The 50,474-nt window shown below is 30.3% G+C and carries 58 protein-coding genes and 1 riboswitch (1 of these 59 cut by a window edge); of the genes, 48 read left to right on the top strand and 10 right to left on the bottom strand.

Annotated elements, in window-relative coordinates; genetic code table 11:
- From yunB to JMO20_RS08700, 3 genes are all read left to right on the top strand, one after another.
- A partial coding sequence (gene yunB, locus JMO20_RS08710; protein WP_202709182.1) for a sporulation protein YunB occupies positions 1–584 on the top strand: 584 nt, incomplete at its 5' end.
- Between the two features lie 323 nt (positions 585–907).
- A complete protein-coding gene (gene hflX, locus JMO20_RS08705) occupies positions 908–2,200 on the top strand; it encodes a GTPase HflX (RefSeq protein WP_202709181.1) in 1,293 nt (430 codons plus the stop codon).
- Between the two features lie 12 nt (positions 2,201–2,212).
- The gene (locus JMO20_RS08700; protein WP_202709180.1) at positions 2,213–2,878 is read left to right on the top strand and encodes a HEAT repeat domain-containing protein; all 666 of its coding nucleotides are present in this window, start codon (positions 2,213–2,215) and stop codon (positions 2,876–2,878) included.
- Here the strand turns inward: JMO20_RS08700 and JMO20_RS08695 are convergent.
- Entirely contained in the window at positions 2,868–3,326 is a 459-nt protein-coding gene (locus JMO20_RS08695; RefSeq protein WP_202709179.1) for a DUF3189 family protein, read from the bottom strand. The genes JMO20_RS08700 and JMO20_RS08695 overlap by 11 nt on opposite strands.
- Positions 3,327–3,521: 195 nt before the next feature.
- Here JMO20_RS08695 and JMO20_RS08690 point away from each other — a divergent pair, with 195 nt between their 5' ends.
- From JMO20_RS08690 to JMO20_RS08675, 4 genes are all read left to right on the top strand, one after another.
- Positions 3,522–3,956: an NUDIX hydrolase gene (locus tag JMO20_RS08690; RefSeq protein ID WP_202709178.1), complete on the top strand. Its 435-nt coding sequence runs from the start codon at positions 3,522–3,524 to the stop codon at positions 3,954–3,956.
- Between the two features lie 93 nt (positions 3,957–4,049).
- A complete protein-coding gene (locus tag JMO20_RS08685) occupies positions 4,050–4,709 on the top strand; it encodes a YigZ family protein (RefSeq protein WP_202709177.1) in 660 nt (219 codons plus the stop codon).
- A 265-nt stretch (positions 4,710–4,974) separates the two neighbouring features.
- Positions 4,975–5,211, top strand: coding sequence for a hypothetical protein (locus tag JMO20_RS08680; RefSeq protein WP_202709176.1), 237 nt, complete (start codon positions 4,975–4,977; stop codon positions 5,209–5,211).
- A 64-nt stretch (positions 5,212–5,275) separates the two neighbouring features.
- The gene (locus JMO20_RS08675; protein ID WP_202709175.1) at positions 5,276–5,668 is read left to right on the top strand and encodes a CoA-binding protein; all 393 of its coding nucleotides are present in this window, start codon (positions 5,276–5,278) and stop codon (positions 5,666–5,668) included.
- Positions 5,669–5,691: 23 nt separating this feature from the next.
- Here the strand turns inward: JMO20_RS08675 and JMO20_RS08670 are convergent, their stop codons facing one another.
- Together JMO20_RS08670 and JMO20_RS08665 are read right to left on the bottom strand one after the other, a co-directional pair.
- Positions 5,692–6,060, bottom strand: coding sequence for a TSUP family transporter (locus tag JMO20_RS08670; protein WP_202709174.1), 369 nt, complete (start codon positions 6,058–6,060; stop codon positions 5,692–5,694).
- Positions 6,057–6,422 carry a sulfite exporter TauE/SafE family protein gene (locus JMO20_RS08665; RefSeq protein ID WP_202709173.1) on the bottom strand — a complete coding sequence of 122 codons (366 nt, stop codon included), beginning with the start codon at positions 6,420–6,422 and terminating at the stop codon, positions 6,057–6,059. The genes JMO20_RS08670 and JMO20_RS08665 overlap by 4 nt, the downstream gene beginning before the upstream one ends.
- Positions 6,423–6,588: 166 nt before the next feature.
- Between JMO20_RS08665 and cysK the strand changes: the two genes are divergently transcribed.
- The 7 genes from cysK (at position 6,589) to JMO20_RS08630 (ending at position 14,630) form a co-directional block, all read left to right on the top strand.
- Positions 6,589–7,503 carry a cysteine synthase A gene (gene cysK / locus JMO20_RS08660; protein WP_202709172.1) on the top strand — a complete coding sequence of 305 codons (915 nt, stop codon included), beginning with the start codon at positions 6,589–6,591 and terminating at the stop codon, positions 7,501–7,503.
- Between the two features lie 64 nt (positions 7,504–7,567).
- Entirely contained in the window at positions 7,568–8,287 is a 720-nt protein-coding gene (gene nadE / locus JMO20_RS08655) for an NAD(+) synthase (protein WP_202709171.1), read from the top strand.
- A 201-nt stretch (positions 8,288–8,488) separates the two neighbouring features.
- Complete coding sequence (locus JMO20_RS08650) at positions 8,489–9,652, top strand: DUF3798 domain-containing protein (protein ID WP_202709170.1); 1,164 nt, start codon at positions 8,489–8,491, stop codon at positions 9,650–9,652.
- A gap of 72 nt (positions 9,653–9,724) precedes the next feature.
- Positions 9,725–11,326: a sugar ABC transporter ATP-binding protein gene (locus JMO20_RS08645; protein ID WP_202709169.1), complete on the top strand. Its 1,602-nt coding sequence runs from the start codon at positions 9,725–9,727 to the stop codon at positions 11,324–11,326.
- A gap of 2 nt (positions 11,327–11,328) precedes the next feature.
- Entirely contained in the window at positions 11,329–12,384 is a 1,056-nt protein-coding gene (locus tag JMO20_RS08640) for an ABC transporter permease subunit (RefSeq protein WP_202709168.1), read from the top strand.
- Between the two features lies 1 nt (position 12,385).
- Positions 12,386–13,720: an ABC transporter permease subunit gene (locus JMO20_RS08635; RefSeq protein WP_243414687.1), complete on the top strand. Its 1,335-nt coding sequence runs from the start codon at positions 12,386–12,388 to the stop codon at positions 13,718–13,720.
- A gap of 166 nt (positions 13,721–13,886) precedes the next feature.
- On the top strand, positions 13,887–14,630 hold the full coding sequence (locus JMO20_RS08630) for a YebC/PmpR family DNA-binding transcriptional regulator (RefSeq protein ID WP_202709167.1): 744 nt from the start codon (positions 13,887–13,889) through the stop codon (positions 14,628–14,630).
- A gap of 118 nt (positions 14,631–14,748) precedes the next feature.
- Here JMO20_RS08630 and JMO20_RS08625 read toward each other — a convergent pair whose 3' ends face one another.
- The 3 genes from JMO20_RS08625 to JMO20_RS08615 form a co-directional block, all read right to left on the bottom strand.
- Complete coding sequence (locus JMO20_RS08625; protein ID WP_202709166.1) at positions 14,749–15,213, bottom strand: hypothetical protein; 465 nt, start codon at positions 15,211–15,213, stop codon at positions 14,749–14,751.
- A 280-nt stretch (positions 15,214–15,493) separates the two neighbouring features.
- The gene (locus JMO20_RS08620; RefSeq protein WP_202709165.1) at positions 15,494–15,631 is read right to left on the bottom strand and encodes a hypothetical protein; all 138 of its coding nucleotides are present in this window, start codon (positions 15,629–15,631) and stop codon (positions 15,494–15,496) included.
- Positions 15,632–15,749: 118 nt separating this feature from the next.
- Positions 15,750–16,118 (bottom strand): hypothetical protein, encoded by a 369-nt coding sequence (locus JMO20_RS08615; RefSeq protein ID WP_202709164.1) that lies wholly within the window; start codon positions 16,116–16,118, stop codon positions 15,750–15,752.
- 312 nt (positions 16,119–16,430) lie between these two features.
- Here JMO20_RS08615 and JMO20_RS08610 point away from each other — a divergent pair, with 312 nt between their 5' ends.
- From JMO20_RS08610 to JMO20_RS08580, 7 genes are all read left to right on the top strand, one after another.
- Entirely contained in the window at positions 16,431–18,155 is a 1,725-nt protein-coding gene (locus JMO20_RS08610; protein WP_202709163.1) for a Na+/H+ antiporter NhaC family protein, read from the top strand.
- Positions 18,156–18,560: 405 nt separating this feature from the next.
- Positions 18,561–19,259: a YkgJ family cysteine cluster protein gene (locus JMO20_RS08605; protein WP_202709194.1), complete on the top strand. Its 699-nt coding sequence runs from the start codon at positions 18,561–18,563 to the stop codon at positions 19,257–19,259.
- Between the two features lie 160 nt (positions 19,260–19,419).
- Complete coding sequence (locus JMO20_RS08600) at positions 19,420–19,785, top strand: NifB/NifX family molybdenum-iron cluster-binding protein (protein WP_202709162.1); 366 nt, start codon at positions 19,420–19,422, stop codon at positions 19,783–19,785.
- 102 nt (positions 19,786–19,887) lie between these two features.
- The gene (locus JMO20_RS08595) at positions 19,888–20,355 is read left to right on the top strand and encodes a Fur family transcriptional regulator (protein WP_202709161.1); all 468 of its coding nucleotides are present in this window, start codon (positions 19,888–19,890) and stop codon (positions 20,353–20,355) included.
- On the top strand, positions 20,352–20,771 hold the full coding sequence (locus tag JMO20_RS08590; protein WP_341534012.1) for a DUF134 domain-containing protein: 420 nt from the start codon (positions 20,352–20,354) through the stop codon (positions 20,769–20,771). The genes JMO20_RS08595 and JMO20_RS08590 overlap by 4 nt, the downstream gene beginning before the upstream one ends.
- Complete coding sequence (locus tag JMO20_RS08585; RefSeq protein ID WP_202709160.1) at positions 20,764–21,543, top strand: nitroreductase family protein; 780 nt, start codon at positions 20,764–20,766, stop codon at positions 21,541–21,543. Before JMO20_RS08590 ends, JMO20_RS08585 begins: the two co-directional genes overlap by 8 nt.
- Positions 21,544–21,566: 23 nt before the next feature.
- Positions 21,567–22,496, top strand: a complete 930-nt coding sequence (locus JMO20_RS08580) for an aminoglycoside phosphotransferase family protein (protein WP_202709159.1) — start codon at positions 21,567–21,569, stop codon at positions 22,494–22,496.
- 134 nt (positions 22,497–22,630) lie between these two features.
- Here JMO20_RS08580 and JMO20_RS08575 read toward each other — a convergent pair whose 3' ends face one another.
- Entirely contained in the window at positions 22,631–22,825 is a 195-nt protein-coding gene (locus JMO20_RS08575) for a hypothetical protein (RefSeq protein WP_202709158.1), read from the bottom strand.
- Positions 22,826–23,066: 241 nt separating this feature from the next.
- Between JMO20_RS08575 and JMO20_RS08570 the strand changes: the two genes are divergently transcribed.
- From JMO20_RS08570 to JMO20_RS08535, 8 genes are all read left to right on the top strand, one after another.
- Entirely contained in the window at positions 23,067–23,273 is a 207-nt protein-coding gene (locus JMO20_RS08570; RefSeq protein WP_202709157.1) for a hypothetical protein, read from the top strand.
- Positions 23,274–23,348: 75 nt separating this feature from the next.
- Positions 23,349–23,522 carry a hypothetical protein gene (locus tag JMO20_RS08565; RefSeq protein WP_202709156.1) on the top strand — a complete coding sequence of 58 codons (174 nt, stop codon included), beginning with the start codon at positions 23,349–23,351 and terminating at the stop codon, positions 23,520–23,522.
- Between the two features lie 107 nt (positions 23,523–23,629).
- Positions 23,630–24,250 carry a DedA family protein gene (locus tag JMO20_RS08560; RefSeq protein WP_202709155.1) on the top strand — a complete coding sequence of 207 codons (621 nt, stop codon included), beginning with the start codon at positions 23,630–23,632 and terminating at the stop codon, positions 24,248–24,250.
- Between the two features lie 13 nt (positions 24,251–24,263).
- Positions 24,264–24,959: a TIGR01906 family membrane protein gene (locus JMO20_RS08555; RefSeq protein WP_202709154.1), complete on the top strand. Its 696-nt coding sequence runs from the start codon at positions 24,264–24,266 to the stop codon at positions 24,957–24,959.
- The gene (locus tag JMO20_RS08550; protein ID WP_207753465.1) at positions 24,940–26,055 is read left to right on the top strand and encodes a restriction endonuclease; all 1,116 of its coding nucleotides are present in this window, start codon (positions 24,940–24,942) and stop codon (positions 26,053–26,055) included. Before JMO20_RS08555 ends, JMO20_RS08550 begins: the two co-directional genes overlap by 20 nt.
- Before the next feature lie 79 nt (positions 26,056–26,134).
- Positions 26,135–26,229, top strand: a riboswitch (THF riboswitch).
- A 68-nt stretch (positions 26,230–26,297) separates the two neighbouring features.
- The gene (locus JMO20_RS08545) at positions 26,298–27,086 is read left to right on the top strand and encodes a folate family ECF transporter S component (protein ID WP_202709152.1); all 789 of its coding nucleotides are present in this window, start codon (positions 26,298–26,300) and stop codon (positions 27,084–27,086) included.
- A gap of 88 nt (positions 27,087–27,174) precedes the next feature.
- The gene (locus JMO20_RS08540; RefSeq protein WP_202709151.1) at positions 27,175–27,753 is read left to right on the top strand and encodes a flavodoxin family protein; all 579 of its coding nucleotides are present in this window, start codon (positions 27,175–27,177) and stop codon (positions 27,751–27,753) included.
- 11 nt (positions 27,754–27,764) lie between these two features.
- Entirely contained in the window at positions 27,765–28,064 is a 300-nt protein-coding gene (locus JMO20_RS08535) for an MTH1187 family thiamine-binding protein (protein WP_202709150.1), read from the top strand.
- Between the two features lie 192 nt (positions 28,065–28,256).
- Here the strand turns inward: JMO20_RS08535 and JMO20_RS08530 are convergent, their stop codons facing one another.
- A complete protein-coding gene (locus tag JMO20_RS08530; protein ID WP_202709149.1) occupies positions 28,257–28,973 on the bottom strand; it encodes a creatininase family protein in 717 nt (238 codons plus the stop codon).
- Between the two features lie 186 nt (positions 28,974–29,159).
- Between JMO20_RS08530 and pduL the strand changes: the two genes are divergently transcribed.
- The 6 genes from pduL to JMO20_RS08500 all read left to right on the top strand — a co-directional run bounded on the left by pduL (position 29,160) and on the right by JMO20_RS08500 (position 36,948).
- Positions 29,160–29,732 (top strand): phosphate propanoyltransferase, encoded by a 573-nt coding sequence (gene pduL, locus JMO20_RS08525; RefSeq protein ID WP_202709148.1) that lies wholly within the window; start codon positions 29,160–29,162, stop codon positions 29,730–29,732.
- 17 nt (positions 29,733–29,749) lie between these two features.
- The gene (gene deoC, locus JMO20_RS08520; protein WP_202709147.1) at positions 29,750–30,421 is read left to right on the top strand and encodes a deoxyribose-phosphate aldolase; all 672 of its coding nucleotides are present in this window, start codon (positions 29,750–29,752) and stop codon (positions 30,419–30,421) included.
- Positions 30,422–30,574: 153 nt separating this feature from the next.
- Complete coding sequence (locus JMO20_RS08515; RefSeq protein WP_202709146.1) at positions 30,575–32,056, top strand: hypothetical protein; 1,482 nt, start codon at positions 30,575–30,577, stop codon at positions 32,054–32,056.
- Positions 32,057–32,075: 19 nt separating this feature from the next.
- On the top strand, positions 32,076–32,876 hold the full coding sequence (locus tag JMO20_RS08510) for an AAA family ATPase (RefSeq protein WP_243414686.1): 801 nt from the start codon (positions 32,076–32,078) through the stop codon (positions 32,874–32,876).
- 206 nt (positions 32,877–33,082) lie between these two features.
- Positions 33,083–34,927: an asparagine synthase (glutamine-hydrolyzing) gene (gene asnB, locus JMO20_RS08505; protein ID WP_202709145.1), complete on the top strand. Its 1,845-nt coding sequence runs from the start codon at positions 33,083–33,085 to the stop codon at positions 34,925–34,927.
- A gap of 113 nt (positions 34,928–35,040) precedes the next feature.
- Positions 35,041–36,948: a type I glutamate--ammonia ligase gene (locus JMO20_RS08500; protein WP_202709144.1), complete on the top strand. Its 1,908-nt coding sequence runs from the start codon at positions 35,041–35,043 to the stop codon at positions 36,946–36,948.
- Positions 36,949–36,971: 23 nt separating this feature from the next.
- Here the strand turns inward: JMO20_RS08500 and JMO20_RS08495 are convergent, their stop codons facing one another.
- Positions 36,972–37,376: a helix-turn-helix domain-containing protein gene (locus JMO20_RS08495; protein ID WP_202709143.1), complete on the bottom strand. Its 405-nt coding sequence runs from the start codon at positions 37,374–37,376 to the stop codon at positions 36,972–36,974.
- A 120-nt stretch (positions 37,377–37,496) separates the two neighbouring features.
- On the opposite strand from JMO20_RS08495, the gene JMO20_RS08490 reads away from it, so the two are divergent.
- The 3 genes from JMO20_RS08490 to JMO20_RS08480 all read left to right on the top strand — a co-directional run bounded on the left by JMO20_RS08490 (position 37,497) and on the right by JMO20_RS08480 (position 40,244).
- Positions 37,497–37,703, top strand: a complete 207-nt coding sequence (locus tag JMO20_RS08490) for a hypothetical protein (protein ID WP_202709142.1) — start codon at positions 37,497–37,499, stop codon at positions 37,701–37,703.
- Between the two features lie 279 nt (positions 37,704–37,982).
- Complete coding sequence (locus JMO20_RS08485) at positions 37,983–38,702, top strand: M48 family metallopeptidase (protein ID WP_202709141.1); 720 nt, start codon at positions 37,983–37,985, stop codon at positions 38,700–38,702.
- Positions 38,703–38,951: 249 nt separating this feature from the next.
- A complete protein-coding gene (locus JMO20_RS08480) occupies positions 38,952–40,244 on the top strand; it encodes a hypothetical protein (protein ID WP_202709140.1) in 1,293 nt (430 codons plus the stop codon).
- A 108-nt stretch (positions 40,245–40,352) separates the two neighbouring features.
- Here the strand turns inward: JMO20_RS08480 and ychF are convergent, their stop codons facing one another.
- A complete protein-coding gene (ychF, locus tag JMO20_RS08475) occupies positions 40,353–41,444 on the bottom strand; it encodes a redox-regulated ATPase YchF (RefSeq protein WP_202709139.1) in 1,092 nt (363 codons plus the stop codon).
- A 571-nt stretch (positions 41,445–42,015) separates the two neighbouring features.
- Between ychF and JMO20_RS08470 the strand changes: the two genes are divergently transcribed.
- The 10 genes from JMO20_RS08470 to yfmH all read left to right on the top strand — a co-directional run.
- Complete coding sequence (locus JMO20_RS08470; protein ID WP_202709138.1) at positions 42,016–42,936, top strand: phosphate ABC transporter substrate-binding protein; 921 nt, start codon at positions 42,016–42,018, stop codon at positions 42,934–42,936.
- A 91-nt stretch (positions 42,937–43,027) separates the two neighbouring features.
- A complete protein-coding gene (gene pstC / locus JMO20_RS08465) occupies positions 43,028–43,987 on the top strand; it encodes a phosphate ABC transporter permease subunit PstC (RefSeq protein ID WP_341534011.1) in 960 nt (319 codons plus the stop codon).
- A gap of 1 nt (position 43,988) precedes the next feature.
- Positions 43,989–44,819, top strand: coding sequence for a phosphate ABC transporter permease PstA (gene pstA / locus JMO20_RS08460; RefSeq protein WP_202709137.1), 831 nt, complete (start codon positions 43,989–43,991; stop codon positions 44,817–44,819).
- 24 nt (positions 44,820–44,843) lie between these two features.
- Positions 44,844–45,599 carry a phosphate ABC transporter ATP-binding protein PstB gene (gene pstB, locus JMO20_RS08455; RefSeq protein ID WP_202709136.1) on the top strand — a complete coding sequence of 252 codons (756 nt, stop codon included), beginning with the start codon at positions 44,844–44,846 and terminating at the stop codon, positions 45,597–45,599.
- A 94-nt stretch (positions 45,600–45,693) separates the two neighbouring features.
- Positions 45,694–46,341 carry a phosphate signaling complex protein PhoU gene (gene phoU / locus JMO20_RS08450; protein ID WP_202709135.1) on the top strand — a complete coding sequence of 216 codons (648 nt, stop codon included), beginning with the start codon at positions 45,694–45,696 and terminating at the stop codon, positions 46,339–46,341.
- A 96-nt stretch (positions 46,342–46,437) separates the two neighbouring features.
- Positions 46,438–46,749: a hypothetical protein gene (locus JMO20_RS08445; RefSeq protein ID WP_202709134.1), complete on the top strand. Its 312-nt coding sequence runs from the start codon at positions 46,438–46,440 to the stop codon at positions 46,747–46,749.
- A 95-nt stretch (positions 46,750–46,844) separates the two neighbouring features.
- Positions 46,845–47,390 (top strand): YhcN/YlaJ family sporulation lipoprotein, encoded by a 546-nt coding sequence (locus JMO20_RS08440; RefSeq protein ID WP_202709133.1) that lies wholly within the window; start codon positions 46,845–46,847, stop codon positions 47,388–47,390.
- 120 nt (positions 47,391–47,510) lie between these two features.
- On the top strand, positions 47,511–48,704 hold the full coding sequence (locus tag JMO20_RS08435) for a ferrochelatase (protein ID WP_202709132.1): 1,194 nt from the start codon (positions 47,511–47,513) through the stop codon (positions 48,702–48,704).
- A gap of 25 nt (positions 48,705–48,729) precedes the next feature.
- Positions 48,730–50,004: an EF-P 5-aminopentanol modification-associated protein YfmF gene (gene yfmF / locus JMO20_RS08430; protein WP_202709131.1), complete on the top strand. Its 1,275-nt coding sequence runs from the start codon at positions 48,730–48,732 to the stop codon at positions 50,002–50,004.
- Between the two features lie 11 nt (positions 50,005–50,015).
- On the top strand, positions 50,016–50,474 hold the beginning of the coding sequence (yfmH, locus tag JMO20_RS08425) for an EF-P 5-aminopentanol modification-associated protein YfmH (RefSeq protein WP_202709130.1). Its footprint extends 831 nt past the window's final position; 459 of the gene's 1,290 nt are visible here — the first part of the coding sequence; the start codon lies at positions 50,016–50,018; its stop codon lies beyond the right edge, outside the window.

The raw sequence follows: 50,474 nt of genomic DNA, 5'->3' as shown, positions 1-50,474 counted from the left end.
ATGGATTTATTTTAGTTGATAGAAATTTAAAACCGACAATTATAGCCATGTCTGAGGTTAAGGCAAGAATGGTAGCCACTCAAGCAATCAATGATGCTGTAAAAGAAAAGATAAAGAATGACATAGACTATAATGATTTAATCTTTGTAAAAACAGATAATGAAGGAAAGATTACATTAATGCATGCCAATACTGTCCTCATGAATAACATTGCTTCTGATGTAGCTCTAGAGGTTCAACAGAACATGAGAGAGATTGCTCCAAATAGTATAGAAATACCTTTAGGTAATGCTTTTGACAGTCAAATTTTAGCACAGTATGGACCAAAGGTAAAAATAGATATAGTTCCAGCAGGTACAGTTACCGTTGACTTTGCCACAGAATTTGAAGAATCAGGAATCAATCAAACCATACATAAAGTATATTTGAATATCAATACTGATGTTAAAATAATAGTACCTCTTGCATCTGAAACCGTTAATGTTGCCACCACAATACCTATAGCAGAAACAGTTATAGTTGGCGATGTACCTGAGAGTTACATATTTGTGCCTGAAAGTGAAGTTCTGAACTTTGCAGATTAAAATAAAAATCATGATTTTAGTATCTATTTTTATAAAATGAATATATAATGTCTCTTAGAGTAGATGAAAAGTTTGTATATAAGTCTGCTTTAAGAGACTTTATTATAGTATGTAGAAAACAATTATAATAAAAAATACACTTAAATTTATAAGGTATATAGTATATAGTTATAATAAGTATGTATTTATAATTTTTAGCATACTTTTAAAATCTTGAAAAGTGGTGATACAAATGATTTTTTTGTTTATTAAAATTTATGGATGGTAGAATAGAATAAATAAAGAAAAGATACGATGTTATTCAAAAAAATTGAGGTGATTATATGAAACAAAAAATAGAACAGGAAAGACTACTTCTAGTAGGAGTTAATCTTGATAGAGAAAATGACATTAATATAGAAAGTTCAATGGAAGAACTTAAAGAGCTTGTAAAAGCAGCTGGTGGTGAGCCAGTATCTGAAGTGATACAGAATAAACATAAAATTGATTCAGCCTATTTTATAGGCAAAGGCAAGGCTAGTGAGATTTCCAACTATTGTGATGAATTGGATATAGATACAGTTGTTTTTAACGATGAATTATCCGGTGCTCAAATGAGAAACTTAGAAGATATTATAGATAGAAGAATAATTGATAGAACTGCTTTAATTCTAGATATATTCGCCAATAGAGCTACTTCAAAAGAGGGTAAGCTCCAGGTAGAACTTGCTCAACTAAAATATAGATTACCAAGGCTTGTTGGATTTGGCTCTGAAATGTCTAGGATTACAAGGACTGGATCTAGAATAGGAACTAGAGGTCCAGGTGAAAAGAAATTAGAAATAGATAGAAGACATATTGAGAGCAGGATATCAGAAATTAGAAGACAATTAAGATCCGTAGAAAGTGTAAGAGAAATTAAAAGAAAGAGAAGAGAAGATTCTGCACTACCCATTGTGGCTTTAGTGGGATATACAAATGCAGGAAAATCTACATTGCTAAATGAAATCATTAAAAGAAGTGAGGACTATGAAGAAAGCAGAGAAGTTTTCTCATATGATATGCTCTTTGCTACCTTAGATACCACTTTAAGAAGAGCAACATTGCCAAACGGTCAAAGCTTCTTAATAACTGATACAGTTGGTTTTGTAAGCAAGCTACCGACTCATTTGGTTGCAGCATTTAAAGGGACTTTAGAGGAAGTAAAGTATTCTGACCTTCTTTTACATGTTGTAGATGCTTCCAATGAAGATTTAGATATTCAAACAAAGACTACTATGAAAATCCTTAAGGATTTAGAGGTAGAAGAAAAGCCAATGGTTACAGTATTCAACAAAATAGATAAACTTGAAGGGGAAGAAGTAGCTTATAATGTCCCAGGAAATAAAATATATATATCTGCTACAGAAAATATAAACATTGATAATCTTATGAAAATGATAGAGGAAGAACTTCCTCAGAAATTCTTTAAAGTCAATATACTAATACCTTATAATGAAAGTCAATTATCATCATATATTTTTGATAATACAAAAGTAGATAATTATAGCTATGAAGAAAAAGGAACAATGATTACAACAACTCTTGATTCTATTGATTATCACAAATATAATAGATTTGTGGTAGAAATATTATAAAGGGTGATATACATGAAAGAATGTGAGTTGAAGTGGAGTAATATTAATAACCTAGATGATAAATTCATTAGTTATCTTCTATACTTAGAAGGGAAGTCAATAAGTCAAATTGCTTTAATTAGACGAATAGATAAAGCTGTTGTTGAAAAACAAATTATTGATAGCAAAATTCTAATGAAATCTAATCAACCTAAAGATAAGGAAGAAGATATTCTTATAAAGATTATAAGCCTTAATAAAGATGAGCGAAAGGATTTTTTAAATCAATTAAATGAAGAAATGAAAGGGATTTTAGAAAAAAATATTTATAAGAGATATACAAAATTTAAAAATCCCGATGATAAAATGCTTCTTTTATGGACTATAGGAGAATTGAGATTTAAAAGCCTATTGCCCTTGTTAAGGATGGAATTAAAAAACAACAATGTTAATCTTAGAAGATTATCATGCTCTGCTCTAGGAAAACTAAAAGCAAAGGAATCCAAACTATGGTTGGAGAAGGCAATTAGTGATGAGAATTCACAAGTAAGACAATATGCTATAAAGGCTTTAGCTCATATTGGAGATTTAAATACATTAAAGTTATTAAAGGAAATACAGTTCAGAAGAAGTGAAAAGGATTATGTAAAAAGAGCTGCATTACAGGCAATTGATCAAATACAGAATTCTAATTATTAATCCTTGTCTTAGTATTATTGACAATTTTAACTATGGCATCATAAGCTTTAATAGTACCTCTAGTAACGATAGGTCTACCGAATGAGACTAGACCTAGTCTTCTAGAACTAAAGCCGCCAATTTTCATAAGTAAATTAACAGCTGGCATGGAATTTACTAGGAGTAGATTTTCTCTTTTTCCACCTGCCAGTTCCCATGCATCCTTTATAGCAGGCAACACCAGCTGAGGTGAAAATTGTCTGCTAAGGGTGTATATTTTATTGCTTTGATTATCTGAACCTCTATAAAGTATTTTTCCTTGATCTTCCTTTACTAAGGTATCAAAGAAAGGTATGGATAAAATTTCTTTGGGACTAGGTTTTTTATTATCAGGAAGTAGATTCAAATGAACAGCAGCCGCTATAGCAGATGAATGAGTTCCTCCTACACAGTGATATATAATATGCATTTAAACATTTCACTCTCCTTATATTATTTTAATTTTCCCATTTCCTAATTAAATATTAAAAATTATTGTATAATTTTTCTGTAATTTATATATTATAGTATTAACAGGGATTTAACAAAATTTTTAGAAAATATTGAAATTTTTAAAAATTTGTTATATTATAAGAATAAAGATAATAAAAGGAGGCGTATAATTATGCTCTTCAGAAATTGTGCTGGTGGCATCGTGTTTAGTGGTGAAAAAGTTTTCTTGTTGAAAAACAATAAGGGTGAATGGGTATTACCTAAAGGGAAAATTCGTAAGGGTTTCCTTTCTGTAGAGACGGCAATTGAGCGTGTTAAGAATGAAACTGGTCTTGATGCTAATGTTGTTTCTACGGCGGGAGAAACTTGTTACGAATTTTTTTCTTTATCAAGACAGAAGCCAGTATGCAATGAAATAACCTGGTACATTATGGAGTCCTTTGAAAATGATTTTGAGATTAATAAAGAAGAAGGATTTACCGATGGAGGATTCTTTAATATTAGTGACGCAATTGAAAAGATAACTTATAGTCAAGACAAATCCTTAGTTAGTCTTTCATACAAGAAATATTTAAAATTAAAGGATAGAGAAGTAATCTTAGCTTAATATATAGAAGGTAAAGGATAGCCATGCTATCCTTTATTTTTTTTCATTAAGCATGTATAATAGGCTTAGTAATTGTTTATAAGGAGAGATAGTATGAAGGATGTATACAGAACAGTACATGAATTTGGTAATGATGAGGTTACTATAAATAAATCTAGATTTATAGGATATGCAAAGCCGATTTCTAGTGAAGAAGATGCAAAAGAGTTTATAGAAGAAATAAGCAATAAGCATAAAGATGCAACTCATAATGTATATGCGTATGTATATGGTGAAAATAGTAATATACAAAGATATAGTGACGATGGAGAGCCCAGTGGAACTGCAGGAGTGCCAGTTTTAGAAGTAATGAAAAAGGAAGATTTAAGAAATACAGTTGTGGTTGTGACTAGATATTTTGGAGGAATAAAGTTAGGTGGAGGAGGTTTAATTAGAGCTTATACAAAGGGAGCTAAGATTGGTATTGATTCGGCTAAGATAGTCGATAAAACTTTATTTAAGAAAGTGAAATTAAGAGCTGACTATACACTATATGGGAAGATAGAAAATCAACTTATGAAGCATAATTATGAAGTGGAAAATATAGTTTATGATGATGCTGTAAATATTATTATATTGTGTCAATTTGATAGAGTAGCCTCACTTAGAAGCATGCTAATTGAATTAACTAGTGATACTGGAGAAATTGAAGATGTAGGAGAAGTTTATTATTCCGTATTAAATGGAGAAAGACTAAAAGAAAAACAAGAATAATTAATTCTAAGTGCTCAAGGCACTTTTCTTTTTTTGTAATATATACAAATGCTATGAATAATACATGCTGGAGATTTAATAAATATATATTAACAATAAATAAAGGCAGTTTTATTCACCAATAATAGCCTGTCCTTATATCATTAAGCTAAAAAATTTATCGTATAGAATTTTTCTTCATTATATTAGTATTCCCTAAAATTGTTCTTATGAATTTATTAAGAATTTTTTAAATATCTCAAAATGATATCGGGAGGGTAGAGTGATGGAATACTTCAAAGTTTTGGTTTCCTGCGGTCATTTAGGTAATACTAAAGAAATAACAGTCACTAGGTACTTTACTGCTAAAAGTATAATAGAAGCTTTTGAAAATGGTAATAGGATGCCAAGGGCCAAAAGAAAACATAATCACTCTGCAGTTTTATTGGTAAAACCAATAACTCAGAAAGAATACATAACGGGCAAAGGCCTAGAAAAATATAATAGTTACCTCTCTAGTTAAATTTAATGTTATAATATATACTGTAGAGGGGTATATATAATAAAAACATAGGAGGTTATAAATTATGGACGTAATTGAAAAAAACAAAAAAGAAATGTTAGAGAAAAAGATTTGGGCTGTAATTGGCGCCACTAATAATCAAGAGAAATTTGGATATAAAATATGGAAGAAGCTAAAGAATCATGGATACGAAGTATATCCAGTTAATCCAAAATATGAAGAAATCGATGGAGAGAAATGTTATCCAACATTAAAGGATGTTCCTGTTACTCCTGAAGTAGTTGATTTAGTAGTTCCTCCAAAGGTAAGTTTGAAAGCAATTGATGAGGCACATGAACAAGGAATTGAGTATCTTTGGTTCCAACCAGGAACAGCAGACGAAGAAACTATTACTAAAGCTGAAGACTTAGGGATGAAAATAGTCTTTCATGATTGTGTATTAGTTGCATTAGGATAGTAGCATTTGTTAATTAAGAGACCTTATTTAGGGGTCTCTTTATTTTTGACTTTACTGAAAAATTGATAGATTCCCATGGCCAATAAGAATCCCCCAAACATTTTTCTAAGTAGGCTTGATGTTATGTTTAGAGCTAAGGTTGATCCAATAATTGAACCAATAATGCCAGTTATAATCACAGGTACTGCTACCTTTAATGATATATTTTTGTTTAGGAAATGAGTTATTAGAGCAACAGAAGCAATTGGGATAAAAACTATTAAGTTAATACCTTGTGCCTCATGCTGCGATATATTGGTGAAGAAAATAAGAGCAGGTATTAATATTGCACCTCCACCAATACCCATCCCACTTATTATACCTGAGAATAGTCCTATAATAAATAATTTCAATTAATCATCATCCTTATGGCTGCAACTATCATAAAAACACCAAATCCTCTTCTTAATATTTTAGTGGGAACCTTATTTAATAATTTTGCTCCTATAAAACCACCTAATACTCCCCCTATAGCTACCCATATTGCAATTTTTAAATTTAACACTCCATGATTAATATAAATAATAGTACTAATAATACTTAAGGGTAATATTATAGAGATAGCAGTTGCATGGGATTTATGATCTTCTAAACCAATTAAAAAAATTAGTGATGGTACAATTATAGTTCCTCCACCAGAGCCGAAGAGACCATTAATTATACCAGTTATTAATCCAATTGCTAATAGCTTTATATTTTTCTTTATAATATTCATAAATTCTCCTTATGCATAATACTTAAAAAGTAAGAAAAGATAAATCATATAATACTTAATTTTTCCTAAAAAACATTTGATATTCACCTGAGAATATATTATAATGTAATTAGCAAACACATAAATTCCGATATGATTACTAGGAATTAAACAGGAGGTATGTAGAATGATAGTTAATAATATTTCAGAGTTAGTTGGAAATACACCAATGGTGAAGTTAAATAGAATAGTTGATAAAGATAGTGCAGAGGTTCTTATTAAACTTGAGTATTTCAATCCAGCCAGTAGTGTGAAGGATAGAATAGCTTTAAATATGGTTGAGATGGCTGAGAAAGAGGAGTTATTAAAAGAAGGTTCTGTTATTATTGAGCCAACCAGTGGAAATACAGGAATAGGGATAGCAATGATGGGAGCTGCAAAAGGATATAAAGTAATATTAGTAATGCCTGATACAATGAGTATGGAGAGAAGAAATTTACTAAAGGCATATGGAGCTGAATTAATATTGACTCCTGGAGAACAAGGGATGAAAGGAGCAATTGATAAAGCTACTGAATTAGCTGACAAAAATGAGAATTATTTTATGCCACAGCAGTTTGAAAACATGTATAATCCAGATATTCATTTTAAAACAACAGCTATTGAGATTATTAAGGATACAGATGGTAAATTTGATGCTTTTGTAGCAGGAGTAGGTACCGGTGGTACTATAACGGGAGTAACTAGAAGACTTAGAGAAGAAGTTAAAGACTTTAAATCTATTGCAGTAGAGCCTACTAAATCACCTGTATTATCTGGAGGTAGTCCAGGACCTCATAAAATTCAAGGTATTGGGGCAGGATTTATTCCTAAGATATTAGATACAAATGTTATTGATGAAATAGAAAAGGTTGATGGAGAAAATGCTATACAAATGGTTAAAAAATTAGCTAGAGAAGAAGGTATTTTAGTTGGTATATCTTCAGGAGCTGCTGTATATGCAGCTATTAAAAAAGCTAAAGAGCTTGGCAAAGGAAAAAGGGTAGTAGTGATAGCTCCAGACAATGGAGAAAGGTACTTAAGTACTGGTATATTTGAATAAAGGATTGATACACCTTCATAAATGTGCTATCATAGTACTTGAAAATCTAGTGGAGGTTATTGATATGAAAAATATTGAAAAAACGGTTAGTGAACTAGTAGAATGGTTACGAAACAATGTTAAAAATGCTGGGTGTAAGGGTATCGTATTAGGACTCAGCGGAGGTATTGACTCAGCAGTAGTTGCAGCTTTGGCAAAAAAAGCTTTTCCAGATAATACATTAGGTGTTATAATGCCATGCCATAGCAATGGAAAAGATGAGGAGCATGCTAGATTAGTTGCAGAAGCCTTAGATTTAGACATAATAAAGACTGACTTAAGCGAAGTTTTCGATAAATTTTTAGACAATGTAGAAGGCAATGACGATCACAAACTTGCGGTTGCAAATATTAAACCAAGATTAAGAATGACGACATTATATTACTATGCTCAAAGCAAAGGATATCTTGTGGCTGGAACAGGGAACAAAGCTGAATTTACGATTGGATACTTTACGAAATATGGTGATAGTGGTGTTGATATGTTCCCAATAGCTGATTTTGTTAAGGAAGAAGTTAGAGAATTAGCAAAATTCCTTGATATTCCTGAAATAATTATAACTAAACCACCATCAGCAGGATTGTGGGAAGATCAAACAGATGAAAACGAAATGGGAATGAGTTATAAAGACCTTGACCATTATATTCAAACTGGTGAAGGTACAGAAGAAGTAAAACAAAAGATTGAGGGAATGAAGAGAGTTAGTGAACATAAGAAAAAATTCCCACCGGCATTTAGAAGATAAGAGTAGGACTTTAGTCCTACTCTTAATTTTTTTGCAAAAAAATAAATCAATGAAGAATAATTGAAAAACTATACTAATACAATTAGATAGACATGCATACAGCCTAACAAGCAGTAGAGATTTAATAAAGAAATGGGGGATTAAGTCTTAAGATATGTATGTCTAAAATCAAGGCATCAAAAAAATTAAGGGGGAAAACTGATGTTTAAAAAAGGTGTAGTATTGTTATTATCACTACTAATGATTGTCAGCTTAGCTGCTTGTGGAGACAAAACGGCAAGTAATGGTCCTGACAATTGGAAGATCGGTATCATGACAGGTACAGTTTCACAAAATGAAGAAGAGTACAGAGCTGCTCAAGAGGTATTAGAGAATTATGGAGAGGATAGAATCGTACTCCAAACCTATCCAGATCAATTTATGAAAGAGCAAGAGACTGTAATGGCAAATGTTATGACCATGGCTGCTGACCCAGATGTTAAAGCAATCGTAATAGTACAGGGAATACCAGGTACTTCAGCAGCGATTGATAAGGTGAGGGAAACAAGAGAAGATATATTATTTATAGTTGGGACAGCAGGAGAAGACCCTCAAATGATATCTAAGAAGGCCGATGTGGTATTCCAAATGGATGAGCTTGGAATGGGTCCTGCAATACCGGAACAAGCTAAAAAACAGGGAGCAGAAGTATTTGTACATTACTCATTCCCAAGACATATGTCTTACGCCTTATTAGCAGCAAGAAAAGAACTATTCAAAGCTAGATGTGAAGAATTAGGGATGGAATTTGTTGATGCAACTGCTCCAGACCCAACAAGTGATGCAGGGGTGTCGGGAGCACAGCAATTTATACTTGAAGATGTTCCTAGAAAGGTAGCTGAATATGGAAAGAATACTGCCTTTTTCTCTACTAACTGTTCAATGCAGGAGCCATTGATAAAGGCTGCGTTAGAAGAGGGAGCTATATATCCTCAACCATGCTGTCCATCACCTTTCCATGGCTTCCCAGGAGCATTAGGGATAGAGATTCCAAATGATAAAAAAGGTGATATAGATTATGTAGTAAGTGAAATAACCGATAAGGTAGCAGAAAAGGGAGGCACAGGAAGATTTTCTACTTGGCCAGTTCCAATGAATATGATGTTTGTAGATGCAGGTGTTGAATACGCTAAAGCTTATATTCAAGGTGAAACTGATGGAAAGCTTGATGTAGATGTTATTAAGGATAAATTTACCTCATATGTGGAAAATCATGTTGAAAGTGCTGAAGATATAAATATGACTGTTGTATCCTATTTAGATGAAAATACAGATACAGAGTATGAAAATTATCTGCTTGTTCTTTCAGATTTTATTGACTTTTAATTAAGAATAACTACATAGGGCTGCTACACTGTGGCAGCCTTATCTATTAGCATTCCATAGGGGGGAAGAATATTGGATACAAAATATACTCTACAGATGAAAAACATTCATAAGGTATATTTTAATAATAAAGTTTTAAATGGTGTAAATATAAATGTTAAGCCAGGAGAAATACACGCTCTTCTTGGCGAGAATGGTGCAGGTAAATCAACATTAATGAACATATTATTTGGAATGCCTGTTATACATGCAACAGGAGGGTTTGAAGGTGATGTTTACATAAATGGACAGCTAGTAAACGTGAAATCGCCAAAGGAAGCAATGAAATTGGGCATCGGGATGGTTCATCAAGAGTTTATGTTGATTCCTGGATTTACAATTACTGAAAATATCAAGCTTAATAGAGAAACAACTAAGCATAACTTAATAAGTCGTCTTTTAGGAAGTAGCTTAAAAACCTTGGATAAAAGAAGTATGGAGAGTGATGCTAGAAGATCATTGGATACATTGGGATTAGAAATAAGTGAAAAGGCAAAGGTATCTGGTTTACCTGTAGGACATATGCAATTCATAGAAATAGCCAGGGAAATAGACAAGAGAAATATTAAGCTATTAGTATTTGATGAGCCTACTGCTGTACTTACCGAGAGTGAAGCGGACAATCTATTAAAATCTATGAAAAAATTAGCTAGTACTGGAATAGCAATACTTTTTATTACCCATAGATTAGATGAAGTTATGGATACAGCTGATAATATAACTATACTTAGAGATGGGGAAGTTGTAGCCACTAAGAAAAAAGAAGAGACAAATGTTTCAGAGTTAGCACTATTAATGGTTGGAAGAAAGATAGAAAGAAATGTTCCATCCGAGAATAGAAAGTCTAGTGAAGATTCAGAAGATATTATGACGCTAAAGAATCTTAGGGTGTCTATGCCTGGTGAGGAAGTTAAGGGTATAAATTTATCTATTAAAAAGGGCGAGATACTTGGAATAGGAGGACTTGCTGGTCAGGGTAAGATTGGAATAGCTAACGGTATCATGGGGTTATATCCAACTAGAGGAGAGGTTTATTTAAAGGGTAAGAAGTTAAAATTAAATGATCCTAAAACAATGATACAAAATGGAATAGGATTTGTGTCAGAAGACAGACGGGGCATAGGATTGTTGTTAGACTCTTCAATACAATTAAATATTGTTTTAACAGCAATGCAGATGCAAAATAAGTTCTTGCATAAGATTGGACCAATAACTCAGATTAATAATGGCAAAGTGAAAAGGCATGCTATAAAAATGATAAATAATCTAGATGTAAGGTGTCAAGGTCCACAACAGCTTACTAGAAGACTGAGTGGAGGGAATCAACAAAAAGTTTGTATTGCTAGGGCATTGACTTTAGAGCCAGATATATTATTTATTTCTGAACCTACGAGAGGAATTGATGTTGGGGCAAAAAAATTAATTCTCGATTTATTATATAAATTAAATAAAGAATTAGGAATGACTATAGTGATGACTTCAAGTGAATTGGGAGAATTGAGAAGTATATGTAATAGAATAGCTATAATCTCCGAAGGCAAGCTGGAGGGTATACTCTCACCATTTGATAGCGACGTAGACTTTGGTTTAATGATGGCAGGGGAATATCATAAATTTCATAAGGAGGAGGCTTAAAAATGGATAGGTCGATAAGAGAATTAATGAATCATTTAGGGCTTCCAAGGATAATTATAATTCTATTCTTTATTTCAATTTGTATTATGGCTGTATTTCTAGGTCTACCTACAGATATGCTTACAAATCAAGTATTGGTCAGAATTGGAATGAATGGTGTATTGGTTCTAGCAATGGTACCAGCTATTCTCTCAGGAACAGGACCCAACTTCGGACTCCCTTTAGGAGTGATTTGTGGGCTACTAGGAACTTTAATTAGTATAGAAATGAATCTAACTGGTTTTCCTGGTTTCTTTGCTGCAATAATAATTTCTATACCATTTGCTGTAATTGTTGGATGGGTATATGGATTGCTTCTAAATAAAGTAAAGGGATCAGAAATGATGATTGCTACATATACAGGGTTTTCAGTTGTTTTCCTTATGAGTATAGGTTGGATAATCATGCCATTTAAGAGTCCAGAAATGGTTTGGCCAATAGGAAAAGGGCTGAGGGTTACTATTTCCTTAGGGGAAAGGTTTGCAGAGGTATTAAATAAGTTATGGCATATAGATGCTATTATTCCTGGTTTTGGAGAACTTAAAATACCAACTGGATTACTGGTATTCTTTTTTATTCTTTGTACTATAGTTTGGTTATTCTTAAGGAGTAAATCAGGCTTAGCTTTGAAGACAGCAGGGGATAATCCAAAGTTTGCAATCGCATCAGGAATTAACGTTGATAATAATAGAATTATTGGTACTGTACTATCCACAGTACTTGGGGCTATAGGTATAATTGTATATACACAAAGTTATGGTTTTATTCAATTGTATCAAGCTCCTTTGATGGTTGCATTTCCAGCTGTAGCAGCTATATTAATCGGTGGTGCATCAGCACAGAAGGCACATGTATCCCATGTTATATTAGGCGTATTTCTATTTCAAGGGCTACTAACTATTGCATTGCCAGTTGCTAGCTCCATAATGAGTGAAGGTAATATTTCTGAAGCACTTCGTATGATAGTTCAAAATGGAATAATACTTTACGCTTTAACGAAAGTAATTGGGGGTGAGTGATTTGGCCAATGTAAACAAGTTGAAAAATAAAATAAACAATAATACTAATTTTGGTGAAAAGATTAAAGATGTTGTTATGAATAACATAGTTACAATTATATTTGTCGTTCTTTGTCTTATAGGAATAAAGCTATCTGGACTTCCGATTTTCTTTGTTGCAAACGAGCTTGTAACGAGAATTTCAAGAAATTCCTTTTTAGTTTTAGCGTTAATCATACCTGTATTGGCTGGAATGGGATTGAATTTTAGTATAGTTGTCGGAGCTATGGCAGGACAGATAGCTATTATTGCTGTAACCCATTGGGGAATAACTGGATTACCAGGCTTTTTACTTTGTGCAGTAATTGCTTTTCCCTTTGCTGTACTTTTCGGATATCTAACTGGCAAACTATTAAATAAGACTAAAGGCCAAGAAATGATAACAAGTATGATTGTCGGCTATTTTGCCAATGGAGTATATCAATTAGTTTTCTTATTTTTAGTTGGAACAATTATTCCTATGAAAAATAATGTATTGATGTTGAGCAGCGGTGTTGGAATAAGAAATACAATAGATTTATCAGGTGGTGTTAAAGAGACTGGTATAAAATATGCCTTAGATCAGATTTTGAAACTCCCTATATTCTATGTATTGATAGCCTTTTCCATTTTAGCTATTCTATACAATATATTTAAGCTTACGAATAGAAGAGGAATAGTTAATAGACGGGAAAAACAAAATAAATCTAAAGATAGTTTTAAATATATAGTTAATATGTCAATGTTTGCTATCCTTTTAATATTAAGCATTGTTATAGTAGCAGGAAATACACCTCTTAAAAATATTCAACTACCTGTAGTTACAGTGATTGTAATAGGTGTATTATGTTTGTTTAATATATTGATTGTAAAGACAAAGCTTGGGCAAGAATTTAGAACAGTAGGACAAGATAAACATATCGCTAAAGTAGCAGGCATCAATGTAGATAGGATTAGGGTTTTAGCTATAGTGATATCTACTGTTTTAGCAGCATGGGGTCAGCTTATATTTTTACAAAACATAGGTACTTTGAATACCTATGGTAGTCACGAGCAGATAGGAATGTTCTCAATTGCAGCCTTGTTAATAGGTGGAGCCTCTGTATCTAAAGCTACAGTAGGTCAGGCTATATTAGGAACAGCTTTGTTCCATACTTTATTTATAGTATCACCTTTAGCAGGCAAAAATTTATTTGGGGATGCTCAGATTGGAGAATTTTTCAGGGCTTTTGTGGTATATGGAGTAATAGGTGTTTCATTAGGCTTACATGCTTGGAAGAATAGAGCTGAGTTAAAAAGAAAGCTTAAAATAGAGTAAAGTGGGTGTTTTCACATCCACTTTTTTTTTAGTGATTTCTGTGTTAGAATATTATTGAATAAGTTAGTCTATCTTAATTTTCATTTTAAACTATATAAACTAATTATATCTTTTAATTTTTTTTTGCTAAAATAATTCTATGAAATTTGAAAAGGAGGAATTTAATATGGCTGGACATTCAAAGTGGGCTAATATTAAGCATAGAAAAGGCAAGCAAGATGCTAAAAAAGCTAAGGTTTTCACAAAACTTGCGAGGGCGATAACCGTTGCAGCAAGAGAAGGTGGGGGAGACCCTGAGTATAACACTGAGTTAAGTAATGCTATAGAAAAAGCTAAAGCTCAAAATATGCCTAATGATAATATTGATAGAGCTGTAAAAAAAGGTACAGGAGACCTTGAAGGAGTAAACTATGAACAAATAACTTATGAAGGATATGGACCTAATGGAGTTGCAGTTATGGTTCAATGTCTAACAGATAATAAGAATAGAACTGCAGCCGATGTGAGACATTACTTTACTAAATATGGTGGAAACTTAGGTGCAGATGGCTGTGTTTCATTTATGTTTGATAGAAAAGGTGTACTTATTATAGATAGAACTGATGAAATGGATGAAGAAGAGGTAATGATGGCTGCATTAGAAGCTGGTGCAGAGGATTTCCAAGCTGAAGAAGACTATTTTGAAATAATTACAGATCCTAGTGATTTTGCTAATACAAGAAATACACTTAAAGGAGATGGATATAAATTTTCAACAGCAGAGGTTTCATTTATACCTCAAACAGAAACTAAGCTGACTGAAGAAGATGATGTTAAGAAGATGTCTAAATTGATTGATGCAATCGAAGATTCTGATGATGTACAAGAAATATGGCATAACTGGGATATGCCAGAAGATTTAGAAATATAATAAAGAATAAACACCTTGATACTGTATATGTCAATCAGCATTTATAGTATATAAGGTGTTTTTTTGATGAATTTTTTTTCTATTTGAAGTCCCTATGTTTTGTTTTAGCAAAAGAAGTTCACTTAAAGATAACATCAATATTGAGTTCATCCATATATTTTATATAGTTAGTCTTACAATTACAATCTTCCTTATGTTCACAAAACTTACGTTCTAATGAAGAAATAATATCAATTCTTAGACTATTATATTCCTTATTTAGATTAGCTAGTGATTTCAGATAGAGTGAATGGAAAATAATAGAGATGACTAGTATTATTATAGTATATAACTGTAATGCACTTAAAGAAGAAAATAAAGATAATATTGCATTACTGTCTATAAAAGTTGAGTTATTTAAAGCAGATAAGGTTTTATTCCAAAGACTATTTAATTGAAAAATAAGTAAAATAACTGAAGAATAAATTAAGACTCTGCTGACAGTTAGCATAACTTCTTTATTTTTAATTTTTTTCTTAATTGATTCAATTCTATCTGTTTTTCTTTTCATAGCTAAGGTTAAATCATTATAAACCGAAGACATATAAATCCCCCCATTGTAGACTCATTTAATTATATGCTTGTACAATTTTTTTATTACAATTTTAATTAAATATGTTAACAATATAATAGAAATATGGTGAAGATTAAATTATTATACTTTGGTATTCCATAATTTTTATCTACAATTTCATATAGAATTAAAAAGGTTTATAATAGTATTTTTGCCAAAACTATAGAATCATTAGAATGCACTATAATTTTGGCAACTTTAAAACCGACTTCAATTAAAAATTTTCACTAGATTTAAAGTTAAGAACTATTTACTTATTTTTTTTATTATTTTTGTTCTTTCTATTATTATCATTATTGTTGAAATCAAACTCTTTAGCTACTTCTAAGTTGGCGTTCTTATTTTCATTATTTTTCTTATTCCTATCCTTATTTTTATTGTTTTTCATTACTATAACCTCCTTTCATACTCAGTTTTGAAACTTTTCTTGATTATTATGTCTAGGAATAAAAAATTGATACATAAAAAGCCACAAAAAAATTAATTTTCTGTGGCTTTAAAGCGTATCAACCAATTAAAAAACTTAAAATCATAGGTAAAACAATAATGATTGTTAAAATTAAAAAGAATAATAATATATTTCTAATAACTCCTAATTTTTTATTACTATTAGATATAAGATTTAAAGATTTCATTGCTATGATTTTTTTTAGTTCCTCATCACTTAAATTTAGTGGTGTTTTATAGTAAAACTTTTTGGTTGAATGGTCATACTCAACCTCATGGTCCTTAAGGAATTCCTCTTCTCTAATAGGTGGTACTTTATTAAACTCTTTTTTAAATTCTTCTTGTCTCTTTTCCGATACTTCTGTTAGCTCGATCAAGTCATTTTCTATAAGAAAGTTTTTCTGATATTTTTCTATAAATCTATTCAAAATATATCCCCCTCTAAATCCCATTTTATCATACAAGTCTTGAAAGAATTAATACAAATATTATGATAACCAATTATAATCTTACATAATTTAACATCAATTCATTGATAACTGTGATAATTAATAAAAAAGAATATAAATATGAACAATAGGAAATAATTTCATTACAAAAATGTAAAAAAATCATTCATAATGGAAGGAAAGTGTAAATATTTATAGAATAATAAAGATATGAGTACTTTTAAATATTTCAAATTTGCCATGGGGGTGATTGAACAAAGGCATTAGAAAATTAATATTAGGAGGGGAAAAATGAATAAGAAAAGACTTTTGGGAATCATTCTAGTAATTGCAATGATTTTCATAATGGCATTACCATCTTTGGCAGGGTCTAAAGGTGCAGAGGAGGAAGTGAATTTTGGTATATTATCACTATTACCTCCATTATTAGCAATTTTATTAGCTTTTTTAACTAAACAAGTATTATTATCACTATTCTTAGGTATATTTACTGGTGCTATGATGCTTAATGGATGGAATCCTTTTTATGGATTTTTAAGAACCTTGGATGAATTCATAGTAGGCTCATTAGCAGATGGATGGAATGCTGCAATTATAATCTTTACATTAAGTATTGGTGGTATGGTTGGAGTAATTAGTAAAATGGGAGGTACAAGAGCTATAGCTGAAGCATTGGCTAAGAGAGCTAAATCTCCTAGAAGTGCTCAAATAGTAACATGGTTTTTAGGAATTTTCGTTTTCTTTGATGACTATGCTAACACTTTAATAGTTGGACCAACTATGAGACCACTTACTGACAAATTAAATGTATCTAGAGAAAAACTTGCTTATATAGTTGACTCTACAGCTGCACCTGTGGTAGGTATGGCATTAGTTTCAACATGGATTGGGTATGAAATTGGCCTAATAAATGATGCATTTGCAAATTTGGGAATTGAAGCAAATGTATATGAAGTATTTGTAAAGACAATTCCATTTAGATTTTATAGTATTTTTGCTTTAGTACTAGTATTTGCTGTTGCATTTTTACAGAGAGAATATGGACCTATGTATAAAGCTGAAAAAAGAGCTAGATTGACAGGTCAAGTTATCGCTGATGGTGCAAAACCTATGGCTGGAAAAGAAATGACAGATACAGAAATTAAAGAGGGAACTAAACTTAGAGTTTCAAACGCATTAGTTCCAATATTAACTCTTGTAATCGTTGGATTTATAGGACTTTGGTATAATGGATATACCTATAGTGAGGGAATAAATCCGTTCACATGGGAAGGATTTAGAACTTCTTTTGGAAATGCAGACCCTAGTATCGCACTTATTTGGGCAGCAATATTGTCTAGTATTGTAGCTATTGTTATGGGATTAAGTCAAAAAATCTTTGACCTAGCTGAGGCTTTTGACTCATGGATAGATGGAGCAAAATCCCTTCTTATTACATGTGTAATTCTTGTTTTAGCTTGGTCATTGGGAAGTGTAACTGAACAGGTTGGAGCTGCTGATTATTTAGTTAGTAAAATATCAAACAACTTACCAGGTGGATTACTTCCAATCATAGTATTTGCTATTTCTTGTATAGTAGCTTTTGCAACGGGTACTTCATGGGGAACTATGGCAATAGTACTTCCTTTAGCAGTACCTCTAGCTGTTAGTTATATCAATGGTGATCCTGCTAGTGCAACATTGATGTTTGCAACAATTGGTTCAGTTTTAACAGGTTCTATTTTCGGGGATCATTGTTCGCCGATTTCTGATACAACCATAATGTCTTCTATGGCATCGGCCTCGGATCATATTGATCATGTTAAAACCCAGGCTCCTTATGCTATTACTGGAGCTATATTAGCTATAATTGCATATCTAATAGTTGGTGCATTAAGTGATGGAACTCCAGGACTTCCTTTAGTATTATCATTAATAATGGGCATAGTTGCTATATTCTTAATTGTTCGCTTTGTTGGGAAAAGTGTTGCTCGTGAGGATTTAATAGCTGAGCAGGGAGAAGAAATTAATAATTAAGAATTAGATTGTCAATTTATGATTGATAAATAATTGATTATATTCATTGGAGTAATTTTGAGGCATGATTTCTTTTTGAAATCATGCCTTATGTTTTTTGTTCAAGGAAAGAAATACAATTATAATATTTCAAAATATTTTAGATTTAATAATAATTTTGAGACTAGAAAAGAGAGGGAGTAATAATAGTAATCTATAAGAATAAAGAAGTGATGTCATATAAACTGATTTCTACCTATATATATTTATATATACTTGTTTTTGATTTTTAGACTTAACTATCTAAATGAGGAAATTGTATGTTTGAATTTTTAACAAGCTTATATGCAATTTGTAAATATATAATTTCCTTAAATATTAAATTTTGAAAATAAGAATGTATATAAATATAGAAGGGGGTAGACTATGAATGGTAGAGGTATTCAATTAGGTAGAAATGAACCTTGTCCTTGTGGAAGTGGAAAAAGGTATATGGATTGCTGTTTGAACACAAAGTATTTGGTTAACTATAATTATAAAAATAAAGCAGTCATGGTAGATAAAAATCAAAGTTTAAAGAGCTTTAAGGAAATTATGGACTTTAATAGAACTTTAACTAAACTTAGGATTTCCCAATATGACTTTTCTCTGGAAGAAGGGATGAAAAGCTTAGCTAAGACTTATTCAATGCTAGCAGAAGCCTTACAGGATGTTCTGAAGTTTACTTCATGTAAAAGAGGATGTTACTACTGTTGTAATTCTAATATAGGGATAACAAAAATTGAGGCCGAACATATTAAAAGATATATTAAGAATAATCTAAGTGAAGATTTTAGTTTAAAATTAAAGGAGAAAATAGCTGCAGGAGTTACTGAGAAATGTTTATTTTTATCAGAAGAAGGTGAATGTCAGATATATAAAGCTAGACCTGTTAAGTGTAGAACGCATTATGTTTTTTCTCATCCTGATGCCTGCAGTTTTGAAAATTCTAATGAACCCGTAAAATACACAGATGCAAACTTAAGCTTAATTGAGAATACAGTTGAGAAAATCTCAAGACTTTTAATTGAAGAAAAAAGTGAATTATTAATAAAACCAATTTCTCATTGGTTTATAGAAAGCTAAATAGTAAAAATATAATTAGATTTTTAATAAAATGTGTCTTTATGGACTCATTTTATTTTTTTAGTTAATGGCATTTGACAAAAACTATAAATAAATCTATAATATAAATAGCATATGCTAATAACTTTTGTTAATAATAATAGGTATAGGAGGTAATAATATGAAAATAGCGTTAGCTGTAGAAGATAATAAAGTATCGCAGCATTTTGGTCATTGTGAAGGATTTCATATGGTAGAAGTAAATAAAGGTAATGTGGAAAAAGAGAGATTTATAGAAAATCCAGGGCATAGACCTGGGTTCTTACCACGCTTCTTAAATGAGCAAGGAGTAAATGTTATAATTTCTGGAGGAATGGGTGAAATGGCACAAGAATTATTTACCCAAAATAATATAGAAGTTATAACTGGTGCTAAAGGTCCTATTGGGGATATCATAAAAATCTATTTAGATGGCGAACTTAACTCTTCTAATGAAGTATGTAAAGAGCATGACCACGAAGATAGTTGCGGTCATCATGATAAATAGATACTTTTAGTTCATATGTGAAAGGGATTCCAAGCTTACAAAAGGGCAGAAAATGCATTTTGTAAGCTTTTGTTTATTATATATTTTTTTAGGAGGGAAACAATGTTTTTTAAAGAATTAGATTATGTAGATAAGCTTTTATGGAATAAGGGACATAAATTAACTACTCAAAGAAAGTTAATAATTCTAGAATTTCTAAAAAATCCAGAAAAACATTTTAGCCCTATTGAGTTACATAATAATATTAGAAAGCTTAGTAATAGCCAAGTAACCCCGAGTATAGCCACTGTATATAGAAACTTAAAACTATTAACAGAATTTGATATAATAGAAGAGACGATAAATAAAGATAATAAACTATATGAATTAAAGTTATTTGGGAAAAAAGCAATTCATATTCATATAGTATGTATTGAGTGCAACAGAATCATTGATTATATTGATACTGATCTCTCAGTAAAAATTATTAAAGAAATCAATAAAATAGAAAAGAAAGAATCTTTTATAATCAAAAATACTGATATCAAATTAAAATCTATATGTAATCAGTGTTTAAGTTTAAGGAGGTGAGTAACATAGCTAGACCTAGAAAATGTAGGAGGGTAGCTTTTATACCTGAAAACAAGCATTTTATTCCCTTAGAGAATCAAGGAAATAAAGCAAATGAGGTGATTTTAAAGGTTGAGGAGGTAGAAGCTATAAGATTAAAAGACTTTCAAAATCTATCTCAAGAAGATTGTGCTAAAAAAATGGAGATATCCAGACAAACTTTTCAGAATATTATTGGTTCAGCCAGGAGAAAGATAGCTGAAGCATTAATTGAGGGAAAATCAATTAAGATTTATGGAGGAAATTATCATTTAAAACCTCATCAAAAAAGGTGTAGGAAATGCCAAAAAGAATTTGGTAATGACCAAGAAAGAGAAAAATTCTGTATACATAAATGTGATATTAAAGAAGCTAAGGGGGAAAATAAGGATGAATAAAATTATTGATGTAATTAATAAGCGTGTTTCTTTAAGAAAATATGCTGATAGAGAAATATCCAAGGAACATCTAGATACTATAATTAATAGTGCAATGAGGGCGCCAACAGCTGGAAATATGATGCTTTATACAATGTTAGTAATAAAAGATAAAGATAAAAAGAAAAAATTAAGTAAAACTTGTGATAATCAACCTTTTATAGCTAATGCTCCAGTAGTATTAGTATTTTTAGCAGATATGCAAAGATGGTTTGACTATTATGACCACTGTAATGTTAAAGGGTATTGTGAAAATCATGATTTAGGATATAATGGACCACAGGAGTCTGATTTATTATTAGCTGCTAGTGATGCAATAATAGCAGCTCAAAATGCAGTTATTGCTGCAGAATCTTTAGATATCGGTTCTTGTTATATAGGTGATATAATTGAGAATTATGAGATACATAAAGAAATGTTAAATTTACCAGATTGGGCATTTCCTGTTGCTATGCTTTGCCTAGGTTACTATCCAGAAGAAATCAGTAGAACTCCAAGATCTAGATTTGATAGAGAATATATAGTATTTGATGAAGAGTATAAAAGGTTAAGCAAAGAAGATTTTAACAATATGTATAAAAATACTGAGAAGAAAATTTCTAAAGATAATAAATTCCAAGCTGAAAATTTTGGACAAATGATGTATGCTAGGAAAACTGGATCTGATTTTTCGAAGGAAATGGCACGTTCTGTAAAGGTTGCCCTTAAAAATTGGGATGGAAGAAAGCTGTAAACATATCTACTGGAGGATTTTATATGCATAAAATTAGCAGAAGATTGCAAAGTGTTATTGAAGAGAGATTAAATAGTAAACTAACCTATAAGCCAATTGGTCATCATAATTTAGGAAGACACTTTGTATACTTACTAAGGGATGAAGAAGATAAAGAATATATACTTAAAGTTTATGGCAAAGAAGATAGATGGTGTAAAGAAGTGGTATCATTAAATTTAATAAATAAAAAAATACCATGCCCTAAGGTTATAGATAAAGGCAGATTAGATAATGGTACTGAATGGTTAGTTTTAAATAAATTACCTGGAGTTGTTTTAGAAAGTGTTTGGAAGGACATATCTCTTGAGAATAAAAAGAGTATACTTGAGGATCTAGGTGAGCTTTTAGCAACTATTCATGATAGCTATAGATATAGTTATTATGGTCCATGGAAAGATTGTGGTCCTGGAGTAGTTAATCATATTAACTTTTTAGAGCATAGAAAAAAGCATGATAAAAGAATAATCAAGGATATATTAAAACAAGATATACCAAATAAAGAATTTCTAGTTAAGGCATATTATGAGATGGTTAAATATTATGAAGTACTAAAAAGTAGGGATAAAACCTCAATGTGTCATCATGATTTTTCTGCTAGGAATACTCTAGTTGTAAAGAAAAAGGGGATATGGGAGATTTCAGGAATAATAGATTTTGAACACAGCTATCCTAATGACCCTGATATAGATTTTACTGATTTGTATCAAACTATTTTTATTGAAGAACCTAAATTTGAATTTTATTTCTTGCAAGGTTATACAAAAATTAGAAAACTTAGTGAAGATTTTCATCAAAAAATTAGGTATTATCTTTTTAATAAAGGACTATTAATCTGTAGTTGGGCCTATGAGAAAGCTCCTGACTATTTTAATGAAGGTATGTATCTTTTGAAATGGCTAATGGAGAATTAATAATGTAAATCATATATAGATAACAACTAAAAAAGTGGATACCCATTTCGGTTCCACTTTTTTAAATCAGGGAATTATCAAATTTGATATATAAGCTTACAGTTATATATGTTTTAAATTTTCATTATGTTAGTTTATTTATCAACACTATATCCAAATCCAAATCCACTGCCGCTAAATAAGAATATGATAACTATTATCACTAAAATCCAGATGAAGCCTCCACCGCCAAATAATCCACCTAATACATCCGTAGATTTTTCAACTTTTTTTTCTTCTTCATTAACAACAACTTCTTCTTCTTCCTCTAAATTAATTGGTCTACGCATATGTGCACCTCCTTTATTCTTACTATACATAATATGAAGGAGGTATAATTGTGTTACATCTTTAGAAAGCAAATTACCTCAACCAATTGATATTCTATATTCACTTAATTATTCATGATGATCCTCATTAACTAATATTTTCCACAAAATTTTATTATATTACTCCTTCAAAAAAATTATTATATGAATATTTCATGTAAAAAAGAAAAGAATAATATTAAAATTATGAGGGAGGAGTTCTATGGAAAATATAAATAAAAGTCCTCAAGAGTATTGCGATAATCATTTTTTAGACAAAATTGGGGAACATATGATAAATGATTATATCAATATGTTCCAAACGGAAGAAAATGACAATAGCAAAGATGAAAAGAAAGAAAATATAGACTATTATGAAGATCTTTCAAGGATTGAGGGTAATACATTTGGACATAATCTAATGGAATAGAATAATTTTTTTGTTCCATTAGCATAATAATAGTAAAGTTTTTAAATATAAATTTAGAATAAAGGGAGTGGAAGAATGACAGAGAATGTTAATTTCCAAGCAGTTAAAGAGAATTTCGAAAATGCTGATTTAGATGGGAAGATAAGAATCTACACTACTACTCAAGGATTAACTGTGGATCAGTTTAAAGAATTATTAAGAATGTTCCCAATCCAGCATTTAGATAAACTAGAAAGGGCTATGGCATAATATATTAAAAACCCGGGTTACCGGGTTTTTTTTGTTTTATACTTTTCAATATAAAGGGAAAAGGGTACAATAGATAATAAAGAATGTAAGTGTGAGGAGTAGATTTAATGGAAGAACTCATTATAAACTTTACTAAAAATATAGTTTCAGAAAATGTTTTCTTATCATATGTTTTTTTCTTTTTATCACAGACACTTCAAGTATTGTTTCCACCATATCCTGGCGATATGGTTCTCATAATAGAAGGTTATCTTACAGAACTTGCGAATTTAAATTTGATTTTAGTAATTGTAACTGCTGTGACTGCAACATCATTATCATCAATGCTTTTATATAATATTGGACGAAAAAAAGAAGAGAGAATTCTTCACTCAAAGGTTATAAAGATATTGTTTGATACAAATAAGGTTGAGAAGCTTAGAAATCTATTCCATAAGTTTGGACCAGCTGTTATAATTGGGAGCAAGTTTATACCAGGAATATATTCTATAACGGCTTTATCAGCAGGAATCTTTAAGGTTGATAAAAAGAAGGCTTACACTAGCATAGTAGCAATATCATCTTTTCACCATATTATTCTTATTGTATTAGGGAAAATATTACGGGAAAATTGGACTATTATATTTTATAAAATTGAAAAATATAATAGGTATTTGTTTGTTGTTTTAATAGGTGCTTTTGCAGTTTATGCTTTGATGCACATATTAAAGAGAAAACTACTTAGTTAATTGGGGGAATAAAATGAAGAAAAATAGCATTTACATATTTATGGTAGTATTAGCATTAGCTTTGCCGATATTCTTATTATTATCAAGCCTTGATATATCGGTATCAGATATGAGTTTTTTTGAAGACAAATATGAAGAATATAATATTGATAAAAGTACTGGAATCAGTCATGATGATTTAATGGTAGTAACCGAGAAGCTCATGGATTATTTAAAAGGAAATAGGGATGACATAGTAATATATACAGAGATAAATGGTGAAGAGCGACAAGTTTTTAGAGAAAGAGAGATTCTACATTTAGAGGATGTAAAAGTTCTTTTTACCAAAGGATATATGATTAGAAATGTATGCGGGGTTTTAGCACTTATATCCGCTATATTACTATTTAGATATGATAAGAATAAACTAGGGAAAGGATTAATAGCATCATCATTAATTCCTGTTGTAACTATGATTCTTTTAGCAATACCACTTATTACAAGCTTCTATGAATCTTTTACTATTTTTCATGAGATTTTGTTTACCAATGATTTATGGCTATTAGATCCTAAAACTGAGGTTCTTATACAAATGTATCCTCTTGACTTCTTTAAAAGCATGGCTTTTAAGATTATAAGATTATTTGGAATACAGTTAGTTGTAGTCTTTTTACTAGGGTTAATTACTAATAGAGTAACAAAAAATAAAGTTGGTAATAGTAATATGTAATATTAAAGATAATTTAAGCTATTATATAAAAGATAAGATGAAAGAAGTAGTTCTAAGGTCTGTGTATCAAGAGTATAAACGTCCCTTTAATGGATATAATCAGAATGAAAGGGATGATTGCATGGATATTGATAAAACAATTCTTTTTGATATACAAAAGGCATTAAAAGAAAAAAGTAATAAAAGAAAACTAAAGAAATATTATTTAGAGAAAATAGGGAAGGGGAAAACCTATACTGCCATATTGTTTGATGATATATTATTAAAGGCTTTATTTCTGATAATATGTACTGTTTTTTTCTATATAAAAACGTCAGACATTTGGTTTAGTGGAATTATTTCATTACAGTTTTTACTTTTATATATTATTATTTCTTATAAAATTAAGAAAGTTAAGTATAAAAAGGCTGTAGAAAAAATAAATAGTCAGGTAGCTAAAAAGAAAATTTATAAAGATTTAACAAATGAAACTCCCTATGACTTTATTGAGGAAATAAAAAGTAATTTAGAAAAATGTAATTTTCAAGATTTAAAGATTTCTTCAGAGAAGGATTTGGATTTAGTTGGTGATTTTAAGGAGAATAAGATTGGTATAAAATGCTTTCAATATACTAGTGACTATAAAGTAAATGCCAATGCAGTCAGAGAATTTTTTTTAGTATTGAGAAAGCATGAACTTAATGAGGGTATGATTATTACTACATCTTCATTTTTAGATGATACCAATGAGCTTTTGCCTAAGCTTGAAAATTACGTTAAAATACATCTATTGGATATGGATGATATATTAAATATAATGAAGAAGGCCGAGACCTATCCTTCTAATAGTGAAATAGAAAAAAATATATTGAACAAAGTGAATCATAAAAAAAGAAAATTGAAAGAGTACCGAGATACTGTTTTATCAAAAGGAAAATCCTCTAGATATATTATTATTGGATTTATAATATATTTCTTTGGAAGATTTACTCCTTATGATGGCTATTATACAGCTATATCAGTGCTTTTATTTATATTGGGAATTGTTTCAATAGCTAACTATCTTATTAAGCTCTTTTTTTCAGAAAATAGTGAAGATAATAAAGGTATTGTATAAATACTACATAAGAATTTTATTTACATATACGACAAAATATTATAAAATGTGAGTTGTAGATAGAAAAACTAATTTCAATGGCAGAGTAGGCAAAATGCGTCAAGTGTTAAGAGATGGGAAGTTGCTCTTAGACGAAAGGTTACATACCTGCGGTATTTTGTTGCGTCCGCTGTCACATTAGAGAGTATCCTTCTCTTTAGTGTGATAGATTACTGTCACCAATAATAAGAGGGGGTATATTTATGTCAAAAATCAATAAAAAAAGAAAGTTGTTGGATACAAGAACGTTGGTAGCATCATCCTTACTTACTGCAATAAGTATAATATTTACAAGAGTATTTGCAGTAATGGTTCCACTTGCAGGAGTACCTGCATTAAGACTTAGTTTTGGACAAATACCTATTGCAATTACAGGTATTTTATTTGGTCCATTTGCTGGTGGAATAGCAGGTGCAGTTGCAGATTTAGTTGGATTTATGCTTAATCCAGGGGGCGGGGTATTCTTTCCAGGGTTTACTTTAAGTTCTATGCTATGGGGAATTATACCAGGACTATTTTATAAGATTATGAATAATAGAAGAACTGGCATTAACTTTAATATAGTAAATACAATAGTAATAATACTTCTAACTGTTGGTCTAGTTAATCTAGTATTCTCAGGTGGGATAATTTCAATTGAGAATGGTAATATAACCTTAAGTGGTAGCACTTTAGAAATAGTTATTTCTATTATAGCTATAGTCGTAGCTATTGTATTTATAATAATTCCATTTGTTATTAGCAGAAGATATAAAGAGAAAGAGGATAGAGCGAGGAAAAGTATCTATTCAATAGATAAGATTGTGTTTATTATTACTATTTCTTATGTAATTATATCATTAGGATTAAATACTCTTTGGTTAACTATATTATATGATAGTGCATTTATGGCTTTCTTACCTGGAAGAATATTGGCTGGCGTTTTTATGATACCTATATTCTCCATGGCAATCTATGTTCTATCAAAGTTTTTTAAATATGTGAGAAATTAGCTGCTAGGTTTCCTAGTAGCTTTTTTTTAGGTATAATTGTATTAAAGAGTAAAAGCATAATAATACTACATACATATAGGAGGTATTTATGAAAAAAATCTTAGCCCTTATGGGAAGTCCAAGAAAGAACAAAAATACAGATAAGCTTCTAAATAAAGTATTGGAAGGAATAAAAGATTCAGGAGAAGATGTTGATATTAAAAAAGTATATTTAAAGGATAAAGATATAGCATCATGTATTGCATGTGATTCCTGTGGAAAAACGGGTAAATGTTTTAAGAATGATGACATGGATGATATATATAGTGATTTTGATGAAGGGGATGGAGTAATTATCGCTTCTCCACTATATTTTAATACAGTTAGTAGCTTAACTAAAATTATGATAGATAGATGTCAGGTGTATTGGTCAAGTAAATATGTTTTAAAGAATCCTTCCATAGATATAAATAAAAAAAGAGTGGGTATGTTTATTTGTGTGGGTGGAGCTCCATATAGAGAAAATCAATTTGATGGATGTACTCCAGTTATGGATTTATTCTTTAAAGCTATAAATACAAGCTATAAACACAATATATTCGCATCTCACACTGATAAAACACCAGTATGGGAAAGGGAAGATTTAATGAGTAAAGCCTATGAAATGGGCAAAAATTATTTTAAATAGGAGGTGTAATAATGGCTATTGTTGAAGTTACAATTGTTCCATTGGGAACAGGTGATACAAGCGTAAGTAAGTATGTTGCAAAATGCCATGAAGTTCTAAAAAAGGAGACAGAGGTTAAACATATGCTTACACCAATGGGGACAGTTCTTGAAGGTGATTTAGACAAAATTCTTGCAGCTATAAGGAAGATGCATGAAGTACCTTTTGGAGAAGGAGCCAAAAGAGTCTCTACACAAATAAAGATAGACGATAGAAGAGATAAGCAATCTAGTATGACAGGGAAAATGGAGTCAGTAGAAAGTAAATTATAGTATTAAATCATTAATTATTGCTAAAAAAGACTAGTTATAAAAATACAAGAGAATATATAAACGCTAAAATTACATATTCAAATCTGCTGAAAAAGATATTTTGCTTGTAAATAATCAATTTTATTAAAAGAGACCCATATGTATATAGATAAGCAACTCTTGAAAACCTATACATATGGGTCAAATTATGTTTTAGCAGTATTCACCTTTTTGAACGTCGCTAATTATTTCAATAATTCTTTTTGATACAGATTTATAAATCTCTTCTCCTTTTTCTTTACTAGCTTTTGTAGCATCTCCAGATAATGCATCTTTATAAATTATCTTACCGAAGTCTTTAAAATATATGCTACCCTTGATTTTTATTTCATTTGAAGTTGCTTTAGACATATCAACTATGGATTCATCAATTGCTAAAACAGCTGAAGTTTCATCTTCACCAGCGTGGCCTTGACCTTCAGTTATCTTTAAAATTTCATCCCTGAAATCAACCCACCAATTAAATACTACTGCAACAGAATTATTATCTGCGATGGCTTCACTAATAGGTCTTAAAGCGCTAATATTTCCTCCATGACCATTTAGAAGTATGATGTTTTTAAAACCATTGGCAACAAAACCTAAAGCTACTTCTTTAACATAATTAGTAAAAGCTTCAGTAGATACATTTATTGTGCCTGGATAAACAGAAAGGGCCCAAGAGTGTCCATAGTTTATTTCAGGAGCAATAATAACTTTATCACCTATTTTGTCTTCAATAATTTCACAGAACTTATTTGGAATTAAAATATCTGTTCCCAAAGGACAGTGATGTCCGTGGGCTTCAATCATACCAATTGGAATAATAACTGTATCGACTGTACTAGTCTTTTCCTTAAATGTGTCCATGTTCATGTACTTCATATACATACAAATACCTCCTTAGAAAGATTATACCTCTTAAGAATTCTTCAAATAATAATTATATCCTTTATTTGATTTTTAAAAATAAAAGGATTATAATTTTAAAAGAGATGAAATTCCTGATTTGTAAGTGTAAAATAAATAATTATATTACATAATACTGGGAATAAATATATATAAGGAGGAAGTATAATGAAAACTAAATTACCAATAGCACTATCAAATAGGCATGTACATTTAAGCCAAGAAGATATTGAAACATTGTTTGGGGCAGGTTATGAATTAACTAAATTAAAGGACTTATCTCAACCTGGACAATTTGCATGTGAAGAGAAAGTAGATTTAGTTGGACCAAAGAGAACAATAAAAGGAGTAAGAGTTTTAGGACCAGCTAGAGGAAACACTCAAGTAGAGGTTTCTTTAGCAGATGGATTTATATTAGGACTTAAGCCACCAGTTAGGGACTCTGGAGATTTAGAAGGTAGTCCAGGGTCTAAACTTGTAGGACCAAAGGGAGAAGTTGAATTAAGTAATGGAGTAATCGCTGCAGCAAGACATATACATATGCATACAGATGATGCTGAAGAATTTGGTGTAAAAGATAAAGATAGAGTTAAAATAGTAATATCTGGAGAAAGAGGATTAGTATTTGAAAATGTACTAGTTAGAGTAAGTCCAAAATATGCTTTGGAAATGCATGTTGATGTTGATGAAGGTAATGCAGCAGGCATAAGAAATGGTGATATGGTTGAATTAATTAAATAATATCTGGAGGTAATAGAATGAATAATGTTGGGTCAATGATAGACCATACAATTTTAAAGCCTAACACTAGTAAAGAGCAAGTTGTAAAGGTTTGTGAAGAAGCAAAGAAATATAATTTTGCATCGGTTTGTGTTAATCCTTTTTATGTAAAGCTTGTAAGTGAAGAGCTTAAGGGAACAGACGTAAAAGTTACTTCTGTAATAGGCTTTCCATTAGGAAGTACTACAAAAGAAGTAAAGGCTTTTGAGGCCAAAGAAGCCATAAAAAATGGAGCTAATGAGCTTGATATGGTTATCAATGTCGGTGCTTTAAAAGATAAAAGAGATGAAGAAGTAAAAGAAGATATAAAAGCTGTTGTAGATGTAGCTGCTGACCATGCAATAGTTAAAGTGATTATTGAAGCATGCCTATTAACTGAAGAAGAAAAAGTAAGGGCTTGTAAGCTATCTAAAGAGGCTGGAGCTGATTTTGTTAAGACGTCAACTGGTTTTAGTACGGGTGGAGCTACTGTTGAGGATATCAAGTTAATGAGAGAAACTGTTGGTCCTGACATGGGAGTAAAGGCTTCAGGAGGAGTAAGAGACATAGAGACTGCTAATGCAATGATAGAAGCAGGGGCTACAAGAATAGGAGCGAGTTCATCAGTAGCAATTGTAGAAGGTAGTAAATCTGATGGTGAAGGATATTAGTTTTAGAATTTAGTACTAATAATCTTTACTTAGAGTTAAAAGGGCAGGATATAAAATCTTGCTCTTTTTTATTCCCTTAAAATGAAGGAATCTAAGTCAATAAATAGAAATATATCTATTAGGGAAAATAGTAATATTGTGGGGGGAAACTAGATGAAAAGTTTTGATTTATTACTAGATAACAAATTAAGAGAAGTCGTTATAGAATTTTTAGACAAACTTGATAAAAAGTTATTCGAATTTGAAAACTCTGTCGTAGAATTTATTTTATTAGATAAGAATTTTCTTGAAGAAGAATCTCCCAATGAATATCCTCAATATATGATAATAGTAGAGGAAGAATTTGATAGAATTATAGTTGACGATATTTTTTTTGAAATCCAAGATAAATATGGATGGCCTTATGGACATTATTTTACTAATAGTTATTCTAGAAAAAACATATTTTCAATAGGACAGATGATAAAAGGAGTTAAGGTAGAAGAATGTTATCTTGATACATTAGATATTGAGAAAATAATAGCAAAAGATTATATTGTTCTTTATAGTGACTTCAAAGGAGATTTGAATAAAGTAATTGATGATTGTTTTCTAAAGCTAAAGAATGATTTGCTATTGACTTTAGAAAGATTAGAGATTGATAAAATTAATAGTACTATAGAGGGATTTTCTAAAGTAGCCAATGATGAAATATTAAAAGGGATAAAGAGAATAATTCAGAGTGAGTTCTGTCGACTAAGAGGGGAAAGTAAAACCTATAGTACATTATCAATTGAAAGAATAAAGTCTAGTATTGATGATTACATAAACAATGGAAAAATTACTAATCATTTGATTTATGGCAGACTAAACGGTAGTGGGAAGAGTCAATATATGTATAAATTGATGGGATATTTATATAGCAAAAACTATCCATTTATATTTAAAGAAGTGTTTTACTTTCACTATAATAAATTTTTAGAAGAGAAAGATAAGAGTATAAATACAAATGAGTATAACTATTATAGACTTATGGAAAAAGAAAAAAATAGTAAGAACATTGATGATTCAACATGGTGGATAAAAAAAGCCGCCGAGGATATTGAAGAAAAAACTAACTTGAAACCAGTCATATTTATAGATGAAGATGATGTTGATTTTGAACTATTAAAAGATTACTTTATTATTTCTGGTGATAAGAGTAAAATAGATTATTTAGAAGATAATTGGATTGTACATGATATTATACAGGAAGATAAGATAGATATTACTTATATTAAACAGGTTTTAACAGAAGAAATTGAGAAGTTTAATATAATTGAAATTATAGAAAATATCAATGATGTAATAGAATGGGTATCTAGATATTCTAAGTTGCCACTATACGCTTATGATATATTTTCTGTATACCATAGCAAGAGACTTTTGTCTTTAGTATTATTGGAAGGTGCTAAGAGGTATGTTTCTAGTGGAAGTTTTTATATAAATAGATTCGATGTAGAAAAGTGGAAGAATTTTTATTGGTCTAAGTTTTTACCCAATATATCTGTTGTAGAAGAATTTCATTGTGAGTACATAATATATGATGAGGACCAATTAAAATGGGACCCTTATGTTGAGTTTGACCCACAGAAGCTAATAATGAAAAATGCATAGGATAAAGGAGTTATTATTTATGATTTCCCTAAGAAGTGTAATAAATATGAATAATAAAAAATCAAACAGATTTCCTTTTAATATACCAACAATAAAGAATTTGGAAATCATTGAGTTAAGCTCTCCAGTAACAATTCTGGTAGGAGAAAATGGGAGTGGAAAATCAACCTTTTTAGAAGCATTAGCATCGAACATAGGGCTACCTTCTATTGGTGGAGAAAGTTTAGAAGATGATATGAGTCTTAGTGAAGTGAGGGAATTGAGTAAGTGCTTAAGGCTGGTTTGGAACATAAATAAGCATAGAGGTTTTTTCCTTAGGGCTGAGGATTTCTTTAACTTTACTAAGCGTATTTCAAAAATGAAGGTAGAGATGCATGATAGACTTAAGGAAATAGACCATGAATACAAAGATAGGTCAAATTGGGCATATATGAAGGCAAGAAGTCCATTTGTAGGAACAATTTATGAGTTAGAAAATAAGTATGGAGAGGATTTGGATGCTAACTCTCATGGAGAGAGCTTTTTAAAATTATTTGAAGGTAGATTTGTTCAAGAAGGTCTATATATTTTAGATGAGCCTGAAGCACCTTTATCTCCTCTAAGACAGCTTACTTTGATCTCTATGATTAAGGATATGGTTAATAAAGGATGTCAATTTATAATAGCTACTCATTCACCTATTCTGATGGCTATTCCAGATGCTGATATAATCAGCTTTGACCAAATACCTATTGAAAGAATGGAGTATGATGAATTAGAGCATGTGAAGCTAACCAGGGATTTTTTAAACAATCCAAAAAGCTTCCTCAGACATCTATAAGATAATTTTAAATGAGATAATTATAAGTGAAATTTTATGTAATTTTCTAAAAGTATATTTATTATAGCTTTTGTCCTGACATTAAAGTTTAAATGTCAGGGCCTTTTTTATTTCTTTTGTAACCAATTGATTTTCATTATCATATAAATGTATATATAACAACGGATATCAAATGGTTATCATTATCAATAAAGGAGTTGGAAAAAATGTGTGGTATTGCTGGATGGATTAATTATCATGAAAATATAGTAGATAGGAAAATGATTATTGAAGAGATGACAAAAACCTTGTCAAATAGAGGACCAGATGATTATGGATATTATTTAAATAAAAATGCACTTCTAGGTCATAGGAGACTTACAGTTGTCGACCCAGAGGGCGGAAAACAACCCATGGCAAAAAAAGTACATGACAAAAGGTACGTAATAGTGTATAATGGTGAGTTATATAATACCGAGGATGTAAGACATGAACTTATTGAAAAGGGTTATAGCTTTGAATCCTACTCTGATACTGAGGTTTTGCTAACTTCGTACATCGAGTGGAAAGAGAAATGTCTTGATCATATTAATGGGATATATGCATTTGGTATATGGGATGAGGAAAATAAAACTTTATTTTTATCCAGAGATAGATTAGGAGTTAAACCACTATTTTATTCTATAAAAAATGATTCAATTATTTTTGGATCTGAAATAAAAACTTTATTGGCTCATCCATATATTGACACTACAGTAAATGAAAATGGACTCTTAGAATTGTTTGGGCTAGGTCCAGCTAGATCATTAGGTAACGGTGTTTTTAAAGATATTGAGGAAATACCACCAGCACATTACTTAGTATATTCTCCAAATGGAATAAAGATGAAGGAATACTGGAAGCTAGAGGCTAAGCCTCACGACCAGAGCTTAAGGTCTACTATAGAAGAAACAAGAAGTCTAGTGATAGATGCCATAGAAAGACAATTAGTTTCTGATGTACCAGTGTGTACATTTTTATCTGGTGGGTTAGATTCAAGTGCCATTTCAGCAATTGCATCAGAATCATTTAAAAAAGATGGTAGGGGTGTGTTAAATACCTATTCTATAGATTATAAAGACAATGATAAGTTTTTTAAGGCAAATGAATTTCAACCAAATTCAGACTCATTCTGGGTAGGGAAAATGTCAAAATACATTGGAAGTAAACATCATGGTATTGAACTAGATAATAGGGATTTGGCCCTTGCCCTATACGATTCAGTCCTAGCTAGAGATTTACCTGGTATGGCAGATATTGATTCATCACTATATTTATTTTGTAAAGAAATTAGGAAAGAAGCAGTAGTTGGTCTTTCTGGAGAATGTGCTGATGAGATATTTGGGGGATATCCTTGGTATACAAGGGAAGAAGATATTAAAGCTAATACTTTCCCTTGGTCAAAGTCTATTAATGAAAGGAAGAACATTCTATCAAATAGACTCAAAACATTACCATTAAGTGATTATGTTGGAGATAAATATGAAGAAACAATAAATAGAGTTCCTAAGTTGAAGAATGAATCTCCAAGGGAAAAGAGAATGAGAGAATTATTCTATCTAAATATTAAATGGTTTATGATAACATTATTGAATAGAAAAGATAGGATGAGTATGGCTAATAGCTTAGAGGTGAGAGTTCCATTTGCTGATCATAGAATAGTTGAGTATGGATTTAACATTCCTATGAATATGAAGTTTTGTGATAGTAGAGAAAAAGGGTTATTAAGAAGAGCATTAAAGGGAATATTACCTGATGAGATAATTGAAAGGAAAAAAAGTCCCTATCCTAAAACTCATAATCCAGAATATACAAGGATAGTTCAGAAATGGATGACTAAGATTTTAGAAGATAAGAATGCTCCAGTTCATCAGCTTATAGATACTGAAACTGTAAAGCAAATAGTGAGAACTGGTGGTGAATCATATAAGAAACCGTGGTTTGGACAATTAATGACAGGACCTCAGCTGATTGCTTATCTAATTCAACTTAATATTTGGCTAGAAGAATACAATGTAAAAATTGAAATTTAATAGATATTTAGAATTAATCATAAGCTCATATATATTAAATTATGATAAATAATAGTATATGAGCTTGATTAATTTCAGAATATATTAAAACCATTTAAAGGGAGGAGATAAAAATGTCAAGTTTGGTACACGTAATTACACCAGCAAAACATGATAGTAACAGTCTTAAAGCAATATTGTCATCCCATCCGGAGATAAAATTCATATCATTAATGGGTATAGACATAGGGGGAAATGCTACTGATGAAAGGATACCTGTTAAAATCCTATTGGAAGATATAAATGGATTTTTAAAGCATGGTATTCAAACAGATGGTTCTAGTGTTGTACTTCAAGGGATAGCAACACTTAATAATGCGAGGGTTGACCTAGTACCTGATTTAAATGTAAATTGGTTTGTCGATTACAATTTTGACAACATTTGTGAAGACTCCAATTTGCCAGTAGGAACATTACAAATACCATCTTTCTTAGTTCATAATAATAGGAGAGTAGGTTCTAGGGCAGTTCTCGATAGGGCTAGAGAAAATTTTGAAAACAAAATTTTGAGTATCTTTAAAGAAAATCCTAAAATGCTAGCTAGCATTGGAATTGAAGATGTTAATGATATTGAAAAAGTAAATTTGACTTCGGCAACTGAATTAGAGATGTGGGTTAGAACTCCTGATGATAGAGGAGATATAGAGAAGTTGGCCGTTTCTCAAATGCTTAAGGAGCAATACTGGAAGAAAACTCAAGGTACTGTAAGAACTGTCATGGAAAAAAGTATAGAGTACTTAGAAAAATATGGCATGGAGCCAGAAATGGGTCATAAAGAAGTAGGTGGAGTAACTAGTAAAATTGGGATTGATGGTAAATCAAGCTATGTAATGGAGCAAATTGAGATTGACTGGAAATATAGCTCTGCATTACAAACGGCGGACAATGAAATTTTAGCTAGAGAAATAATTACTGATGTATTCAGGTCCTATGGATTAGATGTTACTTTTAGAGCTAAGCCTATAGAAGGAGTAGCGGGAAGTGGGGAGCATACCCACGTAGGAGTATCTGTAAAATTAAAGAGTGGTGGAATTAAAAATCTTTTCACAGCAAAGGATATAGCTAATGATTTTATGAGCGAAATCGGATATGGAGCAGTAATGGGAATATTGAAAAACTATGAAGTTCTTAATCCATTTATTACTTCATCAAATGATGCTTTTAACAGATTAAAACCTGGATTTGAGGCTCCTGTTTGCGTTGTGGCATCTCTAGGAAGAGATACTATTACACCTTCAAGAAACCGTTCTGTTTTAGTAGGATTAATTAGGGATATGGACAATCCTTTAGCAACAAGATTTGAAGTTAGATCTCCAAATCCATTATCCAACACTTATTTAGTGTTAGCTAGTTTATATCAAGCAATATTAGATGGAATAGAGGGAGTTGCTCTAAGCGGAAAGAATACTAAGGAACTTGAAGTCGAGATATCTAAGAAACCAGGAGAAGAAGGTAGCTATCTAGAGAGAAATAGAGCTTATAGAAGTGAAAAAGATGTATTTGAACATTACTCGAAGGATGAAAGAGATGAGATGTTTGGAATTCCTCCTGCGACAGTTTGGGAAAATGTTATTAACTTAGATAAATATCCAGAAAAGAAAAACACTTTGCTTCAAGGTGGAGTATTTACAGAGGATATAGTTAATTCATTTAAAATCAGTAGCATAGAAAAGTGGAAGATGGAGTTAAAAAATAGAATATTAGAAAATAATATAGAGATATTAAGAAGCTGCAAGAAAATTCATAAAGAAGAGACTTCGACAGATTTAGATGTTGTAATGTGGGAAAAAATCCATAGCTTAAAGGTTTATCTTATGAAGGATAGCTTAAATACTAAATCATTATTTACTAGAATAAAAGAAGCATTAGACTCAGAAGACTATGAAATAGCTTCAAAACTACAGCTTGAGATGAATAGTAATATGAAAGAAATCAAAGAGCTATATCTTAATTACAAGAAAAATCTTTTTGAAATTGAATAGAAAAACAGCGATAGCCATTATGGCTATCGCTGTTTTTTCACTTTATCTTCCTTGTCATCATATACAAAGATTTTTATTGCACTAGTAATCTGATTTATCCTATGAGCAGGCATATTATCTACTACCTCAAATAAATTTTCTAAGGCTTCAATTTTATCTAAAGAGTATAAAGAAGTATCTTCCCTTATTTTTGAGTTATCTAATTTATTATTAAAATAATTCCTTATATTAGTTGCACCTAACAAATAGTCTAGTGAAACATTAAAATAGCTAGAGATTCTATGTAATAGTAGTTCATCACTGGGGAATCTAGCTCCATTTTCATAATTACTTACAGATTGTCTACTTATATTTAGGATCTTAGCTAATTCTTCTTGCTTAAGGCTTTGTTCTGTTCTTAAGATTCTCAGTCGTTCTGAAAAATTCATTGTATCACCTCTACTTAATCCTAGCATATTGACAAATTTAATAGTTGGAATGATGCAAAAAGGAGAGTAGTATGTTATAATGCATACATACGAATACAATCAAATGCAGAGGTGAGCGTAATGATTATGTTAGATAACTTTAGAAGATGTTTAGAAGACCAAATTGGGTATAGACTTGACATTTCTGAAAAAGATTTAGTTGAAGCATTAGAAGACACAGGTAGAGATATTATATATAACTATTTAATCTTTGAGAAGGATGTTTCCTTTGAAATCTTCTGTCGTAATCTTAAAATATATTTAAATATACAGAATAAAGAGACCTAATGTAAAAAACTATTAGTAGTGCTCCCACTAAACTTAATATTACAATAACCATATGGAATTACGAAACTCACTCTTTGATGCAAAATTATATGCTATAATTAATTGAGGAAATTGTATAATTACAAATTAAATATATTTTTGCGTAAAATTTTACTATGCAATTTTCTCGATTTAATACATAAATTGGAATAATTACATAGTAAATAATAAGATATTACGATTCAATGGGTATATGTCAAATACCCATTCTTATTACAATCTATAGTATGGGAGAAAAAGATGAAATTAGAAATCACACATGAAAATCGAAAAATTGAATTTAACATTATACGTAGCAATAGGAAAACCATGGAGATACGTATCACTCCACCTAGTACAATTATAGTTAGGGCTCCTAGAAATATTACAGAAAAAGCCATTATACAATCGGTTGAAGAAAAGAAGCAGTGGATATTGAATAAGTTGGATGAGTTAAAGGATATTGATTATAGTAAATATAAGAAAAGCTTTGTTGAAGGGGAAAAGTTCTTATATTTGGGAGATGAATATACTCTTCAGTTCGTAGTAGACCCATCAGAAAAGAAAATTAGAGTAACATTTGAGAATAACAAGCTTTATATTATATCTAGTAGTAACAATTTAATTAAAGAAAAGATAAAGCTAGCAATAGAAAAATGGTATAGAGAAGAAACATTAAAACAAATACTCAATATAGTAGAGGCACATCAATTATCCTTCAATTCTAGGCCAAGGTCTATAAGGGTTAAAGAACAGAAAAAGAGATGGGGGAGCTGTAACTCGAAGAAAGATTTAATGTTTAATTGGAGACTTGGTATGGCTCCAGTACACATAATCGAGTATGTTGTAGTACATGAAATGTGTCACATGGTACATTTGAATCATTCTAAGGATTTTTGGAATCTAGTTGAAAAAATCAACCCTGACTATAAGGAAAGAAAAATGTGGTTTAAAAAGAATGGTCATAAATTAACGATATAATATTATTAAAATTTTGATAAACATGCTTCTAAAACTTTATATATAGAAGAATTAAAGAAAGCAATTCCTAAAATTGGGGATTGTTATTTTTTTAATACAATAAAAGGAATTAAATGACATATATTGAATACTATTGATAGATGAAATATAAATTGTAAAGAAGTCTTAAGTGAGTAGTTTACATACTAAATTTTATACGGGATTATGAATACTTAATTTCCTTAAATAATAAAGGTGGGAGAATTATATATGAATCTTCAAGAGTCCATTAAATTGATAGATAAGCAAGAGGAGTTTAATGAATTAAGGGAACTAAAAGAAACTTTTATAAATAAATGGTGGAAAACTAGTATAGGATTTCCCGTTCTAGATAAACAGAACACCTATTGGTATAAGAGAATTAAAGAAAAGGAAACCAATAAATTTATTAATGAATTTATAAAAATGATTAAGCAATATCCTTCAGATGCTGGAATGAGAAAAGAGTGGAAGATGAATATTAAAGAAATAATTAATGATTTTATTCTTAAATCAGACTTGGTATCTTTAGAGGATAAAGAATTATTACTTGGTAAAGGACTTTTTCAAGCAACTGAGAAATTTGTTAATAGAGCTAAAGAATTTGATTCTTCTTTAGAAATACAAGATATTGGTCAAGCAATGAGAAATGTTTGGATTATGAATATAATTCAAATGCTAATAGGAAAAAAAATAGAACTAACACCTTCGATTTTTGGTTATAGCATGTTATATCCATATACTGATAACTATCTAGATGATGAGGAAAAAAGTAAAGAAGAAAAGTATACCTTAAGTGAAAGGTTTGAAAGAAAAATAGCTGGAGAACCTATAAAATCTACTACTAGCTATGAAAATAAAATTTATAAACTGATAGATGAAATAAATAGCGAATATGAACGAGATAAATATCCATTAGTTTATAAAAGCTTGCTATATATTCATAGAGCTCAAACAAAAAGTCTTAAGCAGCATAAAGAGAAATCAGGACCATATGAAGATGATATTTTAGGCATTAGCATAGAAAAAGGAGGAGCTTCAGTTTTAGCTGATGCATATTTAATAAATGGTAATCTGAGGTGGGAAGAGGCCAAATTCTTTTTTGGATATGGGGTTCTTCTTCAAATATGTGATGATTTACAGGATGCTGAGAATGACTCCAATAATAATCATATAACGATAATTTCTCAATTAGCTAGAAAATGGCCTTTGGATAATGTAACAAACAAATTAATTAACTTTACATTAGAGCTTTTAGATAATGTAGAGTGCTTTAATACTGATGATATTAATGAACTAAAAGAATTAATTAAGAAAAACTGTTTGCAGCTTATATTGTTTTCAATAGCTCAAAATAAAAAGTTATATACTAGGAAGTATTTTAAGGAAATAAAGAGGTTTTTCCCTTATAGAGTAAGATATATGAGAAAATTATATAAAAAATTAGAAAGAAAATTATCAAAATTAGATGAAAGCTATAATGGAGTTAGTACTGATAAGATTATTAAAGAAGCATTAGTTTAAGACTTAAAAATGCTCCTGATATTATTATCGGGAGCATTTTCATATAAAGCATTATTTTAAAAGAATTCGATTTGACACTTAGAATGAAAATTATTTTGTTTGATTCTTCTAAACATTGAATCTAAACTCTACCACATCTCCATCTTTCATAATATACTCTTTACCTTCTAGTCTTAATAATCCTTTTTCCTTAGCTTTTGTCATGTTTCCACAATTTTTTAAATCGTCAAAATGAATCACTTCAGCTCTAATAAAGCCTTTTTCAATATCAGAGTGAATTTTTCCAGCTGCTTGAGGAGCTTTTGTACCCTCTTTGATTGTCCAAGCTCTAACTTCCTTTGGTCCAGCAGTTAAAAATGAAATTAAACCTAATAGTTTATAGCTTGCCTTTATAAGCTTATCTAACCCAGATTCAGTTAAACCTAATTCATTAAGGAACATTTCCTTTTCTTCTTCTTCTAATTCAGCTATTTCAGATTCTATCTTTCCACAGATTGTAATAACCTCCGAACCTTCTTTTTCAGCATGATTCAATACTGCTTCTAAGTATTCATTAGTTTCTTCTGATATTATATCATCTTCGGAAATATTAGCTGCATATAAAACAGGTTTATTAGACAATAGGTTTAAATGTTTAACAAATTTTTGATCGTCATCTGAGAACTCTAATGTTCTAACGGCTTTACCAGCTTCTAATACTTCCACAATTTTTCTGATTATTTCAAGCTCTTTCAATAAAGACTTATCATTTTTAGCCAACTTTTCTGTCTTTGTAAGTCTTCTACTCATTATTTCTAAATCAGATAAAATAAGCTCTAGATCAATTATTTCGATATCTCTAAGTGGATCTATACTACCTTCAACATGGGTAATATTCTCATCTTCAAAACATCTTATAACATGAACAATAGCTTGTACCTCTCTAATATGGGAAAGAAATTTGTTCCCTAATCCTTCACCTTTACTAGCACCTTTAACTAATCCAGCTATATCAAAGAATTCGATAGCTGTAGGAATCTTCTTTTGGGATGAAAACATCTCTTCCAAATAGTCTAATCTTTCATCTGGCACCGTTACAACTCCTACATTCGGCTCAATTGTACAAAATGGATAGTTAGCTGATTCTGCTCCTGCAGAAGTAATAGCGTTAAACAAAGTGCTTTTTCCAACGTTTGGTAGTCCGACAATACCTAATTTCATTTATATCTTCCTTTCAAATAAACTTCTAAACACATCAGATTAAATTATACATCAATAATACATATACTTCAATGAACTTTGAGAGTTTCTATATATAATATAGGGTTTTATAAAATGAATCAGCTAATAATCTTTTCATTTCTATTAAATTAGGAAATTGCATATTTTCAATTTAAATATATTTCCCTAAGAAAATTTAATATACAGTTTTCTCAAATATTAATATCAATAACCAAAATAGTTTTGAGTAATAAGCTTATAAACTATGTCATATACAGTTTTTCTTTATAGGGTAAATAATATTCTTTTGAGTTTTATAGATATACTTTAAATAATGAAAGCATATAGTGGAACTTATACAAAATTATATTTGATTTGTGAATATACAACTCTCTAAGATAAAGAAATAACTTAGTATTTTTAGCAATTCTTTAAAGAAATATTATCAATTAACATGTTCTTAACAAACCATTAACAGTTCCAAAACATATAACCTAGAAAAAATTGCTATACTTCTAAATGTACAGAGGACAAATTAAATCAATTATGAAAAATGAAAGGGGTAGTTTTAATGAGTTTATTTAGAAAATCAAGAATTTTAGTGTTAGCTTTAGTTGTATTACTTGCATTTGGAGCATTAGTAGGATGTTCAAAAGGAGAAGAAACTAATAATGATGTTCAAGATGAAAACAATAGTCAAGAAGAAAATAACAATGATAATTCAAATGATTCAGCAACAGGAACAGTAGAGATAGCAGGATCAACATCAGTACAACCAGTAGCAGAAGCAATAGCAGAAGCATTCATGGATAAAAACTCTGGAGTAAAAGTTAACATTCAAGGTATTGGATCTTCAGCAGGAGTAAAAGCAGCACATAATAAAACTGCTGATATAGGAACTGCTTCAAGAAATCTTAAAACCGAAGAAGAAGGTTGGGGACTAACAAAACATATAATTGCTTATGATGGAATTGCTGTTGTGGTTCATCCAAGTAATGGAGCAATAGAAGATTTAACAAAAGAACAAGTTTCTAAGATTTTCGAAGGAGAGATTACTAACTGGAGTGAAGTTGGTGGAAACGATGCCGAAATCATAGTAGTAAGTCGTGAAGCAGGTTCAGGTACAAGAGGTGCTTTTGAAGAAATCATGGAACTAGAGAAAGAAGTAGATGGAAAGAAAGTAAGTGCAGTAACTAGAGATGCAATAATAGCAGAAGGTAACGGAACAGTGAGACAAAACGTAGCACAAAAAGAAAATGCTATTGGTTACTTATCACTAGCATACTTAAATGATACTGTTAAGCCAGTTGAAATAGACGGTACTGCACCAACTGTAGAAAACATTTTAGCTGATAAATATCCAGTATCAAGACCTTTCCTAATGCTAACAAATGGAGATGTAACACCAGAAGTACAAGCATATCTAGACTTTGTATTTAGCGAAGAAGGTCAAGCAAAAGTTGCTGAAGAAGGAGCTATTCCTGTTAAATAATAAATCAATAATATAATCACATATGAATTACTTCTAGCTTCAAGGAAATATCTATACTGCTAGACTCCACAAGATTTGTGGAGTCTAAGCCATGTTTAAAAATAAATGCAAAATATGTAGTGGAGGTGCTATAGTAATGGAAGCAACTGAACTTAACAATGAATATGAAAGCAGACCTAATATGAGTAAAAGTAAGTGGACAGAGATATGGGAAAAAATTGTAGAGATTATATTTTTCTTATCAGCCTGTATGGCAATAGTTAGTATAGCTATAATCACTTTCTTCATCTTTATCAAGGGAGTTCCTGCAATTGCAGAGATTGGTTTATTTGATTTTATTTTTAAAACTGATTGGTACCCAGAGGCAGAGATTCTAGGTATAGGAGCAATGATAGTAGCTTCAATATATGCTACATTAGGCTCAATAATCATAGGAGTACCTATAGGGTTATTAACTGCTGTTTTTATAGCTGAGCTAGCACCAGATTGGATGATTAAGATAATTAAACCAGCGGTGGAGCTCTTAGCGGGTATACCATCAGTAGTTTACGGTTTTTTTGGACTAGTTATTATAGTCCCTATAATAGATAGGACTTTCGGTGGTGGAGGAAATGGACTATTGGCAGCTATAATAATACTTTCCTTCATGATTTTGCCTACTATAATTAATATTTCAGTAACAGCTTTAAAGGCAGTTCCAAGGGAGTACAAAGAAGGTTCTTTGGCAATGGGAGCATCTCATATTCAGACAATATTCAAGGTAATGATTCCTGCAGCTAAGTCTGGGATATTTGCAGCAATTATATTAGGTATAGGTAGAGCTATAGGAGAAACTATGGCAGTTATTTTAGTGGCTGGAAACTCAATACAAATTCCTTTTTCAATACTAGATAGAGTAAGACCAATGACAGCTCATATAGCATTAGAAATGTCATATGCAGCACCTGGGTTACATGAGAACTCATTATTTGCGACAGGAGTTATTCTTTTCATTTTCATAATGATTTTAAATATAGTATTAAACTTCATTACAAGTAAGGTGGGTGAATAGGATGAAGAAAAGACATTCAATGGACAATCTAGTAAAAGGAATAATATATCTCTCATCAATAGTTACTGTTGGAGTACTCCTATGGATTTTAATATATGTAGTTTCTAATGGGATTGGAGAAATAAGCTGGGATTTCATTTCACAGACACAGATGGGTGAAGGTGAAGAAGGTATATTACCTTATATTGTTTCAACCTTGTATGTAATACTAATAACAATCATAATAGCCACACCTATAGGTATTTTTTCAGCTATTTACCTAGTTGAATACGCTAAACCTGGTAAAGTTGTTAGAGTAATAAGATTTGCAACAGAGAGTTTAGCTGGAATACCCTCAATAGTTTTTGGTTTATATGGCTTAATATTTTTCGTTACATTTTTAAATTTTGGATGGTCTATATTATCGGGTTCATTAACTTTAAGCATGATGGTTTTACCCACAATTGTACGTACTACAGAAGAATCTCTAAAAGCTGTGCCAAATACATTTAGAGAAGGTAGTCTTGGGTTAGGAGCATCTAAGTTACGCACTATTAGAAAAGTCATTCTACCTAGTGCCATACCTGGTATTCTTACAGGAGTTATATTAAGTATAGGTAGAATTGTTGGTGAAACTGCAGCAATATATTTAACACTAGGAACAGTAAAATGGATGCCTAAAGGCTTAATGGATGGTGGTAGAACTCTTGCAGTTCACTTATATTATTTAGCTAAAGAGGGTATTTCCTTTGAAAAAGCATATGCAACTGCAACTATTTTAATCTTAATTGTACTAGTTATTAACTTTATAGCAAATAAATTAGCATCAAGATTAAATAAGGCTAAGCAATAGTAAACTTATTAGAGGGGTGAAGTAATGAATAATTTTAAAATATCAGTTAAGGACTTGGATTTGTTTTATGGTGATTTTCAAGCGCTAAAAGGTATAAATCTTGATATAGAGGAACGTAAAATAACAGCATTGATTGGTCCATCTGGTTGCGGTAAATCTACATTTTTAAAAACTCTAAATAGAATGAATGACTTGATAGAAGGTGTTAAGATTAATGGAAATGTAAAGTTAGATGGACTAGATATTTATAAAAATATTGATGTTATTAAATTGAGAAAAAGAGTAGGAATGGTATTCCAAAAGCCAAATCCATTTCCAATGAGTATATATGATAATGTAGCATATGGACCAAGGGCCCACGGAGTGAAACAGAAAAGTGTATTAGATGAAATAGTTGAAAAAAGCTTGCGTTCTGCAGCCATTTGGGATGAGGTTAAGGATAGATTAAAGAAAAATGCATTAGGACTATCTGGAGGCCAACAACAAAGACTTTGTATAGCTAGAGCTTTAGCTGTAGAGCCTGAAGTGCTTCTTATGGATGAACCAACATCAGCATTAGATCCAATAGCAACTGGTAAGATAGAAGAGCTTACTGAGGAGTTAAAGCGAGATTATACAATAGTTATTGTTACTCATTCAATGCAACAAGCAGGTAGAATTTCTGATAATACAGCATTTTTCTTATTAGGTGAAATGATAGAGTTTGGGGAGACCAAAACAATATTCTCTACTCCAGAGGATAAAAGAACTGAAGATTATATTACTGGTAGATTCGGATAATAAGAATTAATTTAAATTTATTTTAAAGTTAACAAATTTTTTACTAGAATAATCATATAATTATTATAATTAAAATCCTAGGGGAGTGAAATTTATGAGAAAACATTTTGACGAGCAATTAAAGGATTTAAAAGAGCAATTGTTAAAGATGGGAGCAATAGTTGAGGAAGAAATTGAGATTGCTATAAAAGCTTTAATGACACAGGATTCTGATTTAGTAGATAAGGTTTTCGAGCTTGAAGGTAAAACAGATGAATTAGAAATCATTATAGAAGATAAATGTCTTGACTTATTAGCACTCCAACAGCCTATTGCCAAAGATTTAAGAATGGTTAGTACCATATTGAAAATCATTACTGATTTAGAAAGAATTGGAGATCATGGTGTAAATATTGCCAAAGTAACTAAAAAAATTGGAAATGAAAAGTTCATAAAACCATTAGTAGATATTCCTAAAATGGCAGATATTGCTAAAAAAATGATAAAAGAAAGCTTAGATAGCTTTATTAATGAAGATGCAGAAACAGCAAAAAATATTACTAAAATGGATGATGAAGTGGATGAACTTTATGAGAGAGTATATCTTGAGTTGTTAGAAATACTAAGCAATAACAAAGAAACCATGCCTCAAATTATCAATCTGCTTTTAATTGGTAGATATATCGAAAGAATAGCAGATCATACAACAAATATCTGCGAAGGTATTGTATACATGACTACAGGTCATAGATTAGAATTTTAACACCCGAAAAAAGGGTGTTTTTTTTATTAATTTTCAATTATTACTAATAATATTTTTCCACTAAATCTCAAAGAATATTAATAGGAGGTGGAAAAATTGCATAAAAAATTTAAAGCAATTTCCTATATTTTTCTTATTATATTAGTCATTTCTTTAACAATAATTGGTTGCCAACCAAGTGCTGAAAAGCCAAATCAACCAAATAATGATATGTATGACAATAATAATATAAACCATGACCTATATGATAATGACTATTATAATAATGATAATATGAATGGTAATGATTACTTCAACAATGAAAATAATAACTATGATAATAACGATTACAAGAATATAGAAGAGAATGATGGGATTATAGATGATGACGATAATATTTCTCAAAGAGTTAATGTAGTTAATGGATAGAATAGAATAGCACCTCTAAAGGTGCTATTTTATTCCATTTATGTAGATAATAATTTTTGAATTATGAGGGAAAATATATTTAGGAGGTGAAAGATTTGACTAAAAACCTTAATAAATATTCATATATATTGTTAGTGATATTAGTCTTTACTTTTATTTCAATAGGGTGTCAGCCAAGCGCTGAAAAGCCAAATCAGCCTAACAATAATTATGGTATGGATAACAATGATCTATACAATAACAACAACCAGAATGGTAACAATAATGGGCTAAACAATAACAACAATAATATAAATGGAAATAACAATAATTTATCATCTAGAGCAAAAAAAATAGCTGATAAAATAGCTGCTATGTCAAATGTTGAAGATGCAACAGTAGTTATAAGTGGAAATACTGCTTTAATTGGTGTTGATTTAACAAATGACAGTACTTTAAGAATTAATGATAATATGAGAAAGCAAATAGAAAGAACAGTAAAAAATGCTGATAGTAGTATAAATAAAGTAAGCGTAACAGCTGATCCAGATATATTTGACAGAATTGATGAAATAGGCCGAAATATTAGAACTGGTAGACCGATAAAAGGGTTTACTGATGAGATAGAAGATATGATAAGAAGAGTAACTCCAAATCTATAAGATTTAAAGGAACCTGAACAGTACTGTTCAGGTTCTCATTTTATCCCTTCATATTTAAAATAATAAAACATATTATTTACAAAGAGGAGTGTTGCATATAATCTTATATGGAGGTATCTTATGGATAAAAAGGAGACTTTTAATAAAAAAATTATTCAAGTTTGTGGATTTGTCTTTTTTTTAATGCTTTCTTTCTCCTATTCTGATCCTTGGGAAAATGTGTTTTTAATTATTTCATGTATAATATTGTTAATGACAATTAGAGAGTTTTTAAAAGAAATAACATTGAAAAAATCTTTAATATTTATCTGTAGTATTATCATAATTTATTTGATATCTATTTTATTCTTGTCATTCCAAAATTATGATATGAAGCTAAAAAGTGAGCAAAGAAATAATTATAAAGAGGAAATTGCTGTATTACTAGTATATATGGGAGAAAGTCCAATGTATGATATGTCATTGGAGATAAATAATATTGATTTAAAATACAATACATTAGGTAAGCTTACGACGCCATTTATTTTGAGCTCTTTGAAGAATCAATATAGAGAAATAGGAAAAAGTAATTATAAATCAGATGTAATGACAATTAATAATCAATTACAAGAGTTATTGCCGTCAGAAAACAAAGTGTATTCAGGATTTTTATATGATAGAAAATATGTTGAAGAAAAACTAATTGATATTGTGAATGATGGGTATCATAAAATTATAGTGGTACCTATATTTTTAACTGAAGGAAGTTATTTGGAAGAATTGAAAACTAGAATTGAAAAAATGAAGTTGTTTAATCTAAATATACAAATTAAATATACGGAGCCCTTATGGCAAAGTGAGAATATAGTTAACTGCTATCTAGATAAAATAATTAAGAATGTGGATGATGAAAAGATAGCAGATACTGGAGTAGTTCTCATTGGACAAAATGAAAAAGGATATAATAAAGATAAATATATAAAATCTGTAAAACAAAATCTAATGTTTAGAAATAAGATTAAAGATTATTTGATTGATAGAGTTGGTTATCAAGAAGATAAAATAAGATTAGGTTGGCGTAATAGCATTGACCCTGAATACATTGGAGAAGTTAAGGAATTATTAGAGTATGGTGTAGGAGAGATATTATGTATTTACATTAAGCCACAGATTACTTTTATAGAAAACAACAAGATCTTAGAAGAATTAAAAGAAGAAGTTGATTTACCAGAAGGGGTAAAGGTTAAAATAGTTGATGGCTTTTTAGATGATACTGTATTTTTATATGAGTTAAGAAATAAAGTCCAGATTGAAAAGTTGAAAAAATGGGATTAATAAATAATGAAGAGGAGGATTAATATTGAGTATTGAATACTTAAGAGAAAAAATTGACAATGGAGTGCATTTTAATCTTATAAAGACTAACAAATTCAAAACAAATTTAATAAACTTTTACATTGTTAGACCTTTATCTAAGGATGAAGCCACTAAAAATGCTTTATTACCTTTAATATTGAAAAGAGGTACCAGCAAATATAACACATCCCTTGAGATTCAAAGGAGATTAGAAGAACTATATGGAGCAAATTTAAGTATTAATGTAAATAAAAAGGGAGAAAAGCAAATAATTAGATTTGCAATTGAGACAGTAAATAGTGATTTCATTAAAGAAGAAAACCTACTAAGAAAGATATTAGATATGTTAAATGAGATTATTTTTAATCCATATACTGAAAATGAAGTATTTTCACAAAACTATTTTAAGCAAGAGAAAGAGAATTTAAAGAAAAGAATTGAAGGAAGAATAAATGATAAAAAGACATATGCAGTAGAAAGATGTATTGAAGAAATGTGCAAAAATGAAAAGTTTAGTATATATAAATATGGAAATATTGAAGATCTCGAAGATATAAGCTGTAAAGGTTTATATGAACACTATAGGTCAATTTTAAGAAGTAGTCCAATGGAAATATCTATTGTAGGAAATATAAACAAGGATGAAGCCATTAATAGTATACAGGATACTTTTAGGCTTCATAGAGAAGATATTATTAACCTTCCTAGAGAAGAAGTGATTAAAGCAATACGTACTAAGAACATGATTACAGAAGAAATGGATGTAAATCAAGGGAAGTTAACTCTTGGATTAAGAACAAATATTCCTTACGAAGATAAGCTTTATGAGCCTCTAATTGTGGCTAGTAATATTTTAGGAGGAGGGGCAAATTCAAAGCTTTTCCTGAATGTGAGAGAAAAAGAAAGTTTAGCATATTATATATATTCTAAATCATATAAATATAAGTCAATAATGATTATAGCTTCAGGTATTGAAACTGAAAATTTCAATAAGGCTTTGGATATTATTAAAGATCAGATTCAAGAGCTTAAAGATGGAGAGTTTACTGATGATGATATAGAACAATCAAAGAATTCTTTGATTACTACTATAAGGAGTATGACAGATAATAATTACTCAATGTCAGAATTTTATTTAAGTCAGGCCTTAACAAAGGATACTAGCCATATTTCTGATATGATTGAGAAAATAAATAAGGTAAGTAAAGATGAAATAATTGAGGCTGCTAATAAACTAAGCTTAGATACAATATACTTCTTGAGAAAAAAGAATAATTAGGAGGAATAACTGTGACACCCAATAATCTTAAAAATGAACGATTAAATGAAGAAATACATTTTGCAGAATTGGAAAATGGTCTTAAAATATTTTTTATGCCAAAGAATGATTACTTAAAAAAATATGCTATATTTGCCACTAATTATGGTTCTAATGATAATAGATTTATACCCATTGGTGAAAGTGAAATTGCTGAATTTCCCGCAGGTATAGCTCATTTTTTAGAACATAAACTATTTGAAGAACCAGAAGGCAATATATTTAATGAATTCTCTAAATTAGGATCTTATGTTAATGCTTTCACAAATTTTAATCAGACAGCGTATCTTTTTTCTTGTACTGATAAATTTTATGAAAATCTAGAACTACTAGTAAAATTTGTTCAAAATCCTTATTTTACAGATGAAAATGTTGAGAAAGAAAAGGGGATAATCGAACAAGAAATTAGGATGTATGATGATTCAGCTAAT

Origin of the sequence: Sporosalibacterium faouarense (assembly GCF_016765695.1) — a bacterium.
GTDB lineage: Bacteria > Bacillota > Clostridia > Tissierellales > VENL01 > Sporosalibacterium > Sporosalibacterium faouarense.
This window is presented reverse-complemented; position numbering and strand designations above follow the sequence as displayed.

Excerpts from the sequence above, each read along its gene's own strand:
- JMO20_RS08535 (WP_202709150.1), top strand. The coding sequence starts at position 27,765 with ATGGCTATTGTTGAAGTTACAATTGTTCCATTGGGAACAGGTGATACA.
- JMO20_RS08640 (WP_202709168.1), top strand. The coding sequence starts at position 11,329 with ATGGATAGGTCGATAAGAGAATTAATGAATCATTTAGGGCTTCCAAGG.
- JMO20_RS08685 (WP_202709177.1), top strand. The coding sequence starts at position 4,050 with ATGAAGGATGTATACAGAACAGTACATGAATTTGGTAATGATGAGGTT.
- JMO20_RS08665 (WP_202709173.1), bottom strand. The coding sequence starts at position 6,422 with ATGAATATTATAAAGAAAAATATAAAGCTATTAGCAATTGGATTAATA.
- JMO20_RS08570 (WP_202709157.1), top strand. The coding sequence starts at position 23,067 with ATGGAAAATATAAATAAAAGTCCTCAAGAGTATTGCGATAATCATTTT.
- pstA (WP_202709137.1), top strand. The coding sequence starts at position 43,989 with ATGAAGAAAAGACATTCAATGGACAATCTAGTAAAAGGAATAATATAT.
- phoU (WP_202709135.1), top strand. The coding sequence starts at position 45,694 with ATGAGAAAACATTTTGACGAGCAATTAAAGGATTTAAAAGAGCAATTG.
- JMO20_RS08650 (WP_202709170.1), top strand. The coding sequence starts at position 8,489 with ATGTTTAAAAAAGGTGTAGTATTGTTATTATCACTACTAATGATTGTC.
- asnB (WP_202709145.1), top strand. The coding sequence starts at position 33,083 with ATGTGTGGTATTGCTGGATGGATTAATTATCATGAAAATATAGTAGAT.
- JMO20_RS08580 (WP_202709159.1), top strand. The coding sequence starts at position 21,567 with ATGCATAAAATTAGCAGAAGATTGCAAAGTGTTATTGAAGAGAGATTA.
- JMO20_RS08600 (WP_202709162.1), top strand. The coding sequence starts at position 19,420 with ATGAAAATAGCGTTAGCTGTAGAAGATAATAAAGTATCGCAGCATTTT.
- JMO20_RS08495 (WP_202709143.1), bottom strand. The coding sequence starts at position 37,376 with ATGAATTTTTCAGAACGACTGAGAATCTTAAGAACAGAACAAAGCCTT.
- JMO20_RS08490 (WP_202709142.1), top strand. The coding sequence starts at position 37,497 with ATGATTATGTTAGATAACTTTAGAAGATGTTTAGAAGACCAAATTGGG.
- JMO20_RS08560 (WP_202709155.1), top strand. The coding sequence starts at position 23,630 with ATGGAAGAACTCATTATAAACTTTACTAAAAATATAGTTTCAGAAAAT.
- nadE (WP_202709171.1), top strand. The coding sequence starts at position 7,568 with ATGAAAAATATTGAAAAAACGGTTAGTGAACTAGTAGAATGGTTACGA.
- JMO20_RS08690 (WP_202709178.1), top strand. The coding sequence starts at position 3,522 with ATGCTCTTCAGAAATTGTGCTGGTGGCATCGTGTTTAGTGGTGAAAAA.
- JMO20_RS08575 (WP_202709158.1), bottom strand. The coding sequence starts at position 22,825 with ATGCGTAGACCAATTAATTTAGAGGAAGAAGAAGAAGTTGTTGTTAAT.
- hflX (WP_202709181.1), top strand. The coding sequence starts at position 908 with ATGAAACAAAAAATAGAACAGGAAAGACTACTTCTAGTAGGAGTTAAT.
- JMO20_RS08620 (WP_202709165.1), bottom strand. The coding sequence starts at position 15,631 with ATGAAAAACAATAAAAATAAGGATAGGAATAAGAAAAATAATGAAAAT.
- JMO20_RS08485 (WP_202709141.1), top strand. The coding sequence starts at position 37,983 with ATGAAATTAGAAATCACACATGAAAATCGAAAAATTGAATTTAACATT.
- cysK (WP_202709172.1), top strand. The coding sequence starts at position 6,589 with ATGATAGTTAATAATATTTCAGAGTTAGTTGGAAATACACCAATGGTG.
- JMO20_RS08545 (WP_202709152.1), top strand. The coding sequence starts at position 26,298 with ATGTCAAAAATCAATAAAAAAAGAAAGTTGTTGGATACAAGAACGTTG.
- JMO20_RS08480 (WP_202709140.1), top strand. The coding sequence starts at position 38,952 with ATGAATCTTCAAGAGTCCATTAAATTGATAGATAAGCAAGAGGAGTTT.
- JMO20_RS08700 (WP_202709180.1), top strand. The coding sequence starts at position 2,213 with ATGAAAGAATGTGAGTTGAAGTGGAGTAATATTAATAACCTAGATGAT.
- JMO20_RS08500 (WP_202709144.1), top strand. The coding sequence starts at position 35,041 with ATGTCAAGTTTGGTACACGTAATTACACCAGCAAAACATGATAGTAAC.
- JMO20_RS08565 (WP_202709156.1), top strand. The coding sequence starts at position 23,349 with ATGACAGAGAATGTTAATTTCCAAGCAGTTAAAGAGAATTTCGAAAAT.
- JMO20_RS08530 (WP_202709149.1), bottom strand. The coding sequence starts at position 28,973 with ATGTATATGAAGTACATGAACATGGACACATTTAAGGAAAAGACTAGT.
- JMO20_RS08435 (WP_202709132.1), top strand. The coding sequence starts at position 47,511 with ATGGATAAAAAGGAGACTTTTAATAAAAAAATTATTCAAGTTTGTGGA.
- JMO20_RS08470 (WP_202709138.1), top strand. The coding sequence starts at position 42,016 with ATGAGTTTATTTAGAAAATCAAGAATTTTAGTGTTAGCTTTAGTTGTA.
- JMO20_RS08515 (WP_202709146.1), top strand. The coding sequence starts at position 30,575 with ATGAAAAGTTTTGATTTATTACTAGATAACAAATTAAGAGAAGTCGTT.
- JMO20_RS08680 (WP_202709176.1), top strand. The coding sequence starts at position 4,975 with ATGGAATACTTCAAAGTTTTGGTTTCCTGCGGTCATTTAGGTAATACT.
- JMO20_RS08585 (WP_202709160.1), top strand. The coding sequence starts at position 20,764 with ATGAATAAAATTATTGATGTAATTAATAAGCGTGTTTCTTTAAGAAAA.
- pstB (WP_202709136.1), top strand. The coding sequence starts at position 44,844 with ATGAATAATTTTAAAATATCAGTTAAGGACTTGGATTTGTTTTATGGT.
- pduL (WP_202709148.1), top strand. The coding sequence starts at position 29,160 with ATGAAAACTAAATTACCAATAGCACTATCAAATAGGCATGTACATTTA.
- JMO20_RS08610 (WP_202709163.1), top strand. The coding sequence starts at position 16,431 with ATGAATAAGAAAAGACTTTTGGGAATCATTCTAGTAATTGCAATGATT.
- JMO20_RS08605 (WP_202709194.1), top strand. The coding sequence starts at position 18,561 with ATGAATGGTAGAGGTATTCAATTAGGTAGAAATGAACCTTGTCCTTGT.
- ychF (WP_202709139.1), bottom strand. The coding sequence starts at position 41,444 with ATGAAATTAGGTATTGTCGGACTACCAAACGTTGGAAAAAGCACTTTG.
- JMO20_RS08555 (WP_202709154.1), top strand. The coding sequence starts at position 24,264 with ATGAAGAAAAATAGCATTTACATATTTATGGTAGTATTAGCATTAGCT.
- JMO20_RS08625 (WP_202709166.1), bottom strand. The coding sequence starts at position 15,213 with ATGTCTTCGGTTTATAATGATTTAACCTTAGCTATGAAAAGAAAAACA.
- JMO20_RS08695 (WP_202709179.1), bottom strand. The coding sequence starts at position 3,326 with ATGCATATTATATATCACTGTGTAGGAGGAACTCATTCATCTGCTATA.
- JMO20_RS08675 (WP_202709175.1), top strand. The coding sequence starts at position 5,276 with ATGGACGTAATTGAAAAAAACAAAAAAGAAATGTTAGAGAAAAAGATT.
- pstC (WP_341534011.1), top strand. The coding sequence starts at position 43,028 with ATGTTTAAAAATAAATGCAAAATATGTAGTGGAGGTGCTATAGTAATG.
- JMO20_RS08510 (WP_243414686.1), top strand. The coding sequence starts at position 32,076 with ATGATTTCCCTAAGAAGTGTAATAAATATGAATAATAAAAAATCAAAC.
- JMO20_RS08630 (WP_202709167.1), top strand. The coding sequence starts at position 13,887 with ATGGCTGGACATTCAAAGTGGGCTAATATTAAGCATAGAAAAGGCAAG.
- JMO20_RS08540 (WP_202709151.1), top strand. The coding sequence starts at position 27,175 with ATGAAAAAAATCTTAGCCCTTATGGGAAGTCCAAGAAAGAACAAAAAT.
- deoC (WP_202709147.1), top strand. The coding sequence starts at position 29,750 with ATGAATAATGTTGGGTCAATGATAGACCATACAATTTTAAAGCCTAAC.
- JMO20_RS08595 (WP_202709161.1), top strand. The coding sequence starts at position 19,888 with ATGTTTTTTAAAGAATTAGATTATGTAGATAAGCTTTTATGGAATAAG.